Below are 57671 nucleotides of genomic sequence, written 5' to 3'. Positions count from 1 at the left end.
CTGATAATCTGGCTGTAAAAGACTTTTTGCACTATGTATTTGGAGAGTTACTCGGGGTTAGTTATATTTTAGGTGATGCTGCTAATTCTGATTCACAGCTATTTACCCTAAATTTGCAAAAGAAAGTATCTAAAAGGAAGCTATTTAGTCTAAGTGAAGAACTCCTAAATCAAAAAGGTTATATCGTGCGCTTCAATGATGGAATTTATTATGTGCATAAGGCTGAGCAAGGTGGTAAAGCAAATGTAGCATATGGTTATGGCAACAGTGTTAGTTCAGTGCCCGAAACTGCTTTTGATATAATTCAATATATACCTTTTAGATATGGTACCCAATACACACTTGTACCTACCTTAAATCAACTATTTAATGTTCAAGTTTCTCCTGCAAGTCAGAATGACGCGCTATTAGTTCGAGGGAAACGACAAGAGGTTTTAAAGGCATTAGATTTTATCTCAATGTTAGATATGCCTAGTCTTGTGAATAAACAAATTGCTTCTTATCAACCAGTTTATAGCAGTGTTAAAGAGTTGACTGATGAGCTACAGAAGTTACTCGCTGAAGAAGGCATATCTACTACCGTTGATGGGCAATCTGGACGTGCAGTTTCCTTCGTTATGCTCGAACGAGCAGGTAAGTTGATCGCATTCGCAAATGAACTTGAAGCGCTGAAAAGAGTGGAACACTGGGTACACGAGCTAGATAAACCAAGTGCTGGTAATGAGCGAATGTATCATATTTATCAACCTAAGTTTGCCAGAGCTACTGATTTAGGACAGAGCTTGCAGTTGTTAATCGGGGGAGCAACAGGGGTGTCTAGCAGCACAAGTGCAGCTTCTCAAAATGACAGTGTAAATAATAAATCTTCAAAAGCACCTCTAACAGCATCAAACAAAGACATGCGAATGGTGATTGATGAAAGATCGAATAGTTTAATAATTGAAAGCGCAGGTGAGAAATACAGGCAGATATTACCTTTAATAAAAAGGCTGGATGTTATGCCAAAGCAAGTCATGTTAGAGGTGGTTATAGCTGAAATACAGCTAAACGGTAAGTTTTCTCGAGGAGTTAATTTTACATTAAGGAATGATCAATCAGCTAATATTGTTGGTGCCGGTAAGTTTGAGGTTGGTGGTTCTGGACTGAATTATATTCTCAAAGGAGCCAGCGGTGATATTACGCTTAATATGTTGCAAAGTGATACTAATTTGGAAATTTTATCACGTCCATCGATTGTGGTACGTGATGGCGTAACTGCTAGTATTGTTGCAGGTGATGATATCCCTACAATTGGTAAAATTGTTACAGATCCTGTAAATGGCTCTCAAACATCTATTGAATACAGAAAAACCGGTGTTCAGCTAAGTGTTACCCCAACAATAAATGCACAGGGCGTTGTGATTATGGAAATCTCACAACGGATAAGTAGTACTAGCCCTACAAGCAGTGAACTAGAAGGGGCACCTATTGTTGCGGAAAGAACTATTGAGACTGAGGTGGTAGCTGAAAGTGGACAAACCGTAGTGCTAGGGGGGTTAATGAGAGAGAATAACTCAATTAGTGATAGAGCTGTGCCTGGCTTTTCATCAATCCCTATTTTGGGGAAGCTATTTGATTCAACAGAAAAGAGTAATGATAAAGTTGAGTTGATAGTAATGGTAACGCCAAAAATAATCGAAAATGGAGATGCTTGGCGTGCAGTTAAAAAAGAGTTTATTGGAAGATTTCAATATCTTAAAGTCGAAAATTAACTTGACATTGATATAGTGATAAATATACTTTTTGTTTGACTGAAATTTAGGATTAAGTATAATCCAGCCAGTTTTGCTCTATGTGGCATCTCTTGTAGTATTTTTGCAATGTTGTTACGATAAGTTTATGGTGGCGGATAACTAATATAGAGCGAAAATAAAAAATCATTTTCGTTTATACAAAAAGTTGCCATTTGTTTAATGAGATAATAGCATTGAACAGCCGGCTTGATTTACTATGCTATTAAAGCTTGTGTTTTATCGAGCGAACAAATTTTAACTTTTTTGATCATCAAACTAGTGATAGATTGATCAAAAGGTAATAAAGTATCCTGAATGGGAAGATAGTTAATCTTTCACTTTTAGGTTTCATGAAACTAGGAGAATGGAAAAAATGTTTAAGAAATCTCTACTAGCGCTTGCGCTATCTGGTGCTGCTGTATCTGCAAATGCTGCTACTGTAGTAACTAACACGTTAACTCAAACAGCTAATACTTCAATTACAACTCCAGAAGTAACTGCTGCAGTTAAAGTATCTAAAGAAGGTATTGAAGGCGCTGCAAACACTCGTATTATCTTTGATGCGATTGCTACAGCTAATGATCAGCCAGCTGCAAATATTCAGCCTACTGCTACAGAACTTGGTTTATATGCTACAACTGATATTGTTATCAAAGAAAACGATACAATCATCGTTACTTTACCTGGTGGCGTTTTCGACACTACTTTAACTCCAACTATCAAAACTGTAACTTTCCAAGATGCAGCTGGCGATACAGATGCTGATGTTACTGCATCTACTGCGTCATTTGTTAAGTACGACGGCGACAAAATGATTTTTGCTGTGACTGGTGGCACTTTCCCAATTGCTACTTATAACATTGGTGGATTTGCTCTAAAATCAACAAGCTCAGCATCTATCACTCCTAGCTTTAAAGCTGTGAGCACTGTTACTGCAATTGGTGATTACGCAACTGGTTCTGCTAAAGCAGCTGCTTACACAATCGTTTCTGAGCTTGCTGGTGTGAAAGTTACTAAGAGCTTGAATGGTGTTATTGACGTTGCAGCAGATCGTAAATTGTTCACTGCTGGTAACGATACAACTACAACTGATGTAGTTACAGTAAACACAACAACTACAACAGTTGACAAGCTAGCCATCACTGGTCCTGCTGATTTCGACATTACTTTATCTGGTAATTTCTCAGCTCTTGATACTGACGGCGACAACAAAATTGAGACTGGTGAAGGTTCAGTATCTTTAGGTGCAACTGCTGCTGTTTGGGCTGCTGACCTAAGCTCTGTTACTTTCAAAGATGTAGCGGTAAACACTGCTCATAACGTTTCAGTTAATATTTCAGCAACTGCAGCAAACCGTAAAACTCTAGCTACTCAGAGCTTTACTACTTCTGTAACTTCTGACTATACAGCAACTACAGCTAAAACTGACGTTAAAGTGTTAACTGGTGTAACAGCTGGTTCTTGGACTCTTAATGGTTCAGAAATTGAGGTTCCTTACTTACCATTTGGTGATAATACAGCGCCAATCCTACGTTTAACTAACGCTTCAACTAAGTCTGGTGACTTAACAGTTCGTTATATGATCGAAGGTACAGAAGCTTCATGGAAAACTCTAGGTGTTCTTACTACTATTAAGCCTGGTATTACTAACATTGCAGATCTAGTAATTAATGCTGTTAAAGCTGATGCTGGTGTTACTAAAGGTAAAGTTGCTTTAGAGTTAGTAACAAATGTTCCAGATGCTGACGTAGACGTTACTGCTGGTTTCAAAGTTGTTTCTGAGCAAGACCGTGGTATTGTTACTACAATTAAGAAATAATTTTATTTTTTGATGAAAAGCAAGCTTCGGCTTGCTTTTTTTTTATCTGTCTTCCTATAAATTCGAGTTGCTATGATTTCAACCAAAGATAATTGTTTATTTGTGCATATCCCTAAAGTAGCGGGGCAAAGCATAGAGTTATTTTTTGTTGAACGCATGGGTCTTAAATGGAACCAGCGCGATGGTTTGTTATTACGACCAAATAAAGAGCCGTTATTAGGTCCACCTAGGCTAGCTCACCTATATGCTGAGGAATATACCAAGTTTGGTTATACATCAAAAAGTGAGTTTGATAGCCTGTTCAAGTTCAGTTTTGTTCGTAATCCTTGGTCACGTTTAGTCTCGGAATTTACATATCGGCGTGCTCTTGGTCATAGTGGATATCAGCAAGGATTTAAACATTTTGTACTAGAAAGTTTCCCTACACCAGATAGAGATAATTACATAACTGGTGTTGATCACTTTCGGCATATAGTACCTCAGAGTCGTTTTTTGTATGATGATGCAGGTAACTGTTTAGTTGACTTTATTGGTCGTTTTGAGTCGTTACAAGATGATTTCGCAAAGGTCTGTGAAAGTTTGAAGATTAACAGCGCTATTCTCCCTCACAAGAATAGTACCCAAAGTTTATTGGGTACTGGAAAGTTAAGAGATAAATTTCGGAAAAAACTCTTTGCTGATAAAGCAAAACCTCACTATAGTGCTTACTACTGTAGTGAAACACTTGATTTTGTAAATAGTTTTTACAAAGAGGATATTGCACGTTTTGGTTATAAGTTTGAATTGCATTAATGAAAGGGCTATTTTCAAGGGCACTCAGCGTATTAGTTGTTAAAATCATTTTTGTCATTATTGGTTTTTTAACAACACTTACTCTCGCTAAATTATATTCGGCCGACCAACTCGGTGATTATTTTTGGTTACTTTCTTGTATTACTCTTATGTGTGTTGTGATGCGGTTTGGTCAAGAAAATATGCTTATCAAGCTAATTGTGCAAAGTGCAAAGCGCACTGAAAAGCAGATAATATCTACCCAAGCTATGGCTATAGTATTAGTCACAGCCATTGTGGTTTTACTCATTAATTTATTCGTAAACCTTCTCACTGCGTCCACTCTCGGAATTAGTAATCTGATTCTAGTCAATGCAATGTTTTTTGCATTAATTTCAATTATTGGCTACAGCATGCAAGCGGTAGGAAACTCGGTAATACAACAGTTTTTATTGAATATACCAAGGTTATTGAGTGCGCTTTTAGCCATAGTACTTTTTTGGCTGTTTAATGAGTTGGTCTCGTTAGATCTTATTGTGACTTTCACATTTTTTATAGGCTTACTTTTTGGCCTGCTGATGTTTTATTTAAAGGGATTTAGGTTAACGCCCTCACCGGTTAAGTTGTTAACAAATAAAACACAAACTTACCATTATCTGTGGATTAGCTTTTCTGCTGTGTTGATGGCTGAAGCTGCTATAGTGTTACTAGGAGTATATGGTAATGCTAAGGAGGTCGCTTACTTTGGCATCGCAACTAGGCTGGTTTCTTTAATTGCTTTCGTTTTACTTGCATTTAATTCGGTTACAACGCCAAAGTTTGCAGCACTTTTTAAACAAGGAAAGCACTCTGAACTAATTTCTTATTATCAAAGTTCACGGCGACAAAGTATGTTTATCTCTTCATTTTTTGCTGTTTTCTTTTGGGCTTCGGGAGAGTTTTTACTTAGCCAGTTTGGAGAGCAATATCAGCAAGCGAGCGAGGTTTTGTTGGTGCTCCTATTAACGCAGTTAATTAAAGTATTTGTGGGTGCTGCGGGGCAATTGTTGATGATGGCCGATAGAGTTACTCTTCAAAAGTACTGTATTACAGCTGGTGTTTGCACTTTGCTGGTTAGCTGTTACATTCTTATACCCTTGTTTGGCGCTTTAGGCGCCGCTTTCGCAACGCTTATTGCCACAGCAGTTAATAATTTTTTAGCTCTATTTTATGTAAATAGATATTTAGCAATACCGCTTAGCTTGGCGAATCCTCGATAATTTTGTACCATAGGCGACTGTTTTTCTTTGCCTATTGTGCCCGTGTGAAAATTGCTATTTTTATAGATGTGTTTCCTATTGCCTCACAAACATTTGTAATGAATCAAATTACAACTTTAATTGACTTAGGCATAGATGTTGAGATTCTAGCGTTATACTCAGGTGATCAAACTATTTTGTTACAACCACAACTTTTAGGTTATCAGCTAAATCAGCGAGTCCAATATTTACTAACTGCAAAGCAATCTAAATTTTCACTGATTAGTCAAAGGTTAAATCAGGTGGTTAAAGGTTTGTTATTTAGTAAGAGTAGACAAAAAGTCTTTGCTGGCTTAAACCCGAAATTTAATGAGCAAGCTCGTAATCTAATGTTAAGCAGTATTGCTGCGTCACAAACTAATAGTCTAAAATTTGATTGGATAATTGCACACTTTGGCTCTTCAGGAGTCATCGTTAATCATTTAAGAGATATGGGTGTAATTGATGGGTCTATAGCAACTGTCTTCCATGGGTTAGATATCACAGCAGAGCTCAATATGAAAAATACTCAGCGCAACTATCAACGCTTATTTAAAAATACAGAACTCTTATTGCCAATAAGTAATTTGTGGAGAGATAAGCTTTTATCACTTGGTGCTGATAAAGAGAAAATCCACGTGCAACGAATGGGTGTTGATTTATCACTTTTTAACGCAGACAGGAAAGAGATATCGAATAAGCCTTTTAACATATTAACTGTAGCGCGTTTTTCGCAAAAAAAAGGTTTGAAATATGCTTTGCAAGCTTTGGCTTCGCTACCAGATTCAATTGAGTTTAAATATCATCTTGTAGGCTATGGTGAGCTAGAGATGCAGCTTAGAGCTCAATGTACTGAGTTAGGGCTAGATAATAAAGTGTCTTTTTTAGGTCCAATGAATAGTAAAGAAGTAGTTGAGCAGATGAGGTGGGCAAGTGTTTTTCTGCAGCCTAGTATAACTGCCGACAATGGAGACAAAGAAGGGGTTCCTGTTAGCATTATGGAAGCCATGGCAAGTGGCACAGTGGTATTGAGTACTCTTCACAGTGGGATCCCTGAGTTAGTACAGCATAAAGTTAATGGTCTTTTAGCGCCTGAGAAAGATGTTATGGCTTTGTCTAGATATCTTGAATTACTCTGTAATGATACTGTGCTTCGTCAGGATTTAGCCGATAATGCGCTTGAACGAGTTCGGAATTTGGCTGACGTGAAGGTTCTCAACCAGCAACTACTTAGCTTAATGCAACAGTACAAAGGTGGGCATTAATGAAAGATAGTGCTTGTGAAACGCAAGATGTAACTAAAGTCGCTGATTTTTTTATCGCGGGTGCAATGAAATGCGGTACGACAACTTTACATCAGATGTTAAATGCTCATCCAGATATTTTTATGGCTAAAGATGAGCTTTTTTATTTTGATATGGATGATATTGCTCAGCATCCAGATTTTATTTTTAGGCAAAATGGCCAGTTGCATGCCCCCGATATTAGGAGTGATGTTTATAAGTATTGGTATCAAAGTCGTTTTTCACAAGCAAGTAGTGGCCAATTGAAAGGTGAAGACTCTACTACCTATATTTGCTCTGAGCTGGCTATTAAGCGCATGGCTAAGCTAAAACCCAAGGCTAAAATAATCATTATGCTTCGCCAGCCAAGCCAGCGTGTTTATTCTCATTATTGGCATATGGTTCGCGCTGGGCGTGCAGGCTATAGTTTTGAAGATACTTTGCGCTTTCAGCCTCATTTATTATTACAGCGTAGCGAATATAGTGCGCAGTTAAGGGTTTTGTATCGTTATTTTCCTCGTGATCAAGTTAGAGTGATCTTATTTGAAGATTTTATTGTCGATCCAAAGCAGGCAATTGAGAGTGCATGTCTTTTTTTGGAACTCGATGCAAAAAAGTTACCAGATAATGCATTGCAGACTCATGCTAATAAAGGTCAAACTCCTAAATTTCTAAAACTTCACTTATTGAAATGTCGGATTTTTAGAGGCGCGGTAAGTAATACATATAGACAGCATTTTACGGACAAGGGCACTGGTAAATCATTAGATTTATTTGAAAGAATTTATCGTAGGCTTAATCCTATGATTGATAAGTCTCCTGAAAAAATGACACCGCAGCATAAACAGTTACTTGATGAGTATTTCTCAAAGATCATGACTGATATTAATGAACTGACTGGTTTAAACGCATATCAGACTTGGTTTGGTAAGGAGAAAAATTGATTAAGAAAATAAAAGCGCTGCTAGCACTATACAACCAGTACTCTGATCCGGATACAGTTTTTATTTATCAAATGGGTAAAGTTGGTTCAACAGCACTAGAGGATGCAATAAAAGGTGCTGTGCATATTCATAATTTTTATAGCCACAATCATCCGTGCAAATTGCGCTTGCAGGGTCTTGCAGGTTTTGGTTGGCGGTACTATTGTAAACGTTTTGTTCAAGAGTGTGAACTGGCCGTGAAGCGACTGGCTTTCAGGCGAAGGAAGCATAGCAAAGTAATTACTCTAGTAAGAGAGCCACTTGAGCGAAATATTTCAATGTTCTTTCATGATTTAGATTGCTATTTATTTGCTCTTTATAGCAATTGTGACCGGTCTATTTACCCTCCAGTCGCTACTAGAACACAGGATCCTGAAGTATTAAATGATGCATTTTTAAAGCATTTTGAGCATGATTATCCTTTATTTTGGTTTGACAATGAATTAAAGCGAATGACAGGTGTTGATGTATACAAACACCATTTTGATAAAAGCAAACGCTTCCTAAAGGCTGAGAGCCACTCTTGTGAGGTTTTGTGTCTAGATATTCGAGTGCTTGAACAATCGGCTGACTTACTATCAGAGTTTTTAGGGCAAAAAGTTGCAGTCTGTTTTGCTAATCAAGCTGAAAGAAAGTGGTATGGTGATGTATATGCAACTTTTAAAAATACGCACTGCCCGAGCCTGGGGTTCCATAAAGTGCTAAAAAATAGCAAATATTATCAGCACTTTTTCCCATAGGCGCTCAATGAAAAATCATATTATTCTGACTGGTAATGCATACTATCCAAATATTGGTGGTGTGGAGAATTCACTCCGTCATTTAGCAAAATCTTACCTTGAATCTGGTTATCAAGTAGATATTTTGGTAGGAAATACTAATACAGTTTCAGAGTATGTTTTACCTGAATATGAGGTGATCGAAGGTATTTCGGTTTACCGCTTTGGAGCTTATGGCAAGTGGGCGCAATACCCTTTTATTAATACATGTGCTCGACTCTATGATATGGCAAAGAAATTTAGAAAGATTTCTGGCTGCAACACCTTGGCTGTTATCAGTAGGTATCATGATACGACGTTAATTGCCAAGCTGAGTATCAAGTTGCCAGTGCTCTACTTGATACCAGGAGTTGTCCGAGAGCAGAATAAAGCAATTAATACATTTCAAAGCAAATCCTTACAGGAAAAGTTTGTAAAGAGGCTAAAGTTACATATACACGATACTGTTCAGAAGCTTGCTTTTTGTCATGCAGATGTCTTGTTGGCATTTAGTAACAATATGAAGCAGCAAGTTGAAACGTGCTTAAACGGGCGCCAATTAGACATAAAGCTTACTAAACCTGGGGTCGATTCAGAACGCTTTCAGCCAATAGACAAAGCACTGAAGCAACCGTTGCGAGCTTCATTAGAGTTACCTTGTAAAGGTACTTTACTATTAGGAGTTGGCCGTTTAGTAAGAGCGAAAGGCTTTCATTATCTGATTGAGGCTTTGCTTTATAGCGAAAGTTGCAGTGCTATCATATTAGGAGATGGACCAGAAAAAGAAACTTTGCAGCATTTAGCTGAAGAGCTGAAAGTTGCAGATAGAGTAATATTTAAAGGGGGGGTCAATAACCCTGAATTATATTATCAAGCATCGGATATATTTGTAATGACGTCAGTATATGAGCCTTTAGGGCAGATAGTACTAGAAGCTCTCGCCTCCGGGTTACCGATAGTCGCATTCTCAAAAAATGCAATGCCTCAGACGTCAACAGAAGAGTTATTATCTCATGAAGAGTGTGTTTTTGTAGAGCAGGCGAGTGCATACCACCTTGGCGAAGGTATTAATCGATTAGTTGCAGATAAAAATCAACGCGAATCTTTATCAAGGCGGGGAAGAGAGCGTGCAAAAAGCAGCTACAGTTGGCCAAGTTTAGCAAAGGAGCTTCGAGTAGTCGCTGAGCAAATTCAGCTGTAAAGTCTGCCCCTTTAGGCTCTTGCTTACAATGTGTTTGCTAAAGTGTTAGATAATAGTAGCGACGGATACAGTATTTTTAATGAGCAGCGTAAACATCAAGAACTTTATGCTTTTACTCCTGATAAAGTTTACCACGGTAGACAAAGATACGCTGCATAGCTGGATCAATTACTTAAAAAACTAGTTAGACATATATATTTTTTCTAACTTACCGATTTTGTACAAAACCGCTAAGAAAATAAATAAAGTGCTGGCAAGTACACCACAAAACCACTCTATCCAAGCTGAGTCAATGAATAGCAAAATAAACACAATTAAGCACACCATGATGTTGTAGTGAGCCCAAGCCACTTTTTTCCATACTCTGTTTGCTAAGATAGTGCGAGAGTAAAAATACAGTATAAATGTTGCGCCGGTGGCTATTGCAGCTCCTTTTGCGCCAAGTTTAGGTATCAGCCAGAGGTTTATCGTGATGTTAAAAATAGCTGAAAGCAAGGTGATATAGATCATATAACTTGTTTTTCTGCTTAAATTAATACCTACTCCAGAGATCTCAGAAAGTGCATAAAATATTGGGTACAACATTAAAAATGGAAAAATATCTACTGCGAGTGCAAACTGTTCACCTAACAGTAAGCTAACTATATCTCTTAACGCTACACTTAATAGGAATACAATAATCATAAGAGTTGTCGCGGCTTTTCCTGCTAAGTTAAATTGAGAGGTTGGCACTGCAGCTTGATGCCACTTAAGGCTCAATGGCACCCAATAGGTTGAAATTATAACTTGTAATATGGTTAATGCAGCGCAGAGTTTGTAAGCTGCAGCATAAATACCAAGCTCATTATAGTTAGATAACCAACGTAGCATGTATTGATCAGCTGAGTACAAAACCCACATTAAGAGAGTTGAAAATAGCAGTGGGAAAGCATATTTGAATAACTGTCCAAATAGTACTTTGTCGAAGTGTGTTGTAGAGAATATAGCTATATTTTGTCTTGCCTTGAACCAGCACCCCAGTGTCACAATAAGAACAGAAATGCCATTGGCTAAGAGCACCCCAATTAAGCTGCTAACCTTTAAAATTTCGACAAAAATAATAATAAATAGCAGATTAAATAAGGCTTGTAAAAATAATGCAAGAGAGTAGCTCATTGCCTTATTTTCTAAGCGCATGATGAGTTGTAGGTAGCGCAAAGTAATGGTAAATAATAAAGTTATAACGATAATAGCTAGAACTTCAGGGCGGTAATCGCCAAATAAAAAGGCCGAAATATGATCGCGAAATACGTAAAAAATCGCAATAATTGAGCTAAATAATACTAAGCTCATGAAGTAAGTATGGCAGAATAATTTTTGTTTGTTTTCTTGCTCATAGTATTCGCGCATAAAGGCTTGATCAAAGCCACTTAGAGCATAAAACAATAAAAGTTGAATCGTGATCTGTGCAAGCGCAATTTGAGCGTATACATCAGGTACAATCAGTCTTGTTAAGATTGGTAATGTTATAAGCCCAAGTAATGAGGCGCCAATGGGACCTAAGGCATAAGAGACGAGCGTTTTAAGTGACATTGAGTTTAATACCTAGGTTATTACATCTTGAAATTGCTTAGTCATACTGTTGATATAAGCTTTTTTACCAAAACGAAGTTTACAATACTCATGTATTTCTACTGGGTTATAGCTGTCGTAAGTTAGATGTAATTGTTGGAGCTGAGTTGCAAGGCTTTGTACATTATCATTTTTAGCGAGTAACCCCACTTTACTAGTGACAATTGTTTCAGGCCCACCACATTGCGTTGCTATCACAGGTTTTCCAAGTGCTAGGGCCTCAATAAGTACCACGCCAAATGTTTCGTATTTACTAGCTGATACCAACACACTGGCATTGCTTATTTCTTCAAGCGCGCGGGCTCTATTAATGTTACCTAAGAAAGTCACTTGACTCTCCAGTTTTAGTTCTCTTGATAAAAGTTCAAGATTTGCTCGCTCAACACCATCTCCCGCGATAGTTAGAGTTACATTTTTGTTTGTGCGGAATTGCTCATAAAATGCCAAGAGAAGGTTATCAATAGCTTTATTTTTATTAAGGGAACCTATTGCAATAAATGAGAATTTATTGTTTTTCTTGGGCTCTTCAAAGTTATCAAGAAATTGCTGTTCTACCATATTTGGAATTATATTCCATACTTGGTGCGCAGTTTCACAAAAAGCAGCTTTTAAGTCATTAGCGAAAGGTTCCGATACTGCAATTAACTTATTAGCTTGTTCAAAAACTTTCTTTGCAAGCACCTTATCTTTTTGTGTGACAAGATCTCTGGCGTATATTGAGCAATGCTCAGTAACTAGATAAGGGATGTTAAATTCAGCGGATAATTCGCGTGCAACAACACCACCGAAAAGCGCGCATTGAGCATGAATCGCATCTGGCAAACCATGTTTTTTAACATACCTTTTGAACAGCAGCTTTAATCCAAACCTAACGACTATTTCATCAAATTTAGCAGAACGAGGCAGCCAGCGCATAACATTCAATCTATAGGTTGGCAAACCTAAATCAATACTCTCATCAACACCTTGACTAAAAATAGCCCGCCAATTACGTAGTCCGTGAAGGCACACTGCAAGAACCGCTACATCTATATCAGACTCACTTAAGGCAATAGCTTGCTCTCGAAAAAAGCTGCCTGCGGCGTCATGCTGATCTGAAGGGTACCAAGATGGAAGAACAACGATGTGCATATACTTACATAGTCCTAAAGTGATTTGCGCGTATAATATCACATGGGACAAATTGATAAATAGATAGGTAGCTGCATGTGCTTTGATAGAAATAATGCGATGATATAAACAGAATAAAATAAGCGAGCTATTGAACACATTAATCAATAGCTCTTTATATTTATGAGGAAATTACAACCAATTTTTTGGTGGGCCAAGTAATAGCCCGAGTGAATCGGCATAAGTAAGCGCTCTAGTTCAGCCGTACATATCCCCCAACTTTTTTGGGCAATCTCGCAATTGTCAATTACGTTATGTGTTGCTAAGTGAACCGTTAACCCTTCACGCTTCGCTCTATCTAGAAGTTCCCATACAGTATTCCAGTCTGGCCTTTCTAACCTATCAATGGCCATTGCATTACCTGGGCAAGTTGATGGACTTTTCCAGCTGACGTTAAATAACCGAACTGTATCAAAAATGGTCTCTAGTTGCTTGGTTATAGACTCCGTTCCTCAGCCATAGGGGTATGCAAAATGTTTTAAATTATAATCGGCGTAGAAGCTCATGCACCTTTTATGTAATCCCCTTTATATGTACGAGCGAATTGGTGTGAGCAAGAGTGATGACCAATAATATTTCCTTTCCTGAATAGTTGGTCTATGTAGTGCTTCTGACCTTTTTGTAAAACCAAATCAGCATTAACATAATAAATTGCTTTCATATCAAACGCTTCAAATAGCTGGTTCGCTCTTTTCCACCAAGACTCAGCATAGGCATCACCAAAAGAAACCATGAGGTGTCCCTTTGGCTTAAATATCGGTGTAAAAATACAGCTACTAGTTACTTTATTGATACGACAAGTATTGTCATACAAAGTTCCATCGCAGCCATTTACACTATCGATTTCTAACCCTTCTACGGGAGTGATGTAAATGACGCAGTGTTACCATGCTTTGCTATTTGAGAAAGAGAAGAAACACTTCCTAAACTTTTATCACTTATATTTGCGGTGACCGTATAAGTCTTTTTTTCAAACTGAGCCGTTAAGTCACATGATTGTGTGACTGGTGATATCACGTACTTTTCATTTTTAAGTTCACCTTCACAGCCGGCTATGAGTTTTATAGTGGAGCCTTGGTTGGCTGACACATCAAAAGAAATAGAGCTGCCGTACTTTGCAGTCATTAATAGAGTCTAATGAAACCCCTTTTGATTTGGTTAAAACCTGGAAAGTGACTTGACCATTTTGTGCTATTTTTAATGAGGTTGGGGTAATTGATCTTAGCCCTACGACTTTAGAGGTTAGCGAAAATGCTTTGTTACCAGAGCCGATAGCGGCACTATTTGCTGTTGTATTAACGTTATTCTCAGGGTTGTAATTATCGACACACCCAGTTGTATGAATCAAAATCAGGGAAATCAAAGTGGTTTTTTTTGAGCATTTTAATTGTTTCTCAGCGACTAAATTCAGTATAAATATCCCTTTAAGTGGTACTAATTAGTTTTTCTGTATTCTGTTGTCGTTATGGGGACGTTAGTTTGAAGCAAGAGTATTGTTGGGCGCATAGAGTGGAAAGTGGGCGGTATAGGCCAAAAAATCAAAATGGTTATGGCAAGATGCTTTGTGAGCATGTAGAATTACGCGGCTATTTATTAGTGACAGTGGGCTGAGTTAGCGCGTCACTTTGTGTAAGTTTGTGTGAGGCGTATTAAAGTGAATGAGTTACTGAGAAAAGTAAAAAAGGCCCCGGATATAAATAAAAGATTTGATGAGGTTTTGCATGGAGATATTAAAAAAACAGAGGTAATAACTTTTGTCAATCCGTATTCTTACCTTCTTTTACGCGATGAAGTCTCAATTATTGAAAATATAGATGCTATTTATACAGATGCCATATCTTCAGCAAAATACTTAAGTTATTTATTCAAACAAAAGGTGCCCAGAGTTAGCTTCGATCAAAGCTCATTTGCTAATGATTTTTTAGAAAGGGCAGATCGAGAAGGGTTTTCAATATTTCTTTTGGGAACAAAAGAAAAAGAGCTCAATAAAGCAATTAGTAACTTCAAAGCACATTACAAAAATATTAATATAGTTGGCTCACATGATGGCTATTTTGATGATGACGAGAAGATGATTGAAAGTATCTTATCCACTAACCCTGACTTTGTCATTTGTGGGATGGGAACGCCTCGGCAAGATAATTTTGCTGTAAAGCTTAAGCTTCGTTCAAGCGGGATTATTAAGCAAATATACACATGTGGTGGTTTTTTGCATCAAAGTGCAGAGTCCCTTGTTTATTATCCTCAGTGGATAGATAAACTTCACTTACGCTGGCTTTATCGTGTTTTTGAAAATTCGTATGTTATCAAAAGATTGCTAGGTAGCTACCCTAAATTTTTTTTCTTGGTATTGAAAGATTTAAAGTCATAGCTCGCTATATTTCAGAGAAAGCATGTTCACTTGGTTAATGGTATTTTTGAACTCAACCTATTCGTTAAAGAGAGTAATTTGAAAGTTGCATATTTACTAATATTGAAAAGTAATCAATATGATAGTGTATACGATAAAGTGATTTCTCAGGTAGAAACTTGGCAATCCTTAGGAGTCGATGTAAAGCTGTTTTTGATTACTAATGAAATTGTTAAGCACCCTAATGTAGAGGTAATCTCCCCTAGCTTTACTTGGTCACTAGCGCGTAAATTAAAACAAGTTATAGATTGTTTTTCACCTGACATCATATATCACAGGATGTGGGTGTTGCCCACGTTATTAGTGCCACTTTTCTTTAGTAACTACAAGCTTGTTGCTGAATTAAATACGGATACTGATGCCGAAATTAAGCTCCAACGAAGTAGTTCGTTAAAGGGTTTCATTACCTATGTCTATAACTTGGTGACAAAGCCATTTTATCATCGGTGCTTGTCAGCAGTGGTGTCGGTAACTAAAGAGTTATCTACCTCTGTTTCGGTGGGTAATGTTGCCATAGTACCTAACTCTATTGATATTGAAGGGTTTAAATATCGTAAGGAAGTTAACTCATCATTGTCAATTTTGTTTGTTGGCACGCCGGGCTTAATGTGGCACGGACTTGATATTTTGAATCAGTTAGCCAAGGCCACAAATGGTACCTTACAATTTCATGTCGTTGGAATGGAGCGAGATGTCTTATCAGACCCTGCTGAAAATATACATTTTCATGGCTACCTACCTATGGATGAGTATGCAGATATTGCAAAACGTTGTTCAGTTGGAATGGGGACGCTGGCATTGCACCGTAAAGGGATGAAGGAAGCTTGTCCTTTGAAGGTGAGAGAATACTTAGCTGCTGGCTTACCTGTAATACTGCCATATGAAGAAACTGCATTTCTAGATGAAGAGCCCAGTTGGATATTAAAAATAAACTCATCACAGGATGTTCTTGACTCTAAGACAATAACAAATGTAGTTAAGTTTACTCAAAAGGTGCAAAAAGTGGTTGTTGAACAACATGATGTAGCAAGGTTTATTGACAGTCATCAAATAGAAAGAAAAAGAGTCGCGTTTATGAAAACTCTCATGGGTATTGAATAGCATGACAGATAGGCAAGTTGAACCTTTAGTATCAGTGCTCATGCCTGCTTACAACTGCACTAAAACAGTTGAAGTAGCTATCGAATCGATTGTTGCGCAAACCTATAAACAGGTTGACGTTGTTATCATCGATGATGGCAGTCAAGATGATACTTATAAAGTATTGTGCGACTTAAAGACAAAACACCCAAATATTCGGCTCTATCAGAATGAAGAGAACCTAGGCTATTTAAGGACTTTCAATAAACTGCTGAGCTTAGCAAAAGGTGAATTTATTACATTTTTGGACTCTGATGATTGGATAGCCAAAGATAAAATAGAAAAACAGCTTAGGTTTCTTCAAGATAACCAGGAATATGGGTTTTGTGGTACAGGGTTTAATCGCACTAATAGTAAAGGTAAAGTATACCAACAAGTTACTTTACCTTTAGAGTTTCATGAGATTCAAATGTACTTGCAGAACGAGGTGGAGGTATGCTTTTGTGGCTCATCGATTATGGTAAGAAAAAGTGTCGTTGAAGATGTTGGTGGATACAACGAATTTTTTCTTGGTTGCCCTGCCGAAGATTACGATTGGATCAGGCGAATGGCAAATAAATACAAGTGCGCCAATATTCCAGAGTGCCTTTACTACTATCGTTTCTCAATTGACTCGTTGACGAGGAATGTGAGTTACAGTATTAAAGCTCAATCTGCGGCGGAACTTGCGTTGTTCTTTGATCAGCAGCGTGCGAAGTATCAGGGAAAAGACGCGTTGTCAGATCCACAGTATCAGCCAGAATTAGAGACCTTTTTAGCCACTAAGCAGGCTGAATTTGATAAAAATCCTGAACAGCTAGCACAGCGGATTGCAATTAATGAAGCAATTCACGGTAAGCTAAAAAATGTCATGTTGGCTTTATGTCGGTTAATTAAATTGAGCCCGATTAGAGGTTTATTATTTTCAATGTTGACGTTAGCCGTTTTTATCATACCAAATGATATTTTACTGGTGCTAAAAGCACGTTTCAAAAATGCGGATAAATAGATTTTAACAGTTAAACACAAACAGAATTCTGAGGAACTATATGTTTAATCAACCTCAATTGCCCAAGTTATCCGTGATCGGATTAGGTTATGTAGGTCTGCCATTAGCAGTAGAGTTTGGCAAGCTTTACGATGTGGTAGGCTTCGATATTAATAGTAACAGAGTAGCGCAGCTAAAATCAGGCTTTGATAATACATTAGAAGTAAATCAAGAGCAGCTAGGTAAAGCGAGTAAGTTAAAATTCTCTTGTGATGAAGGCGACTTAAGTGGCAGTAATATATACATCGTAACAGTGCCTACACCAATAGATGATACTCATGCACCAGATTTAACCCCTTTGCGTAAAGCTTCTGAGCTAGTTGGGCGACATATTTCAAAAGGGGATACTGTCATTTTTGAGAGCACGGTATACCCAGGTGCAACTGAAGAAGTGTGTATCCCAATTATTGAGAAAGTTTCTAACTTAAAGTTTAACGAAGGTTTTTTTGCGGGCTACTCACCCGAGCGAATTAATCCAGGTGATAAGGTCAATACACTGACTAAAATCATTAAAATTACTTCAGGTTCAACACCTGAAGTTGCTAACTTTGTTGACGATATATATCAACAGATTATTAGCGCTGGTACCTATAAGGCTTCATCAATTAAAGTAGCTGAGGCTGCTAAAGTGATAGAAAATACGCAACGAGACCTAAATATTGCAGTTATTAATGAGTTTGCAAAAATATTTAACCGTTTGCATATTGATACAGAAGAAGTGTTGAACGCGGCAGGTACAAAATGGAATTTCTTGAAGTTCAAGCCTGGCTTGGTAGGCGGGCATTGTATTAGTGTTGATCCGTACTATTTAACTTATAAAGCAGAAGAAGTGGGGTATCGTCCCGAGGTCATTCTAGCCGGCCGTCGTATCAATGATGGCATGGGTGAATATGTAGCAACGCAATTAGTAAAAAAGCTATCGAGCCGTAAAATTCATATCGATGAAGCAAAAATATTGGTCTTGGGATTCACCTTTAAGGGGGATTGTCCAGATGTGCGAAATACGAAAATAATAGACGTTGTTCGCGAGCTGAAAGATTTTAATATGTCAGTAGATGTATATGATAGCTGGGCCAGCGTAGATGAGGTGCAAAACGAATATGGTTTAGCGCTAACAGATAAAATTCAAACTGGTCAATATGACGGTATTGTATTGGCTGTCGATCATGATGAATTTAAACAGTGGGGCGTTGATAAAATACGCTCATTTGGTAAGAATGAACACGTGTTATATGACGTTAAACATGTGTTAAACCCACAAGATGCAGATATAAGGTTGTAACGATAAATGGATAAGGTAAAAAATTTCGCCTTAATTGGCGCTGCTGGTTACATTGCACCTCGTCACATGAAAGCAATTAAGGAAACGGGAAATCACCTGGTTGCGGCAATGGATAAAAATGACTCGGTTGGTATTATCGATAGCTTTTTCCCTGAGGCTGATTTTTTTGTAGAATATGAACGATTTGACAGACATATTGATTTGTTAAAGCGAAAGGGTGAAAAGATTGATTATGTTGCAATCGCTTCACCTAATTATTTACATGACTCTCATATCAGGTTTGCACTAAAAAATGGTGCTGATGCTATTTGTGAAAAGCCTTTGGTTTTAAATCCTCACAATATAGATGCTTTAAAAGAAGTGGAACAAGAAACGGGCAACAAAGTCTATAATATTCTTCAGCTAAGGCTACACCCAAGTATAATTTCTTTAAAAGAAAAGGTAGCAAAAGAATTACTACGAACTCCGGATAAGATATTTGAAATTGATCTGAGTTACCTTACCAGTCGGGGGCATTGGTACTTCACTTCATGGAAGGGGGACGACTCAAAATCAGGTGGCATCGCAACCAATATAGGTGTGCACTTTTATGATATGCTTTCATGGATTTTCGGGTCGGTAAAGAAAAGTGAAGTGTATGTTAGAGAAGAGAATGTATCTGCTGGCTATTTAGAGTTAGAAAATGCCAGAGTGAAGTGGTTCTTATCTGTTGATAGCAGTTATTTACCTGAGCATATCGTGGCATCAGGTCAGCGTACTTATCGCTCTATAACAGTTGATGGTGATGAAATTGAGTTTTCAGGAGGGTTTACGGATCTTCACACTGCAAGCTATCAACATATCTTAGAAGGCAAAGGCTTTGGATTGGAAGAAGCTCGATCTAGCATAGAGATTGTTAGTAAAATTCGGACATGTGAAGTAATTAAACCTTCAGCAGAAACTAAACACCCCTTTATAAGAGTATGAGTATGAGCTATCAAAAGCATGATAGTGCAATTGTAGATGAAGGTGCCTTGATTGGCGATGGTTCCCGTATATGGCATTTCGCTCATGTGTGCTCTGGCGCAAAAATAGGTAAAGGCTGCTCTTTAGGTCAAAATGTATTCGTTGGCAACAAAGTGACGATTGGCGACAATGTTAAAGTGCAAAATAACGTATCTGTATACGATAATGTGCATCTTGAAAGTGACGTGTTTTGTGGGCCTAGCATGGTTTTTACTAATGTTTACAACCCTCGTTCTTTTATTGAAAGAAAAACAGAATATAAAGATACCTTGGTTAAAAAAGGGGCTACGCTTGGTGCAAATTGCACCATAGTTTGTGGTGTTACGATAGGAGAATATGCACTTGTTGGTGCAGGCGCCGTCGTGAACAAAGATGTAATACCCTTTGCATTAGTAGTGGGGGTGCCCGCTAAACAGATTGGTTGGATCAGCAAATATGGTGAGCAATTAGACTTGCCATTAACTGGATGTGGTTCGGTAATTTGTCCATATACACAAGATGAATACCGGTTGGAAAACAACCAGTTGACTTTGATTAGCGAATAACGGTGGTGTGATGCAATTTATTGACTTAGCTGCTCAGTATCAGCATTTAAAAATAAAAATAGATAAACGTATACAAACTGTTTTGGAACATGGTCAATATATCATGGGTCCAGAAGTACAAGAGTTTGAGCAAAAACTTGCCGAGTATGTTGGTGTTAAGCATGCAATTACATGTGCAAATGGGACCGATGCCCTTACTTTATCACTAATGGCACTAGGAATTGGCAAAGGAGATGCGGTTTTTTGTCCAACGTTTACTTTTTTTGCGACTGCTGAAACTGTTTCATTTGAAGGTGCTACACCTATATTTGTTGATTCGAACCCTGATACTTTTAATATTTGTCCAGATGATTTAGAAAAGCGTATTGTTGACGTGCTTGCCGAAGGTAGTTTGCAACCAAAAGCGATTATTGCAGTTGATTTATTTGGTTTACCTGCGAATTACCCCGCTCTTGAAGCACTTGCAGAGAAATATAATCTCAAGTTAATAGAAGATGCAGCGCAAGGTTTTGGTGGGCATATTAATGGCCAAAAAGCAGGCTCTTTTGGTGATATTGCGACTACAAGCTTTTTTCCAGCTAAGCCTTTAGGCTGCTATGGTGATGGTGGTGCTATTTTTACTGATTGTGATGAGTATGCAGAATTAATCAAATCGTATCGTGTACACGGGAAAGGGAAAGATAAATACGATAATGTACGCATTGGCATGAATAGTCGCCTTGATACGATTCAAGCAGCTATTTTATTAGAAAAGCTAGCTGAATTTCCTGTTGAATTAGAAAATCGTAATGACGCAGCCAATAGATATACTCTGCAGTTGAAAAATACATTTAAAACCCCTGTTGTGCCAGATGGGTATGGCAGTTCATGGGCACAATACACGTTGCAAAGTGATGAGCGCGTGCGTGCAATGGCTGATTATAAAGCACAAGGTATTCCTACCGTGATTTATTATGGTAGGTGCATGCATGAACAAACTGCATTTGTTGATCTTGGATATCAAGCTGGTGACTTTCCTATAGCCGAAAAACTTGCGCGATCAGTATTTAGTTTACCCATGCACGGTTACCTGTGATTGTTAGTTTAATAGCAGTGAAATTAGGGAATGGCTTGTAAGTAGTATGGATATTTCGGTTGTTATTCCACTTTATAATAAAGCAAGCTATGTTGTTCGTGCAATAGAGTCTGTTATGCAACAAACAGTACCTGTTAAGGAGGTAATTGTTGTTGATGATGGTTCTTGTGATGGTAGTGCAGACATTGTTGAGGCACTTGATTATAAAAATTTAGTGATCCATCGGCAAAGTAATCAAGGTGTATCATGTGCTCGTAATGTAGGGGTGTCCTTAGCAAGTAGTGAGTTTGTTGCTTTTTTAGATGCGGATGACTTTTGGCAGCAAAACTTTATTGAGTCAATTTGTTGTTTGCATCAACTCTATCCTGCGGCTAAATTACTTTGTACTGGGTATGAATTTGGCACGTTAGATGGTAATAGAAATGCCGTAAACTCAAAGCTCGATGCAGCTCATGGGCTAATAAAAGACTATTTTCAAGCGTGTTGCAATGAAGACTTACCTATCACCGCATCCTCGGTTTGTTTAGATAAACACTGTCTTATTAGTATGGGGGGTTTTCCAGAGTCATTGACATTAGGAGAAGATCAGGTTGTCTGGGCTTCTATTGCATGCAAATGGCCAATAGCTTATATGCAAAATAGCTGCGTAGTATACGATTTGCAAGCCTCAGAAAGTGCCTCTGAGCGGATTGATTACCAGAGTCCATCACCACATCTAATGACTTTTGAGCAATTAGAGCTACAAGGTGCTGTACCAGAAAAAATGCTTAAAAGTTTGCACTATTTACAGCATTTAACAGTGATGAGTAGTATAAAAAGTAATTTGATTCATGGCCGTAAACGTCAGGCTGCTAAGTTATTGTTTACTCATCCAATGTTAAGATGGGATCTATATCGGCTCTCTGCAGTTCTGCTATTATTGCTGCCTGTTTCTTTAAATGTTTGGCTACTAAAAAAAGCCAAATCGCGTAGAGCGAAGAGTATATAAATGATTAGGCAGCAATATTTTATCCTTTTTATTGTGCTAGCATTGGTGGGTTGTGTTTCTTACAACTCATATAATTTACTCCCTGTAAATGCTATTTTTGAACTTTTGATAGTTGCATCTTTGCTTTTTGTGGCAAAGCGTATGGAACCTCGGGCTTGGTATATTTTTTCGCTTTGTGCTGGATATTTTGGCGTTTGTTTAGTATTAGCACTTTCTAGAGGTACACACCCAGTAGATTTTCTTTTTGCTTATAAAACCTATTTTTATTTAGCTATATTGTGCTTTTTTTCAGGGAAAATATTGTTTACATCTGAAATGCTTAAGCTACTTTGGCGAGCAATGTTGATGTTGTTTTTCATTAAGTATGTAGCATGGTTAGTTCTAAGTGCTGATGAACGACCGGGTATATTTACCGAGAATAATTTTGAAATTATGTTCTTACTGTTGCTTGGTTGCGCTGTGTGGAGCCTTAAGAGCCGGCTTTCTATTAATGAGTGGGCTATGTTAGCGGTTGTAATATTTTTATCGGGTTCACGCTCTGGTGTTATTTGCTTTTTAGCAATGCTAGTTCTGCTATATATTAAAGAAATGACTTGGAAAACTGTTATACAGATAACACTAGTTGGTTTGGCAGGGCTTGGTGTAGTGGCGATATTTATTGCTCGACTAGCTGGTGGTAGTGTAGAGGATATTGATCGGGTTGTATTCTTTCAAGTGTTTTTAAGTGCCATCTCTGATTGGCAGTGGTATGAATTTTTATTTGGTTCGCCTGCATTGACTGCTCTACCTACCGAGGCATGTGAACGTTTGGCGTTTTATAAAACGTTATTTAGTGCAAAAGACCCCTCTATTTGTTATTCAGTTATATTGCATTCCTACATCACTAGAGTCATATTTGACCATGGGTTTATTGGTTTATTATTCACTTTCTGGGCTATTAATGCCTTACTTAAAGCTAGCCTCGTTGAAATAAGAGTTAGACTAAGTGTGCTTGCTATTTTGTTTTTAAATGGTATTTCAGTTAGCTCAGTAAATAGCGTTTATGCAGCGCTTGGATTGATTATTGTATTAACTGGGCTATACCCAAAAAGGTTAGAGTTAGAGAAGAAGAGGTTTCATCTTTTAGACACAAATCGCAAATAGTATATTAGCAGCTTCACAGGCCTTACAGTGCATTATTTATGCTATTTAAATTGCGGAGGCTGTGATTATTTGTTATGAGTATAAAGGGAATAATATGAAAGTTACTGTAGTGGGTACTGGTTATGTTGGCCTTTCAAATGCAGTATTGCTTGCTCAATATAATGAAGTGATTGCTCTCGATATTCTTGATGATAGAGTCAAATTGATAAATGATAAAATATCACCAATTGAAGATGTTGAAATAACTAGCTTTTTAAAAAAAGACGGGCTAAAGCTCTTAGCAACAACCTGTAAACTAAGTGCTTATAGTGGTGCAGAGTTTGTTATTATTGCCACCCCAACTGACTATGACCCCAATACAGGTTACTTCAACACTCAAACTGTAGAAACTGTGATAAGTGATGTATACAGGCATAATCCCGATGCTGTAATTGTTGTTAAGTCTACGGTTCCTGTGGGTTTTACAAAACAACTTTCTGAGCAGTTAGGTATTTCTAACATTATTTTTTCACCTGAATTTTTACGTGAGGGTAAGGCGCTTTACGATAATTTACACCCTTCTAGAATTATTGTGGGTGAGCGATCTGAAAGGGCGCAATTATTTGCAGAGTTATTACAGCAGGGGGCGATAAAAAAAGATATTGAAGTGCTTTTTACTGACTCAACAGAAGCTGAAGCAATAAAGTTGTTTTCCAATACCTACTTGGCTATGAGAGTTGCATACTTTAATGAACTAGATAGCTATGCAGAATCTCATGGTTTGAATACAAAGCAGATCATAGAAGGGGTATGCCTTGACCCTAGAGTTGGAGATCATTATAACAACCCTTCTTTTGGTTATGGCGGTTATTGCTTACCAAAAGACACGCAACAACTTTTAGCAAATTATCAAAATGTACCTAATAACATTATTCAAGCTATTGTTGATGCAAATACAACTAGAAAAGACTTTATTGCTGAGTCAATTTTAAAAAAGCAGCCAAAGGTGGTTGGTATATATAGGCTGATAATGAAAGCTGGGTCAGATAATTTTAGAGCTTCATCTATTCAAGGTGTGATGAAACGCATCAAAGCCAAAGGTATCGAAGTTGTTGTATATGAGCCGGTGTTAACTGACAAGTTGTTTTTTAATTCGCAAGTGATATCTGATTTTGAAGTGTTTAAACAGATGAGTGATGTAATCGTCTCAAACCGCATGGTTGAGGAATTAAGCGATGTTAAAGATAAAGTATACACTCGTGATCTGTTCGGTTGTGATTAGCTTTTTTAAACTGAGGTTTTATTCGCTATAGGCTAGCTTATACCCGTGGTTTAGTATTGGTTTTGTACCTTATTTGGTCGCTTAAATGCAATGGTGTTACTAGCACTAGACTCATCGTTATATATACGTATAATCTGTTGCGTTTAAGCTCAAATAAGAAAATGGACTGTTCAAATGAAGCGTTGGTATTTAGTTTACTGTAAACCAAAACAAGAAAGCAGAGCATTAGCCAACCTAACACAGCAAGGGGTCGAAGCGTTTTTCCCAACATTGAAGCGACGTAAAACTGCCGCATCGCGAGCTGTAACACAGCCTTTGTTCCCCAGATATATATTTGTTCATCTAGATTCATATTCTATACACTTTTCTGCAATAAAATACACGAGAGGGGTTGTTGACTTTGTTCGCTTTGGAGAGCGCATTCAAGAAGTGCCTGAACCGATAATTCAATCTCTTCGTGAAAATGACATGGCAACGGATTTATGTGAGTTTGCACTTGGAGACAAAGTTATGCTTACTGATGGCTGCTATAAAAATATAACCGCAATCTACCAACAAGCAGATGGTGAAACGAGAAGTATTTTACTTATTAAGCTTTTAAGCCAAGAAGTGCAGATTGTTACTGAGAATAGTGTTTTTAAAAAGCAAGCTTAATTTGGCTAACTAGAAATTTACATACGTTAGTAGCTTAAAAAATAACTTTAACTAAAAAATAGCAAATAAAACAGCATTTAGGAGCTGCAACCTAAGGGCGGAAGCGTGCCTAAATTGAGTTCAAACAACTTTGTTTAGACCTCTACTGACAGATTGCTTGCCTAAATCAGTGATTGTTATCTTGAACTTGAGGTTGTCATTCTAAACTTGTTTCTACGTCTATATATGCTCATCGCTATATTGTAAAATATGAGCTTATTAATAAACTTAATTTAAATGAGTACATGTTTAAAGAACGACTTTTTGTTCTAGCAGTGCCTTTGGGCTGAAGTGTTCGCTACTTGCGATTAACTAGCCCACGTGCTTTAATTGAGCCAATTAAATCAGTTGCTAATAAATAAAAAGCAATAAAAAGAATAGATTATAATTTTTGGGAAAATACAATGGCGTTACGCTGTAAAACTATCATTGCTAGTAGCCTTTTATTAGTAATGAGTGGCTGCACACTTGTTCCTGGTGGTCACTTTGAAGGGATTGGCTCGGGACAACAAACCGCTAATCTAGAAAGAGATTTAGAAAAAGTAAACATCCACATTATCGACTCTCAATTAGTCCAAGAGCATAAAATAAAACGTGCAGAAGAGCTTGAACGTTCAGCGCTTAAGGGCATTGATCTCTCAGACTATGAGTATCGCTTAGGCGTGGGAGATGTGATAACCATTGGAGTGTGGGACCACCCTGAGTTGACAATTCCTGCCGCAGTGCAACGAACCGCTGAGTTTGATGGTTTCCGCGTGCAAGCAGATGGCACTATTACTTATGCGTATGCACCAAAAGTACCTGCAGCGGGTCGAACTGTGACAGAGCTTAGAGATGAGTTGGCTAAAAGATTAAGTCGAGTTATTGAAGACCCTCAAGTTGATGTAAAAGTAGTTGGCTTTAAGAGCCAAAAAGCTTATGTAACTGGTGAAGTAACTAAACCAGGTGTATACCCTATCACTGAAACGCCTGTCACTCTCATTGACGCCATTAATCAGGCGGGCGGTTTGACGGAAAGTGCAGATTGGGAAACAGTCACTTTTACCCGTGGTCAAAAAACAGAAGTTATTCAGCTTGATGATTTTTACTCACAAGGCGATATATCACAAAACCGTTTGTTACAACATGGGGATATTGTTCACATCAGCCGCAACGATAAACGTAATGTATATGTGCTTGGCGATGTAATTAAAGCAGGTAAAGTAGACGTTAATCGTTATGGTTTGAGCCTTGCTGAGGCACTGACTGATGCAGGCGGTTTTAACGAACGAACCGCTGATGCGAACGGCGTTTTTGTATTACGCAAACGTGATTTTCAAAAAGACGGTGTACTGGCAGATGTATACCAATTGCATGCCAAAAATGTAGCCTCATTGGTACTTGCAGAGCAGTTTGAGTTGCAGGCGCAAGATATTGTTTATGTGACTAGTGCGCCATTGGCCCGTTGGAACAAAGTCATTAGTTTATTATTGCCCTCACTTTCAACTGTGGATGCAATTCAAGATATCGAAAATCAATAGTGTGATCACTCATGTTTGATAGTGTAATAATGGTTTGTGCGGGTAATATTTGCCGCAGCCCAACTGCAGAGTATGTGTTAAAAAGCAAACTTTCGGGCAAAAATATTCAAGTGTCATCGGCAGGTTTAACTGCTTTGGAAGGTAAACCTGCAGATGCAATGGCACAGCAACTGACTAAAGCACAAGATATCGATATGAGCCCCCACCAAGGCCGCCAACTAAATGGTACCCTGATTGCACAAAATAGCTTAATTCTGGTCATGGAGCAAAGGCACCTAGATGACCTATGTAGCCGCTACCCACAAGCTCGCGGAAAAACCTTTTTGCTCGGTAAGTGGATTGGAGATAAAGAAATCCCAGACCCATATCGCCAGTCAAAAGAAGCATTTGAGCACGTGTACGAGCTTATCGACAGCGCCTGTGGCGCTTGGCAAAAGTATTTATAAGGAATTGCGAGTATATGAATGCGCAGCCAAATTTAATTTCTCCACAAAAAACGCAAAAAGAAGACGCTCAAGAAATCGACTTGATGGCGCTTTTTGGAGCATTACTTGATAAAAAATGGTTCATTTTAAGTGTAACGGCTTTATTTATGTTACTAGGTATAGCGTATGCGATATTTAGTACGCCAATTTACCAAGCAACCGCTATGGTACAAGTAGAAGAAAAGGGTGGCTCGGTTCCAGGTTTTGATGACATGTCTGGCATGTTTGAAAGCACCTCTGCGGCGGTAACAGAAATTGAGCTACTTAAATCAAGAAGCGTGATTGGAGAGGCGGTTGACTCGCTGAACTTAGATATAGTTGTTGAACCAAAGTTATTTCCACTATTTGGAAACAGACACTACCGAACATTTACGGCTCATAGTGAAGGTCAAGTGGCGACCCCCAGTTTTGGCGCACATTCATACGCTTGGGGTGGTGAACAGGTTGAGATCCACCGTTTCAGAGTACCTAAAAGTGCCATTGGTGTTGAGTTTACTTTAGTAGCAAAATCAGGTGGTGGCTTTTCATTAGTCAATGGCAATGGTGAAAACGTGCTATCCGGTAAGGTAGGTGAAGACGTTAAAACAGGTCAATTTGAGCTAACAATCAAAACGTTAATAGCACGCCCTGAAACTGAATTTTCAATCATTAAACGCAATCGGTTGCAAACTATTCTTGACTTGCAAGGCGCAATATCAGCGTCTGAAAAAGGTAAAGATTCGGGTATTATCAATCTTGCCTTACAAGATAAAGGCCCAGCATATGCTGAGAAGGTTCTTGATAAGGTGGCGAGCATTTATGTTCGCAGAAATGTAGAGCGTAATAGTGCAGAAGCACAGCAGTCTTTAGAGTTTTTAGAGGTGCAACTGCCTGATGTTAAACGTAACCTTGAAAGAGCGGAAAAAGCGTTTAATGAATATCAAATACGTCAAGAGTCAATTGATATTAGTTTAGAAACACAAGCTGTATTAGAGCAGATAGTAATATTAGAAACTAAGTTGCAAGAGCTGGACTTAAAACGTTTAGAGCTTGGGCGTAAATTTAAACGTGAACACCCTGCATACCGAGGTGTTGTTGAGCAAATTGAGACAGTTAAACGCCAACGCAATGACTTGGCTGGTGAAGTGCAAGGGCTACCGGAAACACAGCGTGAATTACTACGTTTAAGGCGTGATGTAGAGGTAAATAACGAAATATATACGCTTCTACTAGCTAAAACACAAGAGCTAGATATTGTGCGTGCAGGCACGGTAGGTAATGTGCGTATAGTTGATTACGCAGAGGTAAATACTACCCAGCCTGTTAAGCCAAAAAAAGCACTGATTGTAGTAATGGCCACAATGCTTGGTGGCATGTTGGCAGTTGCAATTGTGCTAGTACAAAAAGCGCTACATAAAGGCATTGAAGACCCTGGTGAGATTGAAGCATTAGGTATGCCTGTTTATGCCAGCGTGCCATTTTCTGATTATCAAGTAAAGCTCACTGGTTTTGCCAAAGCTCGTAAAGGCAAAACCGCAAAAGCAAAATCAATACTCGCAATAGACAACCCAGCAGACCTCTCTGTAGAGGCGCTTAGAAGCCTGCGTACAAGCCTTCATTTTGCCATGCTAGAGGCTAAAAATAACGTTATAGCAATATCTGGTCCAAGCCCTGGTGTAGGTAAATCATTTATTACGGTAAACCTTGCAACTGTTTTAGCGCAAAGCGGGAAGAAAGTACTTGTTATAGACGGCGATATGCGTAAAGGTTATTTGCAAACTCAGTTCGGCATGAACTGGGACAGTGGCTTAAGTGACTACCTTTCGGGGCGACTAAACCTAGCTGATACTATCAAACATACACAAGTTGATAGTTTAGATATCATGACCCGAGGCCAAATACCACCAAACCCTTCAGAATTATTAATGCATGAAAACTTTAGCAAACTAATTAGTGAAGTAAGTGGAATCTATGATTTAGTGATAATTGATACTCCTCCAATCTTAGCGGTAACAGACCCTGCTATTGTAGGTGCGCATGCAGGAACAACATTACTAGTAACCCGTTTTGGTCAAAACCATGCAAAAGAGCTAGAAATTACACGAAATCGTTTTGAGCAAAATGGTATTGATGTAAAAGGGGTGGTATTCAACGGAGTTGTTCGTAAATCAACCAACGCCTATGGTTACTACGGCTACTACAACTACGAGTACAAATCAGATAAAGCATAACAGGTTATGTCGCTGCAACCCGTAGCTGCGACTTTACGTTACAACTCGCAGCAGCGACTTTATGTCGCGACCCGTACCACCGGCTTTACGCTACGACTCGTAGCAGCGACTTTACGTCGCGACCCGTAGCAAAAAACTAAAATTGCAGCCAAATATAAAACGACAAGAGCGGTCGCACATATTCCTTAATTTTCTTCTAAAGAAATCAAAATTAAACATTCACCAAGCGAGATGTATATGGATTTAAATAAAGTAAAAATTGGTGTTATAGGGTTAGGCTACGTAGGCCTTCCTCTAGCGGTAGAATTTGGAAAAAAATATGCAACACTCGGTTTTGACATTAATCAAAACCGAGTAGATGAATTGCTAGCAGGGCATGACTCAACGCTAGAAGTAAGTGATGAAGAGCTAAAAGAAACACCACACTTGCAATACTCTTATAACTTAGGCGATCTTAAAGCCTGCAATCTATACATCGTAACTGTGCCTACCCCAATAGATAAGCACAAACAGCCTGATTTAACACCATTAATTAAAGCCAGTGAAATGCTAGGGAAGGTCGTTGACAAGGGCGATATCATCGTTTATGAGTCTACGGTATATCCTGGTGCAACAGAAGAAGCATGTTTACCTATTGTAGAGCAAGTTTCTGGTCTTAAGTTTAATCAAGACTTTTTTGCTGGGTACTCACCTGAGCGAATTAACCCGGGTGATAAAGAGCACAGAGTAATCAATATTTTAAAAGTAACTAGTGGTTCAACACCTGAAATTGCTGAGTTTGTTGATCAATTGTATAAGTCAATTATTACAGCAGGCACACATAAAGCGAGCTCAATTAAAGTTGCAGAGGCGGCCAAGGTAATAGAAAACACTCAACGTGATGTAAATATTGCTTTGATAAACGAGCTATCTATTATTTTTAATAAACTCAATATTGACACTCTTGAAGTACTTGAAGCGGCAGGTACTAAGTGGAACTTTTTACCATTCCGCCCAGGTTTAGTGGGTGGACACTGCATTGGCGTTGACCCATATTATTTAACCCATAAAGCACAAAGTGTTGGTTATCATCCTGAGATGATCTTGGCCGGTCGTCGTCTAAATGATGGTATGGGTAAACATGTGGTATCTGAGCTAGTCAAAAAAATGCTGAAAAGACGCATTCAGGTAGAAGGTGCAAATGTTTTGGTGATGGGATTAACCTTTAAGGAAAACTGCCCAGATCTTAGAAATACCAAAGTAGTGGATATTATTGCAGAGCTTAGTGAATACAATATCAACGTAGATATTGTAGACCCTTGGTGTTCAAATGAAGAAGCACAAAATGAATATGGCCTCTCATTGACAGCTGAGCACAAGCAAGGCCACTATGACGCAATTATTCTCGCTGTAGGTCACAATGAGTTTAAAGAGCTTGGTGCTGAGGAAATCAAAAAGCTAGGCAAGAAAGAGCATGTATTATACGACTTAAAATATGTCCTACCAAAACAAGCCGTGGATATGCGCCTATAAAAAAGCGTACCTTAGCCGAGAAAATGGCTCTGTTAAGAACCCTTTTTAATTTTTTGAACTAAAAACCTGAAGAGTTTCTCATGTCTCGTTACGAAGAAGTTAAAGTTGAACTACAAAACAATCCAAAAATCTGGCTAGTCACTGGTGTGGCTGGCTTTATAGGTTCCAATCTACTTGAAACGCTATTAAAGCTAGACCAGAAAGTAATAGGACTAGATAATTTTGCCACGGGCCACAAGCATAATTTAGATGAAGTACAAAGCCTAGTGACTGCAGAGCAGTGGCAGCGGTTTACTTTTATTGAACGTGACATTAGAGATTATGCCACTTGTGAAGCTGCTGTAAGTAACGTTGATTACGTTTTACACCAAGCAGCACTGGGTTCAGTACCCAGATCGATCGCAGATCCAATAACCAGCAACGCTGCCAATATCACGGGCTTTTTGAATATGCTCCAAGCTGCGAAAGAAGCCAACGTGGAAAGTTTTACCTATGCAGCAAGCAGCTCGACTTACGGTGATCATCCAGCTTTACCTAAAGTGGAAGAGAACATAGGTAATCCACTATCGCCTTATGCTGTAACTAAATATGTAAACGAACTTTACGCAGGTGTTTACGCTAGAACCTACGGCTTTAAACCAATTGGCTTACGTTATTTTAATGTATTTGGTCAACGACAGGATCCTAATGGCGCTTACGCAGCGGTTATTCCTAAATGGACTGCGGCCATGATAAAAGGGGAAGATGTTTACATTAATGGCGATGGTGAAACTAGCCGTGATTTTTGCTTTATTGAAAACACAGTACAAATGAATATTCTCGCAGCTACTGCATCTGATGAAGCTAAAGATAATGTTTATAATGTAGCTGTCGGTGACAGAACGACGCTTAATGATTTATATAAATCAATACAGTCTGCACTTAAAGAGTGTGATATAGAGCATACCCAAGAGCCAATTTACCGTGATTTTAGAGCTGGGGATGTTCGCCATTCTCAAGCTGATATAAATAAAGCGGTTAATAATTTAGGTTACGCACCGGAATATAGAATATTACATGGTATCAAAAAGGCAATGCCGTGGTACCTCGAATTTTTGGGTGAACAATAGAATGAAAATTTTGGTAACTGGAGGTGCTGGGTTTATTGGCTCTGCGGTCGTCCGCTATATAATCAATAATACGTCCTATTCAGTGATAAATCTTGATAAGTTAACATATGCGGGAAATTTGAAATCGCTTGAGAGTATCGCTGATAGTGGCCGCTATACATTTGAACAAGTAGACATTTGTGATGCACTCGAATTAAAGCGTGTATTTGAGCAATATAAACCTAATATAGTGATGCACTTGGCTGCTGAAAGCCATGTGGATCGTTCAATTGACGGTCCTGGTGAGTTTATAAAAACTAATATTGTAGGCACATACACTCTGCTGGAACAAGCTAGGCGCTATTGGTCTCAACTTGAAGCTGATGAGAAAGTGCTGTTTAAATTTCACCATATCTCTACAGATGAAGTCTATGGTGATTTGCCACATCCGGACGAACAGCAAGCGGATGAACCACTTCCACTTTTTACTGAAGAAACAGCTTACAACCCAAGTAGTCCATATTCTGCGAGTAAAGCTAGCTCTGATCACTTAGTAAGAGCTTGGGCTCGTACATACAACTTACCAACTGTAATTACTAATTGCTCAAATAACTATGGACCTTTTCACTTTCCAGAAAAACTGATTCCACTTGTTATCTTAAATGCTATTGCAGGTAAGCAATTACCAGTGTACGGGAGAGGAAATCAAATTAGAGATTGGTTATACGTAGAAGACCATGCTGAAGCTTTAGTTTTAGTTGCAACTGAAGGTAAGGCTGGCAGTACGTATAATATTGGTGGCCATAATGAAAAGCAGAACATTGAGGTTGTTGAAACTATCTGCAAATTATTAGATGAAGTAATGCCGAAACAAACTAGCTTTAGTGAGCAAATTATCTTTGTGCAAGATAGGCCTGGGCATGATATGCGTTATGCAATCGATGCAAGTAAAATTGAGCTGGAACTAAACTGGAAGCCCAAAGAAACATTTGAGACTGGCCTTCGTAAAACAGTAGAATGGTATTTAAATAATGAAAATTGGTGTCAAGATGTTTTGTCAGGAAATTACCAGTTAGAGAGATTGGGAGCAGGTGATAAATAATGAAAGGAATTATATTAGCAGGAGGATCTGGGACACGCTTGTATCCAATCACCAAAGGAGTATCAAAACAACTTTTGCCCGTTTATGACAAGCCTATGATTTACTATCCAATTTCAGTACTAATGTTGGCTGGAATTAGAGAGATATTGATAATTACAACACCTGAAGACCGAGCTTCGTTTGAGCGTTTATTAGGTAACGGTAGTGATTTTGGAGTGTCATTACAGTTCGCTGAGCAGCCAAACCCAGATGGCCTCGCACAAGCTTTTATTATAGGTGAACAGTTCATTGCAAAGGATGATGTTTGCTTGGTTCTCGGTGACAATATCTTTTATGGTCAGGGCTTTACACCCAAATTAAAACAAGCAGTCGAACGAGCCAACAATGGGGAAGGTGCGACAGTTTTTGGGTACCAAGTAAAGGATCCGGAGCGGTTTGGAGTTGTTGAGTTTGATGATAATCAAAAAGCTATTTCGATAGAAGAAAAGCCGAATAAACCAAAGAGCCATTATGCGGTTACGGGTCTTTATTTCTATGATAATTCAGTTGTTGATATAGCTAAAAGAGTGCAGCCATCAGAGCGTGGTGAACTTGAAATTACCTGTGTAAACAATGCTTACTTACAAAAAGGAAAGCTTAATGTTGAACTCTTGGGGAGAGGCTTTGCGTGGTTAGATACCGGAACCCACGAAAGCTTACTTGAAGCAGCTCAATTTGTAGAAACAATAGAAAAAAGGCAAGGCTACAAAATTGCTTGTTTAGAGGAGATTGCATTCAATAAGCATTGGTTAACACTTGATGACATTGAAAAACTCGCAGAGCCGTTGCTAAAAAACGGTTATGGTCAGTATTTGATAGATTTAAAAAAAGAATAATTATGACTATAGCATTAAACAGTCCAGTTGCGCCGAATATAGCTCAGCTAACTAAGTATTTAGAGCAAGTTAATGAAAGTGGTCACTATACTAATTTTGGGCCTTTGCACCACGAATTAACTAGACGGTTAGAGGAGTATCTAGGAGTAAAAAATTTACTTCTTATCTCAAACGGCACTCTAGCTTTACAAGTAGCGTATAAAGTTCTTGGTATTACAAGCGCAATAACTACTCCATTTAGCTTTGTGGCGACTACCAGCTCATTACTTTGGCAAGGTGTCGAGTGCCAATTTTGTGATATAGACAGGAGTACTTATAATTTATCTCCAGCCAAAGTAAAGGAGAGGTTATTTAACAATTCAAATGTGAATGGAATTGTCGCGACACATGTCTATGGAAATCCATGTGATGTTGAAGAATTCGCTAATTTAGCAAGTAAGCATGATGTTAAGGTCGTTTATGATGCTGCGCATGCCTTTGGGATCAAGGTTGGCGAGCAGTCAATACTAAATTTTGGTGATGCGAGTATATTGAGTTTTCATGCAACTAAAGTTTTTCATACTGTTGAGGGGGGGGCAATTGTATTCAAGCGAACAGAAGATTATGAAAAAGCTAAGCAATTAATAAACTTTGCAATTTGTAACGGTGAAATTACAGATGTAGGTATAAATGCTAAGTTAAATGAATACCAGTGTGCCGTAGGTTTAACTATTTTAGATGATATGGACAATATAGTTACTCACAGAGCCGAGCTGTTTTCGCTGTATCAGGATAATTTGGCTGGTTTAGTAGGTTTCCCACAATGGCACTCGCTTGCTAATACTAATGGTGCTTATCTACCAATCTGTCTTAATAGTGAAGATGAGCTAGCGTCGGTGGCCGCAGAGCTAAGTAAAAATGGCATTCAATATAGGCCATACTTTAAGCCTTCATTAGACTCAGTTTTTCCGCAAGTTAAACACGGTAATTTGGAAGTATCACGAGACATTTCAAGTAGAGTTCTATGCCTGCCTTTGCACTTTAAGCTTACACGTGTAGATGTGCTGAAAGTTACATCAACAGTTAAAAAGGGTTTATTATGTCATGCGCAATAATGCAGCCTTATTTATTCCCTTATTTGGGGTATTACCAGCTTGTATATTCTGTGGGTAACTTTGTCTTTTATGATGATGTAAACTTTATTAAAAGGGGTTATATCAACAGAAATAATATTTTGGTTAATGGTAGGGCTCAAAGATTTACAATCCCAGTTCCGGGAGCGACTCAAAATGAAAAAATAAATACTTTTGAATTCTCGAGCGATGTAAGAAAAGTTCTTAAAACTATTCAGCAGTCATATAAAAAAGCACCATACTTTCAATCTGTCTATGTGCTTATTGAAGAAGTACTTACTTCACCTAATCGCTCCGTACCTTATATTTGCCAATTAAGTATACAAAAAGTTTTTGACTATTTAGGTTTGGATAGAAATTATTTTATTTCAAGCCAGTTAGATTATAAAAGAGAGATGTCTGCTGCTGATAAGTTGATTGCAATATCGAAAAAACTTGGATGTACACTTTATGTTAACAGCCCTGGTGGTATTGGGTTGTATCAAAAGGACTATTTTAAAGAGCGCGACATTGAGCTGTCATTCATAAAAATGACTGCGGGTGAATACGCTCAAAGTAGTAACGAGTTCGTACCTTACCTTTCTATGATTGATGTTCTAATGTGGAATAGCAAAGAGGAAGTAAAACAACTCCTAGACCAATACGAGCTATTTTAAAATGAAGATAGTTTTTATATGCTCCACCAATGGAAGTGTAATAAAAAGGGCACTCAGTACATCTTTATTAGCTAGTTATGATATTGAGTTTGTAAGTGATAGGATATGTGGGATCATAGAATTTTCAGAAGCTAATAAATTAAGTCATAAGGTATTATCCGCTCATACAGGAAGTGAATTTTCAAAACTTTTAGCTAGGGAGTACCCCGATGCAGGCGATATTTTATTTGTTTCGTTTTACACTCGCTTATTGAGTAACTCTTTCTTAAAAATTCACTCAGGAAAAGTTATTAATTTTCACCCTTCCATTCTACCAGCGTGTCCAGGTATGGATGGGTTCGGTGATACCTTGAGAAGTGGATCCTTATTTATTGGCTCCACAGTACACTTTATTGATGAAGGTATGGATACCGGAACTCCTATTTTACAAGCTGCTTTTCCAAGAAACATCCATTGTACTATAGCAGAGCTGAGGCATCGAGTTTTCCTTCAGCAAGTTATTAGCTTAGTTCAGGTCGTAGAGTGGTTTGCGTCACAGCGAATCATCCGCGGAGGGGAGTATGTTGAAAGTGCTACATATAAGGTGGGAGAGTTCTCACCAAACTTAGACCACAAGTATGGTGAGACCTATAACAATTGGATTAAGCAAATTTAGATTATGTCAACTTTAAAGCGAAATATCATAGCAAACTATGCCAGTCAGTTATATGTAACTGGTGTTGGAATTGTTATTCTGCCTTTATATGTAAACTATATGGGGGCTGAAGCGTATGGGTTGGTTGGTTTTTTTGCAATGCTCCAAGCATGGTTTACTCTACTTGATCTAGGTTTGACACCGACAATTTCAAGAGAGACTGCACGCTACAAGGGCGGCAGCATGTCAGCGCTGGAATTTAGGCGTTTATTCCGAGCCCTAAGTATGATATTTGCGGGGATCGCTATTATTGGGGCTGGAGGTTTATTACTATCCTCCAAATGGATTGCGAGCAATTGGTTAACTGTTGAGCTCCTCTCATTAGAAGAAGTAACGTTTGCTGTCCAGGTCATGGCGCTGAGTGTAGCACTGCGTTGGCTTTGTGGTTTATACCGTGGGGTTGTGACAGGTAGCGAAAAATTAGTATGGCTAAGCGTATTTAATGTATTTGTTGCTACAATGCGATTTATAGCAGTATTTTTCAGTATGTGGTTGTACGGATTTACGCCTAAAGTATTTTTTATTCACCAGATGATAGTCGCTTTTATTGAACTTTCGGGTGTTTGGTGTATGGCACAAAGGCTCATTCCAAGTATTAACTCGCAACGAGAGTTCATTGGCTGGTCTTTTGAACCTGTAGCTCCATTTTTAAAGTTTTCTTTAATGATCGCCTTCACCTCATCAATGTGGGTCTTAATTACTCAGACAGATAAACTCATTTTATCTGGTATTTTATCGCTTACAGAGTATGGTTACTTCACGCTAGCTGTTCTTGTTGCTAGCGGAATTATGGTGATTAGTGGGCCGATAAGCAATGCAATTATGCCTCGTATGTCAAGATTGCATGCTGAAGGTAAGCAAGAAGAGCTTGCTTCAGTTTACAGGAATGCTACCCAGTTAGTTAGCGTTATTGCTGGGTCAGCTGCAATAACGATTGCGTTGTGTGCAGAGTCTCTTTTGTTAATTTGGAGTGGTGATGAGCAGCTAGCTAAAAAGGTTGCTCCTATATTACGACTTTATGCAATTGGAAATGGAATGTTAGCACTTTCTGCGTTTCCATATTACTTACAATATGCTATCGGAAATTTACGTTACCACTTTGTTGGCAACTTCATTTTAGCATTAGTGCTATTACCTGCTATTAGTATTGCAGCAAGTTTGCATGGTGCTATTGGTGCTGGCTGGGTTTGGTTAAGTGTAAATATCTTTTATTTATTGTTTTGGGCTAGCTTTGTACATTACAAATTACTCCGCGGGTTGACTGTTCGCTGGATTTTATCCGACGTACTTTGCATTGTTATACCTGCGCTAATCCTTTCTTCAGCATATATTTTATTCTCCTTGGTTATGGAGCAAAAAAATAACACTATATTTAGCAATTTTCTATTTATTGTATTAACTGCAGTCTTTAGTTTTATAGGCTCTTTAAGTTTTAATCGGAAGTTTAGGGACTGGGGAGGGAAAGTGTTTAAGGTGGTAAATCGTTGATGGAGAATAATATTAAAGTTTCAGTTTGTATTGTAACTTATAATCAAATCCAATTTATCGAAAGCTGTTTGCTTAGTGTTGTTAATCAAAATTGTGACTTTAATTTTGAGATACTTGTTGGTGATGATTGTTCCACTGATGGGACTAGAGAGCGAATAATTGAGCTTGCTGAAAAATATCCAGAAATGATTAGACCAATACTTAGAACTTCTAATGTAGGCGTTGCCAAAAATATAGTTGAGCTATATAAATTAGCAAAAGGAGAGTATATTGCTCATCTTGATGGTGACGATCTTATGAGAGAAAATAAGCTGAAAATGCAAGTGGAAATACTGGAAAACAAAAGGGATGTATTTTATTGCACTCATGATATGGCTGTCATTGACGGTGATGGCGAAGTTATCCAGGAAAGCTATAGAGCTTGGCCACAAGGTGAATACGGTATAATTGATTTACTTTCTCAGTTACCATTTTTCGCTCATTCTTCTAAAGTTTTTCGAAATGTTGACGGTAGTGAATTTTGGGATAATTTATTTCATGTTGATTTGGTTGATATAGAAACTCATTTTGAACAAGTGAAAAAGGGTAATATATATCATATAGATTCCAAGCTGGGTTGTTATAGAGCTAAAATAGGAATTAGTGTGAAAAGTAAAAAAGTAAATCCTATACTCCCAAAAGCAACGCGTAAGATATTTACTAATTACTTGAAAGATAAACCATCAAAAAAAGTTAAAAAATTGTATGCAAAGGCTATTTTAGCCTATGCGTATCAGTCCGGTGTTCTTGGTGATAAGCTAATGGCTAAAGAGTATAGTGTTGAGTCTTTTAGGATTGGATATTATTCAAAAGTGCAACTGGTGTTTTTAACTCTATGTTTCTCTCCACTGTTACTCACATTGTTTATTAAAGTTATTAACAATATGAGAAGGAGGAAAAAGTGATTTTTCGTAGTTTTTTTTCTTTCTTATTTGTTTTTATAGCTCTCTTTGATCCGCAGATTCCATTTTTTTTAAATGGGGTTGGGCTTTCTATTTTTTTTGTTTTGCTTTTTTTGTTGAAAGTCACTGTTACGAAGTTTAAGTTTAGTCTTGATAGTGTGTTTTATATTGTGTCAATTTACTTCTTTGCGGTCTTTTTTTTCTCACTGCTTCGAGTGTTGGTGTTGGGGGATAATTTTGAATTTCTCTTATCAATACTTAGAGGTTGGTTGACCTTTGTTTCTTGTTATTTTGTTTATTATTTTTTCTTGGATAAAAATAAAGTTGTTTTCTTTCTTACGCTCTGCTTTGTTGTTAATTCTGTTATAAACTTTTCAGTGGCAAGTAATCCCGTACTGTTTCCAATGATTGAACTTTTTAAAGGTGAAAACTTAAGCTCTGAACTAGGTTATAACCCATTCCGAAACTCATACTTGTCGATGTCAGGATATTATACAATAGGTACTGCTTATGGCATTTTTTCGATGCTTTTAGGTTATACTTTGGTTAAAGAAAGAGCTTCCTTCACTCGTATGGCAGCATTTTTTACAGTTGGCTTTTCTGCAGTAATTGCAGCGAGAACAGCATCTTTAGCCGTTGTTGCTATTTTAGGTTACTTTTTATCTAAACGTCTTGTTTTTATAGTTTTTTCTCTACTCATGGTTTATGCCGGTATTTATTTGCTATCTGAAATAGACAGTTTGCAGGTTTATAAAAACTGGGTTCTTGAAGGGGGGGATAAAAGCTATATCATCGATGTGGTAGATGCTATATGGATAGATACTAGTGGTCTTAACCTGCTGTATGGAACAGGTTATGTTAATAATGGCCTTTTTGCATATACGGATTCAGGCTTTTTGAAAGAGCTTTTGTTTGGAGGTATCCCCTATTTACTTCTAAAGATATCTCTTCTTGGTATCATTTACTTTGTATTTAAGGTTGATAAAATCTTTTCTTTTTTGTTGCTTTTGGTTGTCTTGGTTTTTAATTTTAAAGGTCAGTTTATTTTTAATAGCTCTCATGGCATGGCTGTTTTTTATTTTATTGTTTTTTACTTTAAATCAATTTCTGAAGGTTTTGTGGGTAAGGGGTTTGATGATTATTCAAGTGATAACTAATTTTAGCGAATTAGGAGGTGCTGAGTCTGCGTTGATTAGAAACATAAATAGTAGTAAGGGTACACCTTTTAAAGTTATATCGCTGATGGCCAAAAATCCAGAAATGATTGAAAAGATAGAACACCCGAACTGTGAAGTTATAGCATTGGGGGCTCATAACGTTTTTTCCTTACTAGGAGCATCTTTAAAATTGGCTATTATCATTAAAAGAGAAACACCTATAAAGGTTTTCTCTTGGATGTATCATGCGAATGTTATTTCTGCACTTGCTAGGATTTTATCTCGAAGAGATATACCGTTAATTTGGGGGGTTAGACATTCCCTAGATGATTATCAAGGTGAAAAAAGAAGCACGAAAATAGCAATTCAGTTAGGGCGGTTTTTAAAGAATATTCCAGATAAAGTTGTCTATTGCTCTCAAAAAGCGCAGAAACAACACGAAAATTTTGGCTACAATTCTTACCAAAAGTCTGTTTATATACCCAATGGTTACTTTTTTTCGGAACTGAAACTTAGAGATTTTAAAGCCAAATCCTTAATTTTAGGGGCTGCTGGTAGATTCCATGAAGCAAAAGATTATTTGACGTTACTTAAGACTTTTAAAAGATTAAAATCTCAAAATCTCAATGTTGAGCTGCATATTTGCGGTCGTGGAATACATGGCCAAAACACAATTCTAATGGGTATGCTAAATAGTCTAGAGTTAAATTGTGATGATGTAATCTTACTTGGTGAATTGGACTCAATGGCTGCATTTTATAGTACTGTGGATATTTTCATACTTTCTTCAAAGACCGAAGGCTTCCCTAATGTACTAGCAGAAGCAGCATCTCATGGCTGTGCTGTTTTCTCTACAGACGTCGGTGATGCGCCGTACATAATCAATAATGATGATCATATAGCTCCAGTAAAAGATGACGAAAAGTTAGCTGATTGTATTACCAAGTTTATTTTACTTTCCCCTGATATTAAGAAAGAAAAGGTACTAAAAACAACTATGCATGTACGCAAAAACTTTTCAATTAAAACAATCGCAAAGTGTTTTTTAGAAGTATAAAGGGGATTTATGTGTGGGTTAGTTGGAGTTGTTAGTCCGAGTTCTTCTGATTTTTCAGCAGACAATTTACATAATATGCTCAGTAAAATAGAGCATAGAGGCCCGGATGATCATGGTGTTTGGGGGCAGGAAAACATTTTTCTGGGACATAGACGTTTATCAATTCACGATCTGAGTGCTGCTGGACACCAACCAATGCATAGCAACACTGGTCGTTTTACGCTTGTATTCAATGGTGAAATATATAATTTTGAAGAGGTACGAGCTCAGCTACCGCAGATTCAGTGGCGAGGCACTTCTGATACAGAAGTCATGTTACATGCCTTTGAAATTTGGGGAGTCGCAAAGTCATTAGACGTGTTTAATGGAATGTTTGCATTTGCTCTTTGGGATAATAAAGAACAGTGTTTGACTCTAGCCAGAGATAAATTTGGTGAAAAGCCTTTGTATTATGGGTTAATCAACAAACACTTGGTTTTTTCATCTGAGTTGACCAGCATCGAGGCTGAATTTGGCGAACACTTAACGATAAATAGAGATGCAATAGCTAAACAAGCTGCTGTTTCATATATTCCCGCCCCCCTGTCGGTTTACTGTGAAGTGAGTAAACTTATGCCAGGCAGTTTTATACAGTATAAATCAGGTGAATTAAAGGAAGAAAAGTATTACTGGTCTATCAGTGAGACGATTAAGAAAAGCCGGAAGAATCAATTCTTTGATGAAATTGAGGCAGTAAACAGCTTACATGACGAACTAAAAAAAGCGGTTAAGTTACGTATGGCTTCTGATGTACCGCTGGGAGCTTTTTTATCCGGCGGAGTTGACTCTAGCTTAGTCGTGTCGTTAATGCAGTCGCACTCAGATAAACCGATAAATACTTTTTCAATTGGTTTTGATGTGCCTGGTTATAATGAGGCTGAGTTTGCTAAGGCTGTGGCCAATCAACTAGGGACGGTTCATCATGAAAAGTATTTTTCTCCAGCGGATGTACTTGACCTCGTCCCAAGGTTAGGGGCTATATTTGATGAGCCTTTTTCAGATGCTTCTCAAATGCCTACTTTTTTAGTTAGTGCTATGGCAAAAGAAAAAGTAACCGTTGCGTTGAGTGGTGACGGTGGAGATGAGTTATTTAGTGGGTATAATAGATATACTGCTACTCCTGATATTTGGCGTAAAGTTTCAAAAATACCAGCAAGAAAAGCGATTGCACGTACCTTACAAGCGATGCCAGTTTCGGTACTAAATAAATTGTTTTTCTTCCTAAGTAAAAAAGCAGATAGCTATGGTAGAAAGGGGCAGGTTGGTTCTAAAATAAAAACACTTTCAACTTGGCTTGAAGCAAAAGATATAGAGGGTTTTTACAAGCAATCTATCACCCATTGGAAATCAAACGATGTATTGGTCGAAGGTGCTAATTATCCGTATTTACATGATTTTTTGTCAACCAATGACGTTGAATTTGATGAAATCGGTGAGTGGATGATGTACCTAGATTCAGTGACATATTTAGCTGGAGATATTTTAACTAAGGTAGATAGAACAGCTATGAATGTGAGTTTGGAGGGGAGGATACCTCTTTTGGACCCAAACGTTGTTGGTGCCGCTTGGAGAATGCCTCTTTCTATAAAGCAGAAAGGAAAAGTAGGGAAGTGGCCTTTGAAACAAATATTATATGAGTACTTACCTCGAGACATGATGGAGCGGCCAAAAATGGGGTTTGGTGTTCCTATACATGAGTGGCTTAGAGCGGAGTTAAAAGAGTGGGCTCAAGATTTATTATCATTTGAACGCTTAAAAGCTCAGGGTTTGTATAATCCTAGTCTGGTGCAAGAAGCGCTAATCAATCACCTTAGATACGAAGAAAATAACGCTGCCAAATTATGGGATATTCTTATGGTGCAAGCATGGTTAGATGCAGATGTAAAGAGAACAAGTAGATTGTAATGCAATATATTATGTTAATCGGTGCATTGCCGCGCTCTATTGTCAACTTTAGAGGTGAGCTAGTTAAGTCTTTAGTAAATAGTAATTTTAAAGTTACAGGCTTAGCAAATGGTTCAAGTACTTTAGAAGAAAAGGAAATAAAGAAATTAGGAATTGACTATATTGATTATCCAGTGAGTAGAAATGGCTTAAACCCTATCCAAGATCTAAATACTTTTCTTTTTTTTCGAAGAACTTTCCAAGCTGAAAACCCTAATATAATTTTAGCATATACAATAAAACCTATCATTTGGGGGGCGTTTGCTACGCGTTATATTCCTAATTGCCGCTTCTATGCTCTGGTTACAGGTTTAGGTTTCGCTTTCCAAAAGGGAAACAGGAAGAAAAATCTGTTAATGAAATTGGTTGTTTTTCTATATAAAGTTGCATTGAAGCGTTCAAGCAAGGTTATTTTTCAAAATCCAGATAATAAGAGGGTTTTTGTTGAACTGGGAATAGTTCCTGAAAATAAAACTGTAGTTGTTAATGGCTCTGGTGTTGATATCAAGCACTTTGATGTTAAGCCTTTACCTGGCTTCCCGAAGTTTTTACTTATTGCTCGTTTGTTGGGTGATAAAGGTATTCGTGAGTATATAGAAGCGGCCAGAATAGTGAAGGAAAAGTATTCAATGGCAGAGTTTCAATTAGTCGGCCCTGTAGATCCTTCGCCAGATGGTATTTCTTTAAAAGAGCTCGAATGTTTAAATGGTAATAGTGTCGTTAACTATTTAGGTGAAACAGACGACGTAAGGCCTTATATAGAAAGTTGCAGTATTTTCGTACTGCCCTCATATCATGAAGGATTACCACGGACTGTTTTAGAAGCGATGGCTACTGGTCGACCAATATTGACAACAGATGTTCCAGGTTGTCGAGAAACTGTTACAAATGGTGAGAATGGTTGGTTAGTTAAAAAAGGCGATGCTGAACAGCTTGCCGAAAAAATGATTTGGTTTATAGAAAACCAAAGTGAATGGCAAAGAATGGCAAATGCAAGCAGAGCAATGGTTGAAGATAAGTTTGATGTTCATAAGGTTAATACGGAACTTTTGAAGATTATGGAATTAAATTAATGAAACGCATCTTTGATTTTTTAGTTGCCCTGTGCGCAATACTGACTTTACTGCCTGTAATAATTGTAGTTGCTTTGCTTATACGCTTAAAACTGGGTTCACCTATTTTATTTACCCAAGACCGCCCTGGTTTGAATGGTGAAATTTTTAAAATGATGAAGTTCAGAACCATGCTAGATGCTAAAGATAAGCAGGAGAACTTATTACCTGATGACCAACGCATGACCAAGCTTGGTGGTTTTTTACGTTCAACTAGCTTAGACGAGCTGCCAGGACTGTTAAATGTGATTAAAGGGGATATGAGCTTAGTTGGACCTAGACCTCTACTCGTTCAGTACTTACCTCTTTATAGTTCTGAGCAAGCGCATCGCCATAATGTCCGCCCTGGGATTACTGGTTGGGCACAAGTGAATGGCCGTAATGCAATTAGCTGGGAAGACAAATTTAAGCTTGATGTTTGGTATGTAGAAAATCAAAGCTTTTTACTCGATATAAAAATACTCTTTTTGACCGTAAAAAAAGTCTTTGTACGCGAAGGAATAAGTGGTGATGGACACGTGACTATGGAGCCGTTCAAAGGGAATCAAAATGATGGCTAAACTGGCTATTTTAGGGGCAAGTGGTCACGGAAAAGTAATAGCGGAAATCGCTGAATTAAACGGTTATCACGTCGAGTTCTTTGATGATGCATTTGAAGTTAAGAGCAAGCTTGAGCACTGGTCTGTAGTTGGAGATTCAGAAGCGTTAGCTCAAAGGCTCGATAATTACGAAGGCGTAATAGTTGCTATTGGTAATAATCAAATTAGAAAAGAGAAGCTAGAGAAACTGTTAGCTCTTGGAGCTAAAACGCCTGCATTGCTCCACCCGAGTGCTACGGTAAGTAAATTAGCTAATATTGGTGGAGGTACAGTCGTTATGGCTGGTGCAGTGATCAACGCTTTTGCTCAAATCGGTCGGGGCTCTATCATCAACACGAATACGACAGTTGAGCACGACTGTTTTATACAGGACTATGTTCATATATGCCCAAGTTCAGCCATTGCCGGCGGCTGTAAAATTGCCAGTGGAGTGTGGGTAGGTATTGGGAGCTCTTTTAAACAGTTGATTGAAGTTGGAGAACTAGCGATTATTGGAGCCGGTTCTGTTGTTGTACAAAATATTCCAGCAGGTGTTACAGCATATGGTAACCCTGCTAGAGTTGTGAAGGATTAAAATGTTAAATTCCCCGTTTTCCCCTTGGCCTAGCTTTACTCAGCAAGAAGCTGACGCAGTAAGTAAAGTTGTACTTTCTAACAAAGTAAATTACTGGACAGGTACAGAAGGGCGTGAATTTGAAAAAGAGTTTGCAGCTTGGACTGGTGCTGAATATGCGATAGCACTTGGTAATGGCACATTAGCGTTAGATATTGCGTTGAAAGCATTGAACGTTGGCAAAGGAGACGAGGTTATTACTACTCCTCGTACTTTCTTAGCTTCTGCAAGTAGTATTGTCACAGCGGGAGCTGCACCTGTATTTGCCGACGTTGACTTAAATAGCCAAGCTATTACTGCTGAGTCTATTAAAGCGGTTTTAACACCTCAAACAAAAGCAGTTATTGTGGTGCATTTAGCTGGGATGCCTGCTGAAATGGATGCAATTATGGCCCTCAGTCAAGAGTATGGCTTTTATGTCATAGAAGACTGTGCTCAGGCACATGGTGCTAAGTATAAGGGTCGTTCAGTTGGTACTATAGGCCATATAGGTGCTTGGTCATTTTGCCAAGATAAAATTATGACCACTGGTGGTGAAGGTGGAATGGTTACTACAAACTCCAAAGACCTATGGTCAATAATGTGGAGTTATAAAGACCACGGTAAAAGCTTTGATGCCATTTACAATCGTGAACATCCCCCGGGATTTCGCTGGTTGCATGAGAGTTTTGGCACTAACTGGCGTATGACAGAAATGCAAGCTGCAATTGGTCGTATTCAACTTACTCGTATGTCTGACTGGACAGCTAAAAGACAAAGCAATGCTCAGGCTATAGATCAAGTTGCAAAAGCTTTTAATGTGGTACGTATAGTGCGCGTGCCGGATTATATTGAACATGCAGAGTATAAACATTATTTGTTCGTAAACCCTATGGCGCTTAAAGAAGGCTGGACAAGAGATCGCATAGTCGATGAAATCAACACACTTGGCGTGCCTTGTTTTCAAGGTAGCTGCTCAGAAGTTTACCTAGAAAAAGCCTTTGATAGTACGCCTTGGCGACCAGTTAGGCATTTACCTAATGCGGTTGAGTTAGGTGAAACTTCTTTGATGTTTTTAGTTCACCCAACACTCACAGCTGAAGAAATCAGCAAAGCTTGTGCTGTTATTACGCAAGTACTTCACTGTGCATCAAAATAAAAAGTGAAGGGTGCAATCGTATCCTTCATATTTCCTCCAAACATTTTTGCTATTTTTGTGTATATATAGAACATGCACTAAGCTTAATTTCGACTGTGGTTTTGATTTTAATAGGAATAAAAAAGGGAACTCAATGGATAGTTGGTTTCGTGTTTTGCTAGGTGCTTCTCGTAGCCATAAGCGTCTAGTTACTTTAGCGTTAGATTCGGTATTTATTATCTCTGCCTTTTGGCTTGCGCTTATTGTAAGGCTAGATAGCGTTGCGCCTTTAGCTGTTATAAAAAATTGGTTTTTATTAGTTATTCTTTTACCGGTAAGTTTATTTATTTTTGTGAGGCTCGGGCTTTACAGGGCTGTACTGCGCTACGTGGGTGCCAATGCAGTGGGGGCTGTGGTGTTGGGTACTGTCATTAGTACTGTGGTATTAGTTATGGCTGCTTTTTTTACTCAAACTGCAATTCCGCGAACTATGCCTGTTATTTATGCTTGGTTAATGGTGTTGTCATTAGGAGGGTCGCGTATTTTAGTAAGAGCGCTTATATGGCGTTTAACTGCAGTGACAAAAACCCCTGTTGTTATTTATGGTGCTGGAGATGCTGGCCGCCAATTAGCAACGGCGCTTTCAACTGGCCCTGACTATTATGTTACTGCGTACCTTGACGATGATCAGTCTAAGCACAATGCAATTATTCAGGGTATTCCGGTGGTAGCCTTTGATGAAATTTATAACTTAATTGATAAAAAGCGAGTTAAAAAGGTGTTGTTAGCTTTGCCCAGCGTACCTCGCTCACGTCGTAAAGAAATTCTCACTAAATTAGAAAAGCTACCGCTTGTAGTTATGACTGTACCCGGTATGGCTGACGTAATAGATGGCAAAGCCCAGCTTGATGAGATTAAAGAAGTTGAGATTGAGGATTTATTAGGGAGAGACCCAGTCTCGCCAAGGTCTGAACTGTTGGCTGCTAATATCACCAACAAAGTTGTTATGGTGACAGGCGCTGGCGGTTCAATTGGATCGGAGTTATGTCGCCAAATTATAAAAAACTCGCCGCAAAAATTGGTCTTGTTCGAAGTATCTGAATTTGGTTTATACAGCATAGAAAAAGAACTAAGTCAGTTGGCGTATAGCAAAGACGTGAATGTAGAAATTGTGCCAGTGATGGGCTCTGTGCAGCGTATTAACCGCATAGAAACTTGCATGAAAGCATTCGGTGTACAAACCGTATACCATGCTGCGGCTTATAAACATGTGCCGTTGGTTGAGCAAAATGTAGTTGAGGGTGTACGCAATAATGTGTTTGGCACTTACCATACGGCTAAAGCTGCGATAAATGCAGGTGTTGAAACCTTTGTGTTAATTTCTACAGATAAAGCGGTTCGCCCTACTAATGTGATGGGGGCGACAAAGCGAATGGCAGAGTTAGTTTTGCAAGCTTTAGCTGATAGTAAACTAACCTCAAAAAATACACGTTTTTGTATGGTGCGATTTGGAAACGTTTTGGGTTCAAGTGGCTCTGTGGTGCCATTGTTCCGCCGTCAAATTAAAGAGGGCGGCCCTATTACCCTTACTCATAATGATATTACGCGCTTTTTTATGACTATACCTGAGGCTGCACAACTTGTGATACAAGCGGGGGCCATGGGTAAAGGCGGTGATGTATTTGTGTTAGATATGGGTGAGTCGGTTAAGATAAAAGACTTAGCGACCAAAATGGTACACTTGTCTGGCTTAGAGGTTAAGTCTGAGTCTAACCCTCATGGTGATATTGAAATTAAATGCACAGGTCTGCGTCCAGGTGAAAAGCTCTACGAAGAGTTACTAATTGGCGATAATGTAGAAAAGACCACTCATCCGCGTATTATGACGGCTAATGAAGTGAAATTATCAACGGCCCAAGTAGAAGTGTTTATGCATGAAATGGATATAGCTTGCCATAACTTTGATCATGAACGCATTCGTATGTTGTTATTAGAGGCCCCTACTGGGTTTAATCCTACAGATGGAATTTGTGACTTGGTTTGGAGTGAGAAGCGACTGAAGCAGTCTGAAGTTGACAAAGAGATTAAACAGAAGGTAGTAAACCTAAGAAATGTTTAGAGAGTGAAGTATTTACTCTCGTCTTGTTAAACCAATACTGAAATGTGTACCAAGTTAGGCTAGTGATATGAGTTTTCTGAGGTTTAATTGGTTCTGCAGGGTTGGGCTTTGGCACGCTTCGATATAGGATAGCGTTATAATTAAGATAGCTTTAGTGGAAGTTTATGTTGCTTTTACTAGAGTAGTTTAAAAAATTCAAAATAATAATCGGTCTGCGTACATGTTAAAAATAAAAAATGTTATTGCTGGGAGTATTGTACTTGCCAGTATGCCTGCTTTGGCAGATACCCTAGTAAATAATTATACCTCTTATGCTGGTTACACGGGATTAATAAATACCCCCACTGCTGAGGTGCTACAAAAAGGCAGTGTTGGCTTCGGTTATAACAACCAACTTGATTTACGCGGTGCTGAGTATGTTGACGGGCATAACTTTATATTCGCTGCAGGCGTATTTGATGGGCTTGAAGTAAGCGGTATGATTGCCTCTAGTACGATGCATGATAACCTATTTCGATTTAAAGAAGAAAAGCAAACCCGTGATTTGTCTTTCAATCTTAAATACCAACTACCTTTCATTCCAAAAGATTGGTTTAACCTAGCTATTGGCGGTAAAGACCTTGGCGGCGCGGCTAATAATTATGAAACCTATTATATTGTGGGCTCGCGCGAATGGAATGACTTTAGGTTTTCTGCGGGCTTTGCAGTAAGTGATCGTGCAACTGGGCAAATGGACGGTGCATTTGCTGGTATTGAGTGGCAGCCACTAGATTGGTTTGCTCTTCAAGTAGAACATGATGCAGAAGCCGCAAATGCAGGCGTGCGTTTAACAGTGCCAAAAGAGTGGATTTACGATGTTGGTACTTTAACCTTCAGCGGTAAGCTGTATAGCAACACGGATCATGCAGAAAAAGACACTTTTTTGGGGGTTGACTTTTCAATGCCATTATTTGAAAAAGCCCAGTTAAACGACCCAACAGAGGCAGCGCCTGCACCTATTTTAAGCAATCATAAAAAGCGAGAAGCGGCATTTAAGGCACATTATCAAAAGCAACGTGAACTTGCACAAAAGCCTCTTACTGATGCCAAAAAAGAGGTCTCTGAACGAGACAAATTTAGTAAGTCACTCACCTTGCAAACTCGTGAACTTAAAAACGCGTTAGTTGATGATGGTTTTGAAGCAGTGAGTGTTGGTTTTAACCGCGACCCACATATTGTAGTTAGTTTTGAAAACTTTGTATTTAATCGCAATGATATTGATGCCATTGGTGTGGTGCTTGGACGTATTGCCGAGCATGTTGACGAAGCAAATGCCAAATTTAGTGTGCAGTTATTAAATCGTGGTATACCAATGTTATCAATACGCGGTAATGTTGATAATTATCGTGAATTTATAAATACCAGCGTTACGCCAGATATGGATATTCGACGCGGCGAAATGGAACCTTTAGGTAGTGTGTCTTGGGTAGGAATGCCAAATGCCAATAGCCCTTATTTTAAACCTCGTTTAACTATTGGCCCTGCACTAAATCAACGCACGGCAACTGAGTTGGGAGTGTACGACTTTTCATTGGCTGTTAAGGCAGACCTTGATTTACCTATGTGGTACGGTGGTGGTGTGAGTGTCAGTGCTCAGTCGGAAGTAGCCAATACCGACGACTACGAAACAGGTAAACCATTTGGTCGATTAGCTAAAAAAGATGGTGTAACGCAGGCGACTATTTACCAAACTCTTGCTTTACCGTATGGCATTTATAACCAGACGCACATAGGCTTTTTTAGAGAGTTTAATCAAGATTATACAGGTATAAAAAACGAAACCGTTTGGCTAAGTAATAATGGTCGCCATCAAATTAAAGCGGATCTTGCCTATTTAGATTACCAAGACTACGACTCAGACCGAGACTATCAGGCGGTGTCTTATCGATATAATTGGATTGAAAAAGATGTCAGTTTTCATGCCACGGCTGGCAGCTTTTTATATGACGATAACGGCGTCAAATTAGAAACGCGCTTTTGGTTTGGGGATAGCTATATATCGGTATTTGCGCAAGATACTGATGTGCAAACAGCAGGTATCGCTTTTAGTATTCCACTTACACCACGTAAAGACATGGCCCCTACTCGATATGGGCAAATAACAGGTAATAAAGCTTGGCGTCATAGCGTTAGTACACGCATAGGCGAGTCAAAAAATGCGGTAACAATTGGCCGTGCTGAGCAAGTACAAACGTCGATTAATATTGGTAATACTTTTTTAAATCAAGGTAGACTGTCGAGCAGCTATATTTATGGTAATTTGGCGCGACTACGTGACGTTTACTTGAGTTACCGTTAGTAAAGGCAATATATTAAAGTTGCATTCATGTAACTTTAATATAATTAAATAACTGAAAAATAGCAGGTTGAGGTGTTTTTTATAAGCCGACACTTGTATAATTAAAGAACTATCCGTATCCTACTTTGATGTTAATTAGATTTTAAAAGTATCATACTTTACGGTGGTTCTTAAATCGGTATGAAGCATTGAGACAGGGTATGCATTAACAATACGGCGATTGATGCTATGCAAATTTGTAAGTACTAAAACCTATTTGTGGGTATTATTATCATCAATCAACAGAAATAAAATTCAGTTTTTACTTGAGTACAGTATTCTATGCTCTGTTATTACTGGAAATTACTATAAAGTTTTCTATAGTATAATTTTGATTTACAAACTGTGTGGGAGTTGTCTGGGCTCTTGCGAAAAATGGAACAAGGACTAATCATGCTTGCTAATAAAAAATCACTACTGGCGATGTCTATCGCTGCCTCACTAGCGTTAACGGGTTGTTTTAGCGACAACGACAATAACGTTAAAGTTGACCCACCAACACCACCAACACCAACTGAACCGGTAGTCGTTGCGCCAGATGCGCCAACAGCACTAGCATTGGTTGTTAATGCAAACGTTGTTGATCGTAATTCGTTAGATGTAGTACCTGCTATGGTTACATTTCTTGAAAGTGGTGTTGCATCTGAAAACATCGTTGATGTAGACGGTGAAATGCTGACAACTGTAGATGCGACAGATGGTAGTGTTGCATTTACGAAAAAAGACGGCTCAGAAATAACTCAAGTAACAGTAAATGTTACCGCAGAAGGTTATATTGGTAAGAGCTTTGTGGTGAGCCTTGCAGCTGAAGATGGCGTATCAACTGTTAACAGTTTGTTGGCGTTGTCTCCAAGTAACGGTGGTGGTGTTGCAACAGAAGTCGTTCCTGTAACATTGAATGATGATGGTTCTTCAGCTGAGCCGATAGTAGCAGAAACAGCGGGTAAGTCAGGTGCAAGTGCTAATGTGCCTGCAGGCGTCATTTTGCGTGATGCAGATGGTAATGCGGTTACAGGTGCTGTGTCTGTAAGTGTGAGTGGTGCAGATGCTTCTACAGGTGCTGCATCGGCGTTAGTACCTGAGGGGCTTAATAGCGCAGGCGCTGCAAACTTAGATAAACCAGTTGGTGTTGCAAATATTTTAATGGCAGACAGCACTGGCAAAAAAGTTAAACAGTTTTCTGATCCAATTTCAGTTTCAATGGCTATCCCGGCAACAACCATGCTCAATGGGGAAGCCATTAAAACAGGTGACATGTTAAGCCTTAAATCTCACGATGAAGATACTGGTGTTTGGACTAGTGAAGAAAACATGGTGACTGTTGGTGCTTTAAATGCAGAGAGCCAGACTTATACCGGTACTTTTGAAACTAACCACTTAACATTCTTTGCATCAACGACCTCAGTAGGGGTTTGTACCAATTCAATTGGTATTACAACGTCTGGCGATGCAGTACCAGCAACAGGATTGTATGTAAGTATGTCATCATCTGATGCGACTGCAAGTGGCTTTATACCGGCAGGTTCTACTACAAGCCAGCTTGTATCAGCTGCGAATGCGAGTTTATTTGGTATTAGCGCAGGTGCAAAGGCAAATGTTAGAGTTTACGATGCTGATAACCAGCCTTGGTTCCAAAGTGATGGTGAAGTAGATATTTGTGGTACGGTACCAGCTACTTTAGCAAACCCAGTGCAACGTGTTAGCGAAAACTTTACTGTGAGTGCAGTTTGCTCAAATGATGCGACTCAAACCATTGACATGAGCAATGCGGTTGTTCGCTATAGCCTAGGTAGTAAGAGTAAGTCACTTGCAACTAGTCAAGGTGGTGGCGTGTTTACGTTAAGCAACCTAGCTCTGGCTGATGCTGATAATCCAGTTGCGTACACCCTGTTTATTAACCCTCGAGTTGCACTAGCCAATGGTACTAAAAGTGCAACAGTTGACATTACAGCAGATGGTACTGATGAATCACTAGCAGAACCATTGCAAGTTACATGTCAAACGACTACCGGTGGTTAATCGCTACTAGTATTTATTAAATACTTGAAAAAGCCGCTTAAAGCGGCTTTTTTATTGTTTGAGTGTGTGAAACGGCACCGTGGCGTTTAACTATGGCGTTCAATAAAACGTTGCCAATGTACGTTACTATTGATAACCCGAATGGGAGCAATTATTTTTTTTAGCTGTAATCTTTCTTGGGGTTGTGTCAGCGCATCGTCTTTTAGCCCCATCAAATAATGAAATGCAGGCTTATTAGCTCGTTGAATCGCGGCGATACGAATTTGTTGTTCAAAGTTTAATCTTAGGCTACTGATTGCGGTTTTAAGGCCTTGTTGATCTATATTTGGTAAGCCACATTTTTGTAAATACCCTAAGCGTTCACCTTCACCTGAAAACCATATTCTTACTTTTTCGCTATATCGTCCTGATTTAGAAGGCAAATCAAACAGTAAACGCTGTTGGCTTTGTGATTCTACATAGTGAATATATTGCTCAAGCCCTGCTTGCCATAGCGCAGTATGAATTGGCACAAAGCGAGGTTGAATTTTTCCATGAGTGTTAAAATTAAAGCCTTTGATAGAACCTTGCGTGACAATATCTGCTAATTGTAAACTGCCAATTTCATCACTGTAAGCGCCGCAGTAATAGGCAAGTAAAGGTAGCCAAAAGTGCCAATGCTTGGGCTGTTCTCTAGGTTGTTTTTCATCGCCATAAATATAACCATTAAACAGAATATGCAGTTCCATAGCAGAAAAGGCCCTTCGACCTAAATGAGATTTCATGCGTACAGTGCTACTCCTCTGATGTATAAGTGTTTAGTTTAACGCTTTAGAAATGCGGCGCATAGGGTTATAGCGCTTTATATGGCAAACGGCAAATACAACATGGCTGCTTATTGCTCTATCAGGTATACTATGCGGCCAAGTTTATTACCAACTAACCTTTATTTAATCGCAGGCACCAATATGACCGTAGCAGATAGTCATTTTCGACGTTTTTCAGTAGCACCTATGCTGGATTGGACTGACAAACACTGTCGAACATTTCACCGTAAGCTGAGTAAGCACGCGGTACTGTATACTGAAATGATCACAACCGGTGCTATTTTGTTTGGTAAAGGAGATTACTTGAGCTTTGGCGAGCATGAGATGCCAGTGGCACTTCAGTTAGGCGGCTCTGATCCTAGCGCGCTTGCAAAGTGCGCCAAAAGAGCAGCTGAGCATGGTTACAGTGAGATAAACCTGAATGTAGGTTGCCCATCAGACCGAGTGCAAAATGGTCGTTTTGGTGCCTGCCTTATGGCTGAGCCTCAGCTTGTGGCTGAGTGTGTTGCTGCGATGAAAGCACAGGTAAAAATACCCGTTACGGTAAAAACACGAATTGGTATTGATGAGCAAGACTCCTATGGGTTTTTAACAGCACTGATTGAAGCTTCTGCTAAAGTAGGGTGTGACGACTTTATCATTCATGCTCGCAAAGCATGGTTAAAAGGCTTAAGCCCAAAAGAAAATCGCGAAGTACCACCGCTTGATTACCCAAGAGTATATCAACTCAAGCAAGATTACCCCGATTTACATATTAGTATTAATGGCGGAGTGAAAACATTAGAGGACAGCTTACACCATTTAGCGCATATTGATGGGGTGATGATTGGTCGCGAAGCATATAGTAACCCTTTTATGCTTTCACAAGTGGATGAGCTTATTTATGGCGATACAGCGTTCACTCAAACACGCCATGAAGTCGTTCGCAGCATGTATGACTATTTTGAGCAGCAAATGTCGTCGGGTGCTAATTTTTGGCATATTGCTCGTCATATGTTGGGGATATTTCAAGGTCAGCCGGGCGCGAGGGGTTTTCGCCGTCATTTATCTGAAAATGGTCATAAAAAAGATGCTGATTTGAGTGTGATGGAAAAAGCGTTGAGCTTCGTACATGAAAAGTGAAGCTGCTTGCAAAAATAAATGAAAAAAAGCCGCATTTATGCGGTTTTTTTATGGCTAAAAGCACCATTATTTAGTTTTTTTAGCCATAATTAAGTCTTGTTATGTTACTGCACCTTCTCAGTATTATTGGTTAAGTTTATGTTTTTTAATTTCTTTTTATCTTTGGCACAAAGCTTGGAATAAGAAGTTAAACCAACGCCAATGCAAAGGAGCACAACATGGCCTTAATTAACCGAATTGAAGACTTGATAAAATCTGAAGTAAACGCATTTTTAGATAAAGCAGAAGACCCGCAAAAGCTTGCCGCGCAGTTAGTTATTGAACTCAGTGACGCGTTAAGTGAATGTCGTAGTACCGCAGCAGCCATTATCTGTGAACAAAAAGCCTTAGAACGTCGTCAAGCTAACCAAGCTAAGCAAATAGAAGTATGGCAACAAAAAGCAGAGCATGCGTTGCATAAAGATCGTGAAGACTTAGCCAAGGCCGCTTTATGTGAAAAACAAAAGTTAGCCGATGCTCAGCAATCATTAATGGATCAAAAACAAACGCTAGATGAAACGCTCACTAAATTGCGGGTTGATGCAGATAAGTTAGCCAGTAAAATTCAAACACTCAAAGCCAAGCAACAGCAGTTATTGCGTGCAGACCGAACGGCCAATGCGCGTATCAAAGTACGTAGTACATTGAATAAACAAGATGTTGAAAACGTACTGTCACGTTTTGATGAACTTGAGCATAAGGTGGAGCGTATAGAGGCTCAGGTAGAAAGCTATGAACTAGGTCAAAGCGCAACGGCACAGCAGTTTGAAGCGTTTGAACGTGATGAAAAAATTAACTCGGCACTTGCCAGCCTTAAACAGAAAATGCAAAGCACCAGTGCACCAGTTGGTGCCTAAGGAGTAAATAATGAGTATTTACCAACACAAAAAAGCATGCTTTCGTGATTTACGAAATAAAAAACTGGCGGGAGTATGTGCAGGTATCGGACTGCACTTTGATATTCCAATTTGGCTGACTCGTGTTTTAACGGTATTGCTTTTTTTGAAGTTTCCGTTGTTTACGGCTTTAGCATACGGTATTTCATACGCAGTATTACCGAGTAAGGCTTAATAGGAGAGTATATTATGAAAACCGCATTTCTAGTACTTATCGCTCTGTTAGTTTGCTCAACGCTCTCTTGGCTTAATTCGCCCTTAGCATGGTTGAGTGTACCTGATTTCGTGCTGCAGTTAAGCTGGGTTGGGATGGAGTTATTTACGGTACTCATCGGTATTATCGCTTTTATTGCGGTGGTCGCGTTGCTGGGAATGGGGTTAATTGGTGCGATATTAGTGGTGCTCATTGGGCTAGTGTTAGCGCTTCTATTTAACTCCATTGTTATTGTTTTTCCACTATTACTTCTGGTAGGAGTTGGCTGGTTAGTGATGGAACCTGCCTCTAGTTATTAACACATTTCAGTCTTAATGGTTGGCGCGCAACTGCTTAATTCATGTTATGATTTAAGCAGTTATTGCTATTTTCAAGGAAAGTATATGTTCTTAAAATATCTAGGTGCGTTTGCGGTAGTGTTAGTTGTTAGTATCCCGTATTTAGCTCGTGCCGAGCAAGAAGGAGCGCACCAACATAATGAGTCAGATTTACAACTCAGCGATGCTTACATTCGTCAGTTTATACCCGCGGCCAAATCTACCGCGGCTTATTTCTCTGTAGCTAATCACTCTGATAAAACTAGAGTGTTAAAAAAAGCCACCATTTCCAAAATAGGTCGAGTCGAAATTCATGAGCATATTCATACAGAGGGTATGATGCGCATGCAGCAAGTGAATGAGTTAACGCTTTTTGCACATAAAACTATCAACTTTCAACCCGGTGGTTATCACTTAATGGCATTTGACCCGGCTGAACACCTTAAAAAAGGTGATAAGCTCACTTTAACGTTATACTTCGCAAACGGTGAGCAACTACAAAGCCCAATTAAAGTTGTCTCTTTACGTGATGAAATGAGTCAACAAGGGCATGACCACTCACAACATAAACATCATTAGGAGCCGTTATGCAGCAACACATAGGAAAGTTTTTTGGTGCACTAGGTGCTGTTATTTTTTTAGGTTATTTACTGGCTATATATTGGAGTGTTGAGCCAGATAAATTTGATGTTGTGGCTCGTGCCACACAGCAAGCACAAAACAATAATGAGCAAGTAGTGACGGGTTATGTAACAACTAATACATTAATTAGTGTGAGCGAAACGTTATTGAATAAGCCCGGTGGTTATTTATCAAACGATATGCTGCCGCCGAGTGTAATAATGGATAATATGCCTGCTTGGGAGTACGGCGCACTGGAAATGATTAGAGATTTGGCTTTATCAATGCGTAAAGATTTTAGCCGTTCACAATCACAATCTACAGAACACCAAGCTTTGAAGATGGCTCAGCCGCAATTTAATATCAGTTCAACGGCTTGGGCATGGCCTAGCGCAGAAGGTGAGTATCAGGCAGGCATTGACTACTTAAAAGAGTATCGAGCTAAAATTGCCAGCACTTCTGAACGCGACAGTCAATTTTACGCTAGAGCCGATAACTTAAGAGGTTGGCTCAAAGAAGCTGAAAAACGTTTAGGGAGTCTTAGCCAGCGTTTGAGTGCAAGCGTAGGGCAAGATCGAATGAATACTGATTTAGCAGGCGATAGTG

54 protein-coding genes (2 of these 54 only partly in view) are annotated in these 57671 nt (G+C 38.7%); 48 read left to right on the top strand and 6 right to left on the bottom strand.

Annotated features, from left to right (window positions below; genetic code table 11):
• The 8 genes from OCI93_RS09280 to OCI93_RS09245 form a co-directional block, all read left to right on the top strand.
• Positions 1-1751, top strand: partial view of a secretin N-terminal domain-containing protein gene (locus OCI93_RS09280; RefSeq protein ID WP_261626259.1) — the 3' portion only. It extends 283 nt beyond the left edge of the window; only the last 1751 of its 2034 coding nucleotides appear in the window; its start codon lies beyond the left edge, outside the window; the stop codon is at positions 1749-1751.
• Between the two features lie 385 nt (positions 1752-2136).
• Positions 2137-3591: a hypothetical protein gene (locus tag OCI93_RS09275; RefSeq protein WP_261626258.1), complete on the top strand. Its 1455-nt coding sequence runs from the start codon at positions 2137-2139 to the stop codon at positions 3589-3591.
• 72 nt (positions 3592-3663) lie between these two features.
• Positions 3664-4383: a sulfotransferase family protein gene (locus OCI93_RS09270; protein ID WP_261626257.1), complete on the top strand. Its 720-nt coding sequence runs from the start codon at positions 3664-3666 to the stop codon at positions 4381-4383.
• Positions 4383-5621, top strand: a complete 1239-nt coding sequence (locus tag OCI93_RS09265; protein WP_261626256.1) for an MATE family efflux transporter — start codon at positions 4383-4385, stop codon at positions 5619-5621. The genes OCI93_RS09270 and OCI93_RS09265 overlap by 1 nt, the downstream gene beginning before the upstream one ends.
• Positions 5622-5719: 98 nt before the next feature.
• The gene (locus tag OCI93_RS09260) at positions 5720-6904 is read left to right on the top strand and encodes a glycosyltransferase (protein ID WP_261626255.1); all 1185 of its coding nucleotides are present in this window, start codon (positions 5720-5722) and stop codon (positions 6902-6904) included.
• Positions 6904-7866 carry a sulfotransferase family protein gene (locus tag OCI93_RS09255; RefSeq protein ID WP_261626254.1) on the top strand — a complete coding sequence of 321 codons (963 nt, stop codon included), beginning with the start codon at positions 6904-6906 and terminating at the stop codon, positions 7864-7866. The genes OCI93_RS09260 and OCI93_RS09255 overlap by 1 nt, the downstream gene beginning before the upstream one ends.
• A complete protein-coding gene (locus OCI93_RS09250; RefSeq protein WP_261626253.1) occupies positions 7863-8645 on the top strand; it encodes a putative capsular polysaccharide synthesis family protein in 783 nt (260 codons plus the stop codon). The genes OCI93_RS09255 and OCI93_RS09250 overlap by 4 nt, the downstream gene beginning before the upstream one ends.
• A gap of 7 nt (positions 8646-8652) precedes the next feature.
• Positions 8653-9864: a glycosyltransferase family 4 protein gene (locus tag OCI93_RS09245; RefSeq protein ID WP_261626252.1), complete on the top strand. Its 1212-nt coding sequence runs from the start codon at positions 8653-8655 to the stop codon at positions 9862-9864.
• Between the two features lie 180 nt (positions 9865-10044).
• On the opposite strand, the gene OCI93_RS09240 is transcribed toward OCI93_RS09245, so the two are convergent.
• The 5 genes from OCI93_RS09240 to OCI93_RS09220 form a co-directional block, all read right to left on the bottom strand.
• The gene (locus OCI93_RS09240) at positions 10045-11436 is read right to left on the bottom strand and encodes a lipopolysaccharide biosynthesis protein (RefSeq protein ID WP_261591888.1); all 1392 of its coding nucleotides are present in this window, start codon (positions 11434-11436) and stop codon (positions 10045-10047) included.
• Between the two features lie 12 nt (positions 11437-11448).
• Positions 11449-12606, bottom strand: a complete 1158-nt coding sequence (locus OCI93_RS09235; protein WP_261626251.1) for a glycosyltransferase — start codon at positions 12604-12606, stop codon at positions 11449-11451.
• Positions 12607-12749: 143 nt separating this feature from the next.
• Complete coding sequence (locus tag OCI93_RS09230; RefSeq protein ID WP_261591890.1) at positions 12750-12998, bottom strand: hypothetical protein; 249 nt, start codon at positions 12996-12998, stop codon at positions 12750-12752.
• Positions 12999-13147: 149 nt separating this feature from the next.
• A complete protein-coding gene (locus tag OCI93_RS09225) occupies positions 13148-13459 on the bottom strand; it encodes a polysaccharide deacetylase family protein (protein ID WP_261591891.1) in 312 nt (103 codons plus the stop codon).
• Between the two features lie 41 nt (positions 13460-13500).
• Positions 13501-13770: a hypothetical protein gene (locus tag OCI93_RS09220; RefSeq protein WP_261591892.1), complete on the bottom strand. Its 270-nt coding sequence runs from the start codon at positions 13768-13770 to the stop codon at positions 13501-13503.
• A gap of 529 nt (positions 13771-14299) precedes the next feature.
• On the opposite strand from OCI93_RS09220, the gene OCI93_RS09215 reads away from it, so the two are divergent.
• From OCI93_RS09215 to OCI93_RS09050, 34 genes are all read left to right on the top strand, one after another.
• Positions 14300-15016: a WecB/TagA/CpsF family glycosyltransferase gene (locus tag OCI93_RS09215; protein ID WP_261591893.1), complete on the top strand. Its 717-nt coding sequence runs from the start codon at positions 14300-14302 to the stop codon at positions 15014-15016.
• Between the two features lie 78 nt (positions 15017-15094).
• The gene (locus OCI93_RS09210; protein ID WP_261626250.1) at positions 15095-16156 is read left to right on the top strand and encodes a glycosyltransferase family protein; all 1062 of its coding nucleotides are present in this window, start codon (positions 15095-15097) and stop codon (positions 16154-16156) included.
• A 1-nt stretch (position 16157) separates the two neighbouring features.
• Complete coding sequence (locus OCI93_RS09205) at positions 16158-17183, top strand: glycosyltransferase family 2 protein (RefSeq protein ID WP_261591895.1); 1026 nt, start codon at positions 16158-16160, stop codon at positions 17181-17183.
• 40 nt (positions 17184-17223) lie between these two features.
• Positions 17224-18504: a Vi polysaccharide biosynthesis UDP-N-acetylglucosamine C-6 dehydrogenase TviB gene (gene tviB, locus OCI93_RS09200; protein ID WP_261591896.1), complete on the top strand. Its 1281-nt coding sequence runs from the start codon at positions 17224-17226 to the stop codon at positions 18502-18504.
• A gap of 6 nt (positions 18505-18510) precedes the next feature.
• Positions 18511-19470 (top strand): Gfo/Idh/MocA family protein, encoded by a 960-nt coding sequence (locus OCI93_RS09195; RefSeq protein WP_261591897.1) that lies wholly within the window; start codon positions 18511-18513, stop codon positions 19468-19470.
• Between the two features lie 2 nt (positions 19471-19472).
• Positions 19473-20054: an acyltransferase gene (locus OCI93_RS09190; RefSeq protein WP_261591898.1), complete on the top strand. Its 582-nt coding sequence runs from the start codon at positions 19473-19475 to the stop codon at positions 20052-20054.
• 10 nt (positions 20055-20064) lie between these two features.
• On the top strand, positions 20065-21129 hold the full coding sequence (locus OCI93_RS09185) for a DegT/DnrJ/EryC1/StrS family aminotransferase (protein WP_261591899.1): 1065 nt from the start codon (positions 20065-20067) through the stop codon (positions 21127-21129).
• A 46-nt stretch (positions 21130-21175) separates the two neighbouring features.
• The gene (locus OCI93_RS09180) at positions 21176-22117 is read left to right on the top strand and encodes a glycosyltransferase family A protein (protein ID WP_261591900.1); all 942 of its coding nucleotides are present in this window, start codon (positions 21176-21178) and stop codon (positions 22115-22117) included.
• Positions 22118-23260, top strand: coding sequence for a hypothetical protein (locus OCI93_RS09175; protein ID WP_261591901.1), 1143 nt, complete (start codon positions 22118-22120; stop codon positions 23258-23260). It abuts the gene before it with no gap.
• 94 nt (positions 23261-23354) lie between these two features.
• The gene (locus OCI93_RS09170; protein WP_261591902.1) at positions 23355-24521 is read left to right on the top strand and encodes a nucleotide sugar dehydrogenase; all 1167 of its coding nucleotides are present in this window, start codon (positions 23355-23357) and stop codon (positions 24519-24521) included.
• Between the two features lie 174 nt (positions 24522-24695).
• Positions 24696-25175, top strand: coding sequence for a transcription/translation regulatory transformer protein RfaH (rfaH, locus tag OCI93_RS09165; RefSeq protein ID WP_261591903.1), 480 nt, complete (start codon positions 24696-24698; stop codon positions 25173-25175).
• A gap of 443 nt (positions 25176-25618) precedes the next feature.
• Positions 25619-26734: a polysaccharide export protein gene (locus OCI93_RS09160; RefSeq protein WP_261626249.1), complete on the top strand. Its 1116-nt coding sequence runs from the start codon at positions 25619-25621 to the stop codon at positions 26732-26734.
• Between the two features lie 11 nt (positions 26735-26745).
• On the top strand, positions 26746-27180 hold the full coding sequence (locus OCI93_RS09155; protein WP_261626248.1) for a low molecular weight protein-tyrosine-phosphatase: 435 nt from the start codon (positions 26746-26748) through the stop codon (positions 27178-27180).
• Positions 27181-27194: 14 nt separating this feature from the next.
• Positions 27195-29429, top strand: a complete 2235-nt coding sequence (locus OCI93_RS09150; RefSeq protein ID WP_261626247.1) for a polysaccharide biosynthesis tyrosine autokinase — start codon at positions 27195-27197, stop codon at positions 29427-29429.
• 6 nt (positions 29430-29435) lie between these two features.
• Positions 29436-29558, top strand: a complete 123-nt coding sequence (locus OCI93_RS09145; RefSeq protein WP_261591907.1) for a hypothetical protein — start codon at positions 29436-29438, stop codon at positions 29556-29558.
• 108 nt (positions 29559-29666) lie between these two features.
• Positions 29667-30941: a Vi polysaccharide biosynthesis UDP-N-acetylglucosamine C-6 dehydrogenase TviB gene (gene tviB / locus OCI93_RS09140; protein WP_261591908.1), complete on the top strand. Its 1275-nt coding sequence runs from the start codon at positions 29667-29669 to the stop codon at positions 30939-30941.
• Positions 30942-31021: 80 nt separating this feature from the next.
• Positions 31022-32050: an NAD-dependent epimerase/dehydratase family protein gene (locus OCI93_RS09135; RefSeq protein WP_261591909.1), complete on the top strand. Its 1029-nt coding sequence runs from the start codon at positions 31022-31024 to the stop codon at positions 32048-32050.
• 1 nt (position 32051) lies between these two features.
• On the top strand, positions 32052-33131 hold the full coding sequence (gene rfbB / locus OCI93_RS09130; RefSeq protein ID WP_261591910.1) for a dTDP-glucose 4,6-dehydratase: 1080 nt from the start codon (positions 32052-32054) through the stop codon (positions 33129-33131).
• Positions 33131-34006, top strand: a complete 876-nt coding sequence (gene rfbA, locus OCI93_RS09125) for a glucose-1-phosphate thymidylyltransferase RfbA (protein ID WP_261591911.1) — start codon at positions 33131-33133, stop codon at positions 34004-34006. The genes rfbB and rfbA overlap by 1 nt, the downstream gene beginning before the upstream one ends.
• Positions 34007-34008: 2 nt before the next feature.
• Positions 34009-35100, top strand: a complete 1092-nt coding sequence (locus tag OCI93_RS09120) for a DegT/DnrJ/EryC1/StrS aminotransferase family protein (RefSeq protein ID WP_261626246.1) — start codon at positions 34009-34011, stop codon at positions 35098-35100.
• Complete coding sequence (locus OCI93_RS09115; RefSeq protein ID WP_261626245.1) at positions 35085-35774, top strand: WbqC family protein; 690 nt, start codon at positions 35085-35087, stop codon at positions 35772-35774. Before OCI93_RS09120 ends, OCI93_RS09115 begins: the two co-directional genes overlap by 16 nt.
• A 1-nt stretch (position 35775) precedes the next feature.
• Positions 35776-36429 (top strand): formyltransferase family protein, encoded by a 654-nt coding sequence (locus OCI93_RS09110; RefSeq protein ID WP_261591914.1) that lies wholly within the window; start codon positions 35776-35778, stop codon positions 36427-36429.
• A gap of 3 nt (positions 36430-36432) precedes the next feature.
• Positions 36433-37956 (top strand): lipopolysaccharide biosynthesis protein, encoded by a 1524-nt coding sequence (locus OCI93_RS09105; protein ID WP_261591915.1) that lies wholly within the window; start codon positions 36433-36435, stop codon positions 37954-37956.
• A complete protein-coding gene (locus tag OCI93_RS09100; protein WP_261591916.1) occupies positions 37956-38900 on the top strand; it encodes a glycosyltransferase family 2 protein in 945 nt (314 codons plus the stop codon). The genes OCI93_RS09105 and OCI93_RS09100 overlap by 1 nt, the downstream gene beginning before the upstream one ends.
• On the top strand, positions 38897-40054 hold the full coding sequence (locus tag OCI93_RS09095; protein WP_261626244.1) for a hypothetical protein: 1158 nt from the start codon (positions 38897-38899) through the stop codon (positions 40052-40054). The genes OCI93_RS09100 and OCI93_RS09095 overlap by 4 nt, the downstream gene beginning before the upstream one ends.
• Positions 40032-41111, top strand: coding sequence for a glycosyltransferase (locus tag OCI93_RS09090; RefSeq protein ID WP_261591918.1), 1080 nt, complete (start codon positions 40032-40034; stop codon positions 41109-41111). Before OCI93_RS09095 ends, OCI93_RS09090 begins: the two co-directional genes overlap by 23 nt.
• A 9-nt stretch (positions 41112-41120) precedes the next feature.
• Entirely contained in the window at positions 41121-43055 is a 1935-nt protein-coding gene (asnB, locus tag OCI93_RS09085; protein ID WP_261591919.1) for an asparagine synthase (glutamine-hydrolyzing), read from the top strand.
• Positions 43055-44167, top strand: a complete 1113-nt coding sequence (locus tag OCI93_RS09080; protein ID WP_261591920.1) for a glycosyltransferase family 4 protein — start codon at positions 43055-43057, stop codon at positions 44165-44167. Before asnB ends, OCI93_RS09080 begins: the two co-directional genes overlap by 1 nt.
• On the top strand, positions 44167-44766 hold the full coding sequence (locus tag OCI93_RS09075) for a sugar transferase (RefSeq protein ID WP_261591921.1): 600 nt from the start codon (positions 44167-44169) through the stop codon (positions 44764-44766). Before OCI93_RS09080 ends, OCI93_RS09075 begins: the two co-directional genes overlap by 1 nt.
• Positions 44756-45379 (top strand): acetyltransferase, encoded by a 624-nt coding sequence (locus OCI93_RS09070; RefSeq protein WP_261591922.1) that lies wholly within the window; start codon positions 44756-44758, stop codon positions 45377-45379. Before OCI93_RS09075 ends, OCI93_RS09070 begins: the two co-directional genes overlap by 11 nt.
• Before the next feature lies 1 nt (position 45380).
• Positions 45381-46556 carry a DegT/DnrJ/EryC1/StrS family aminotransferase gene (locus OCI93_RS09065; protein WP_261591923.1) on the top strand — a complete coding sequence of 392 codons (1176 nt, stop codon included), beginning with the start codon at positions 45381-45383 and terminating at the stop codon, positions 46554-46556.
• A gap of 133 nt (positions 46557-46689) precedes the next feature.
• On the top strand, positions 46690-48654 hold the full coding sequence (locus OCI93_RS09060) for a polysaccharide biosynthesis protein (RefSeq protein WP_261591924.1): 1965 nt from the start codon (positions 46690-46692) through the stop codon (positions 48652-48654).
• A gap of 220 nt (positions 48655-48874) precedes the next feature.
• A complete protein-coding gene (locus tag OCI93_RS09055; RefSeq protein WP_261626243.1) occupies positions 48875-50992 on the top strand; it encodes a YjbH domain-containing protein in 2118 nt (705 codons plus the stop codon).
• Positions 50993-51424: 432 nt separating this feature from the next.
• Complete coding sequence (locus OCI93_RS09050; protein ID WP_261626242.1) at positions 51425-53050, top strand: hypothetical protein; 1626 nt, start codon at positions 51425-51427, stop codon at positions 53048-53050.
• Between the two features lie 86 nt (positions 53051-53136).
• On the opposite strand, the gene OCI93_RS09045 is transcribed toward OCI93_RS09050, so the two are convergent.
• The gene (locus tag OCI93_RS09045) at positions 53137-53814 is read right to left on the bottom strand and encodes a site-specific integrase (RefSeq protein WP_261626241.1); all 678 of its coding nucleotides are present in this window, start codon (positions 53812-53814) and stop codon (positions 53137-53139) included.
• Positions 53815-53997: 183 nt separating this feature from the next.
• Between OCI93_RS09045 and dusA the strand changes: the two genes are divergently transcribed.
• From dusA to OCI93_RS09015, 6 genes are all read left to right on the top strand, one after another.
• On the top strand, positions 53998-54978 hold the full coding sequence (dusA, locus tag OCI93_RS09040) for a tRNA dihydrouridine(20/20a) synthase DusA (protein ID WP_261626240.1): 981 nt from the start codon (positions 53998-54000) through the stop codon (positions 54976-54978).
• 218 nt (positions 54979-55196) lie between these two features.
• A complete protein-coding gene (locus tag OCI93_RS09035; protein WP_261591928.1) occupies positions 55197-55874 on the top strand; it encodes a PspA/IM30 family protein in 678 nt (225 codons plus the stop codon).
• Between the two features lie 10 nt (positions 55875-55884).
• Positions 55885-56088 (top strand): PspC domain-containing protein, encoded by a 204-nt coding sequence (locus tag OCI93_RS09030; protein WP_261626239.1) that lies wholly within the window; start codon positions 55885-55887, stop codon positions 56086-56088.
• Between the two features lie 14 nt (positions 56089-56102).
• Positions 56103-56426 (top strand): hypothetical protein, encoded by a 324-nt coding sequence (locus tag OCI93_RS09025; protein ID WP_261591930.1) that lies wholly within the window; start codon positions 56103-56105, stop codon positions 56424-56426.
• An 84-nt stretch (positions 56427-56510) separates the two neighbouring features.
• Positions 56511-57023, top strand: coding sequence for a copper chaperone PCu(A)C (locus OCI93_RS09020; protein WP_261591931.1), 513 nt, complete (start codon positions 56511-56513; stop codon positions 57021-57023).
• 8 nt (positions 57024-57031) lie between these two features.
• Positions 57032-57671, top strand: partial view of a DUF2333 family protein gene (locus OCI93_RS09015; protein ID WP_261626238.1) — the 5' portion only. 347 nt of this gene lie beyond the right edge of the window; only the first 640 of its 987 coding nucleotides appear in the window; it begins with the start codon at positions 57032-57034; its stop codon lies beyond the right edge, outside the window.

The organism is Pseudoalteromonas holothuriae, assembly GCF_945859825.1.
Classification (GTDB): Bacteria; Pseudomonadota; Gammaproteobacteria; order Enterobacterales; family Alteromonadaceae; genus Pseudoalteromonas; species Pseudoalteromonas holothuriae.
Note: the sequence above shows the minus strand (reverse complement) of the source record. Positions and strands in the feature narration are given on the sequence as shown.

What these genes read in the sequence shown, in the direction of transcription:
- OCI93_RS09275 (WP_261626258.1), top strand. Translation starts at nt 2,137, where the DNA reads ATGGAAAAAATGTTTAAGAAATCTCTACTAGCGCTTGCGCTATCTGGT.
- OCI93_RS09270 (WP_261626257.1), top strand. Translation starts at nt 3,664, where the DNA reads ATGATTTCAACCAAAGATAATTGTTTATTTGTGCATATCCCTAAAGTA.
- OCI93_RS09265 (WP_261626256.1), top strand. Translation starts at nt 4,383, where the DNA reads ATGAAAGGGCTATTTTCAAGGGCACTCAGCGTATTAGTTGTTAAAATC.
- OCI93_RS09260 (WP_261626255.1), top strand. Translation starts at nt 5,720, where the DNA reads ATGAATCAAATTACAACTTTAATTGACTTAGGCATAGATGTTGAGATT.
- OCI93_RS09255 (WP_261626254.1), top strand. Translation starts at nt 6,904, where the DNA reads ATGAAAGATAGTGCTTGTGAAACGCAAGATGTAACTAAAGTCGCTGAT.
- OCI93_RS09245 (WP_261626252.1), top strand. Translation starts at nt 8,653, where the DNA reads ATGAAAAATCATATTATTCTGACTGGTAATGCATACTATCCAAATATT.
- OCI93_RS09240 (WP_261591888.1), bottom strand. Translation starts at nt 11,436, where the DNA reads ATGTCACTTAAAACGCTCGTCTCTTATGCCTTAGGTCCCATTGGCGCC.
- OCI93_RS09235 (WP_261626251.1), bottom strand. Translation starts at nt 12,606, where the DNA reads ATGCACATCGTTGTTCTTCCATCTTGGTACCCTTCAGATCAGCATGAC.
- OCI93_RS09230 (WP_261591890.1), bottom strand. Translation starts at nt 12,998, where the DNA reads ATGGCCATTGATAGGTTAGAAAGGCCAGACTGGAATACTGTATGGGAA.
- OCI93_RS09220 (WP_261591892.1), bottom strand. Translation starts at nt 13,770, where the DNA reads ATGACTGCAAAGTACGGCAGCTCTATTTCTTTTGATGTGTCAGCCAAC.
- OCI93_RS09205 (WP_261591895.1), top strand. Translation starts at nt 16,158, where the DNA reads ATGACAGATAGGCAAGTTGAACCTTTAGTATCAGTGCTCATGCCTGCT.
- tviB (WP_261591896.1), top strand. Translation starts at nt 17,224, where the DNA reads ATGTTTAATCAACCTCAATTGCCCAAGTTATCCGTGATCGGATTAGGT.
- OCI93_RS09195 (WP_261591897.1), top strand. Translation starts at nt 18,511, where the DNA reads ATGGATAAGGTAAAAAATTTCGCCTTAATTGGCGCTGCTGGTTACATT.
- OCI93_RS09190 (WP_261591898.1), top strand. Translation starts at nt 19,473, where the DNA reads ATGAGCTATCAAAAGCATGATAGTGCAATTGTAGATGAAGGTGCCTTG.
- OCI93_RS09185 (WP_261591899.1), top strand. Translation starts at nt 20,065, where the DNA reads ATGCAATTTATTGACTTAGCTGCTCAGTATCAGCATTTAAAAATAAAA.
- OCI93_RS09180 (WP_261591900.1), top strand. Translation starts at nt 21,176, where the DNA reads ATGGATATTTCGGTTGTTATTCCACTTTATAATAAAGCAAGCTATGTT.
- OCI93_RS09175 (WP_261591901.1), top strand. Translation starts at nt 22,118, where the DNA reads ATGATTAGGCAGCAATATTTTATCCTTTTTATTGTGCTAGCATTGGTG.
- OCI93_RS09170 (WP_261591902.1), top strand. Translation starts at nt 23,355, where the DNA reads ATGAAAGTTACTGTAGTGGGTACTGGTTATGTTGGCCTTTCAAATGCA.
- rfaH (WP_261591903.1), top strand. Translation starts at nt 24,696, where the DNA reads ATGAAGCGTTGGTATTTAGTTTACTGTAAACCAAAACAAGAAAGCAGA.
- OCI93_RS09160 (WP_261626249.1), top strand. Translation starts at nt 25,619, where the DNA reads ATGGCGTTACGCTGTAAAACTATCATTGCTAGTAGCCTTTTATTAGTA.
- OCI93_RS09155 (WP_261626248.1), top strand. Translation starts at nt 26,746, where the DNA reads ATGTTTGATAGTGTAATAATGGTTTGTGCGGGTAATATTTGCCGCAGC.
- OCI93_RS09150 (WP_261626247.1), top strand. Translation starts at nt 27,195, where the DNA reads ATGAATGCGCAGCCAAATTTAATTTCTCCACAAAAAACGCAAAAAGAA.
- OCI93_RS09145 (WP_261591907.1), top strand. Translation starts at nt 29,436, where the DNA reads ATGTCGCTGCAACCCGTAGCTGCGACTTTACGTTACAACTCGCAGCAG.
- tviB (WP_261591908.1), top strand. Translation starts at nt 29,667, where the DNA reads ATGGATTTAAATAAAGTAAAAATTGGTGTTATAGGGTTAGGCTACGTA.
- OCI93_RS09135 (WP_261591909.1), top strand. Translation starts at nt 31,022, where the DNA reads ATGTCTCGTTACGAAGAAGTTAAAGTTGAACTACAAAACAATCCAAAA.
- rfbB (WP_261591910.1), top strand. Translation starts at nt 32,052, where the DNA reads ATGAAAATTTTGGTAACTGGAGGTGCTGGGTTTATTGGCTCTGCGGTC.
- rfbA (WP_261591911.1), top strand. Translation starts at nt 33,131, where the DNA reads ATGAAAGGAATTATATTAGCAGGAGGATCTGGGACACGCTTGTATCCA.
- OCI93_RS09120 (WP_261626246.1), top strand. Translation starts at nt 34,009, where the DNA reads ATGACTATAGCATTAAACAGTCCAGTTGCGCCGAATATAGCTCAGCTA.
- OCI93_RS09115 (WP_261626245.1), top strand. Translation starts at nt 35,085, where the DNA reads ATGTCATGCGCAATAATGCAGCCTTATTTATTCCCTTATTTGGGGTAT.
- OCI93_RS09110 (WP_261591914.1), top strand. Translation starts at nt 35,776, where the DNA reads ATGAAGATAGTTTTTATATGCTCCACCAATGGAAGTGTAATAAAAAGG.
- OCI93_RS09105 (WP_261591915.1), top strand. Translation starts at nt 36,433, where the DNA reads ATGTCAACTTTAAAGCGAAATATCATAGCAAACTATGCCAGTCAGTTA.
- OCI93_RS09100 (WP_261591916.1), top strand. Translation starts at nt 37,956, where the DNA reads ATGGAGAATAATATTAAAGTTTCAGTTTGTATTGTAACTTATAATCAA.
- OCI93_RS09090 (WP_261591918.1), top strand. Translation starts at nt 40,032, where the DNA reads ATGATTATTCAAGTGATAACTAATTTTAGCGAATTAGGAGGTGCTGAG.
- asnB (WP_261591919.1), top strand. Translation starts at nt 41,121, where the DNA reads ATGTGTGGGTTAGTTGGAGTTGTTAGTCCGAGTTCTTCTGATTTTTCA.
- OCI93_RS09080 (WP_261591920.1), top strand. Translation starts at nt 43,055, where the DNA reads ATGCAATATATTATGTTAATCGGTGCATTGCCGCGCTCTATTGTCAAC.
- OCI93_RS09075 (WP_261591921.1), top strand. Translation starts at nt 44,167, where the DNA reads ATGAAACGCATCTTTGATTTTTTAGTTGCCCTGTGCGCAATACTGACT.
- OCI93_RS09070 (WP_261591922.1), top strand. Translation starts at nt 44,756, where the DNA reads ATGATGGCTAAACTGGCTATTTTAGGGGCAAGTGGTCACGGAAAAGTA.
- OCI93_RS09065 (WP_261591923.1), top strand. Translation starts at nt 45,381, where the DNA reads ATGTTAAATTCCCCGTTTTCCCCTTGGCCTAGCTTTACTCAGCAAGAA.
- OCI93_RS09060 (WP_261591924.1), top strand. Translation starts at nt 46,690, where the DNA reads ATGGATAGTTGGTTTCGTGTTTTGCTAGGTGCTTCTCGTAGCCATAAG.
- OCI93_RS09055 (WP_261626243.1), top strand. Translation starts at nt 48,875, where the DNA reads ATGTTAAAAATAAAAAATGTTATTGCTGGGAGTATTGTACTTGCCAGT.
- OCI93_RS09050 (WP_261626242.1), top strand. Translation starts at nt 51,425, where the DNA reads ATGCTTGCTAATAAAAAATCACTACTGGCGATGTCTATCGCTGCCTCA.
- OCI93_RS09045 (WP_261626241.1), bottom strand. Translation starts at nt 53,814, where the DNA reads ATGAAATCTCATTTAGGTCGAAGGGCCTTTTCTGCTATGGAACTGCAT.
- dusA (WP_261626240.1), top strand. Translation starts at nt 53,998, where the DNA reads ATGACCGTAGCAGATAGTCATTTTCGACGTTTTTCAGTAGCACCTATG.
- OCI93_RS09035 (WP_261591928.1), top strand. Translation starts at nt 55,197, where the DNA reads ATGGCCTTAATTAACCGAATTGAAGACTTGATAAAATCTGAAGTAAAC.
- OCI93_RS09030 (WP_261626239.1), top strand. Translation starts at nt 55,885, where the DNA reads ATGAGTATTTACCAACACAAAAAAGCATGCTTTCGTGATTTACGAAAT.
- OCI93_RS09025 (WP_261591930.1), top strand. Translation starts at nt 56,103, where the DNA reads ATGAAAACCGCATTTCTAGTACTTATCGCTCTGTTAGTTTGCTCAACG.
- OCI93_RS09020 (WP_261591931.1), top strand. Translation starts at nt 56,511, where the DNA reads ATGTTCTTAAAATATCTAGGTGCGTTTGCGGTAGTGTTAGTTGTTAGT.